The following is a 55,401-nucleotide window of genomic DNA, read 5'->3' on the forward strand; positions in this document are numbered from 1 at the left end:
GCCGGAACGGGCGGGAGCCGGAACGGGCGGGAGCCGGAACGGGCGGGAGCCGGAACGGGCGGGAGCCGGAACGGGCGGGAGCCGGAACGGGCGGGAGCCGGAACGGGCGGGAGACAGGCCAGTTCAGAGCCAGCACGGCTCAGGAACCAGCGCGGGCGGAGCGGGGCGGGAGCCGGCGCGGCGCAGGCACCGGCAGGCGGAGCGGCTCAGGTGGGGTGGGAGCCAGCGGGCCGCACGAATCAGTGCGGGCAGAACAGGGCGGAAGCCGGCGCGGCGCAGGCACCGGCAGGCGGAGCGGCTCAGGTGGGGTGGGAGCCAGCGGGCCGCACGAATCAGTGCGGGCAGAACAGGGCGGAAGCCGGCGCGGCGTAGGCAGCGGGGCAGGAAGCGACGCGAGACGCGAAGCGACGCGGCGTGGCGTGGCACGAGGCGGGAAGCAGCGCGACGTGACGTGGCGTGGCGCAAGACGAGAAGCGATGCGCCGCGAGGCGAGAAGCGACGCGAGACGCGAAGCGACGCGGCGTGGCGTGGCGTGGCGCAAGGCGGGAAGCGACGCGACGCGGCACGAGGCGTGGCGCAAGACGAGAAGCGGCGCGAGGCGGGGCTGGCTGGAGGTGGAAAGGGAGCAGCCCCGGCCGCGGGGCCTCCGGGAGGAGGCGGGGCGGGCCGGGGCCGCGTCCTGGTGGAGCTAAGAAGGAAAGCGCGTCAGTGCTGTTCCTCATAGGTGGCGCCGCCGTCGGCCTCGTGGCTGAGGGGGCGGGCGCCGCCGGTGGGTGGGGCGTCCAGGGAGTGGCCTGGGGCGTGGGCCGGGAAGCGGGCGTCGAAGGCCGGGCGCTCCGAGCGGATGCGCGGCATGCTGTCGAAGTTGCGCAGCGGGGGCGGGCAGGAAGTGGCCCACTCGAGGGACATGCCGTGGCCCCACGGGTCGTTGACCTCGACGACGCGGCCGGTCTTGTAGGACTTCCACACGTTCCAGAGGAAGGGCAGCGTGGAGAGGCCGGTGATGAAGGAGCCGATCGTCGAGATCGTGTTGAGGGTGGTGAAGCCGTCGGTCTCGAGGTAGTCGGCGTAGCGGCGGGGCATGCCCTGCGTGCCGAGCCAGTGCTGCACCAGGAACGTGGTGTGGAAGCCGATCGTGGTGAGCCAGAAGTGCACCTTGCCGAGGCGGTCGTCGAGCATCCGGCCGGTCATCTTCGGGAACCAGAAGTAGACGCCGGCGTAGACGGCGAACACGATGGTGCCGAAGAGCACGTAGTGGAAGTGGGCGACCACGAAATACGTGTCGGAGACGTGGAAGTCGATCGGCGGGCTCGCGAGCAGGACGCCGGAGAGGCCACCGAAGAGGAAGGTCACCAGGAAGCCGATGGCGAAGAGCATCGGTGTCTCGAAGGTGATCTGGCCCCGCCACATGGTGCCGATCCAGTTGAAGAACTTCATGCCGGTCGGGACGGCGATGACGAAGCTCAGGAACGAGAAGAACGGCATGAGCACCTGGCCGGTCGCGAACATGTGGTGGGCCCACACGCTCATCGACAGGGCACCGATCGAGATGGTCGCGCCGACGAGGCCCTTGTAGCCGAAGACGGGCTTGCGGCTGAAGACCGGAATGACCTCCGTGATGATGCCGAAGAACGGCAGCGCCACGATGTAGACCTCGGGGTGGCCGAAGAACCAGAACAGGTGCTGCCAGAGCATCGCGCCGCCGGTCTCCGCGTCGTAGACGTGGGCACCGAGGCGGCGGTCGGCCTCCAGGGCGAGCAGCGCGGCGGCCAGGATCGGGAAGACCATGATGACCAGGACGCTGGTGACCAGGATGTTCCACGTGAACATCGGCATGCGGAACATGGTCATGCCGGGCGCGCGCAGCGTCAGGATCGTCGTGATCATGTTGACGGCGCCGAGGATGGTGCCGAGGCCGGAGAGGACCAGGCCGACGATCCACAGGTCGGCGCCGACGCCGGGCGAGTGGATGATGCTGTTGAGCGGCGCGTAGGCGAACCAGCCGAAGTCCGCGGCGCCGCCCGGCGTGATGAAGCCGATCAGCGTGATCGACCCACCGAACGCGTAGAGCCAGTAGGCGAACGAGTTGAGCCGCGGGAACGAGACGTCGGGCGCGCCGATCTGCAGCGGCGTGATGTAGTTCGCGAAGGCGAACACGATCGGCGTCGCGAAGAACAGCAGCATGATCGTGCCGTGCATCGTGAACAGCTGGTTGTACTGCTCCGGGGAGAGGAACTGCAGCCCCGGCCGGGCCAGCTCGGCGCGCATCAGCAGCGCCATGAACCCGCCGATCATGAAGAACACGAACGACGTGGTCAGGTACATCAAGCCGATCTGCTTGGCGTCCGTCGTGCGCAACAGCCGAGCGAACGCCGAGCCCTTGACCGGCTTGTGCACCGGCCAAGGCCTGGTGACGATCGGCTTTGGTGCAACGGTGGTCACGAAAGGCCTCCTGAGGCTGTTGAACCCGCTGGCGAGCCAGCTCCGTGAGGTGGCCGGACGATCGACGGCGCGATCAACACGTCACCTCGGAGGCAGAATAGTCTCCCGGTCCGACACAAAATCGCTGGGGGCACAAGACCTAGCGGGTAGCAGGCGTGGCGCCCCCCGCCGCGCCGAGGTTGAACGTGATCGCACCGGCTGCGATGGCCGCGAGCACCAGCAGGATGACGCCCCAGAAGATCAGCCGGTCCGCCGCGGTCGGCTCCTTCCAGGCACTCGAGATCCGGGCACCGACCGGCACCGCGGGCGACAAATCCGAAGTGTCCGATTCATCCGAAGACAGCGCGGAAGGTCCGTCCAAAGACGGACCAGCGGCGGGAGCGGGGCGAGCGGGCAGCGCACGGAGCAGAATCAGGGTCGCGCCCGCAAGGACCAGCAGGACGCCCAGGACGGCAATGATGACGGCGATCCAGTCACGCATCGCAGATCTCCTGACTGAGGGGGGTTGATGCCAAGCAGGCTAGGAGATCCACGCAGGTCACGCCAGAACCCCGCACGACGCCCCGAGGAGCACCCCGGCCGTCCGCGCGTGAAAACCCGGTGAAATTTACAGTCGAAACCCCGGTAGTGAAACCTGGCGGCAATCTCGTGTTGACAGTGCGGAAACCGTGTACGACGCTCGGCATGGAAGCGCTCCCAAAATCGACGCCTTGCTATCCGAGGAGGTCGCGATGTCGATTACCGCCGCTGCCGAACACCCCACCCTCGCCCATGTCGCCGCGCTTGCCGGTGTTTCTTCCGCCACCGCCTCCCGCGTGCTCAACGGCTCCGCCCGAGTCAGCCCCACCGCCCGACAGCAGGTCCGTGACGCCGTCGACCGGCTCGGCTACGTCAGGCAGCGCGCCGCCCGCGCCGTCGACCGTCGCCCCCGCTCGGTCGCCGCCGTGGTCTGCGAGCCCAACGCACGACTGTTCGCCGATCCGTTCTACTCCCGCGTGCTCGCGGGCGCCAGTGCCGCGTTCGCCGAGCGCGACATGCCCATGCTGCTCGCCGCGGGCGAACGACCGGCGTCGCTGCAGCGGTACCTCAGCAGCGGCCACATCGACGGGGTCCTGCTGATCTACTGCCGCAGCAGCCACCCCCTGGTCGTGACGCTGCCCGCGCTCGGCGTGCCGGTCACGCTCATCGGCCGCCCGCTGCAGACCAGCACGCTGCCGTACGTCGACGCCGACAACAAGGGCGGCGCCCGGCAGGCCGTGGAGCACCTGGCGCGCACCGGGCGGAAGCGGATCGTCACGATCGCCGGGCCGCCGGACGTGTCCGCCGGTGTCGACCGGCTCGCCGGCTTCCGCGAAGGCCTGGAGCGGGCCGGCCTGGAGCCGGGGCCGATCGCGTACGGCGACTTCACCAGGCCCGCCGGCGTCCACGCCATGACCAGGCTGCTCGACCACCGGCCCACCCTCGACGCGGTGTTCGCCGCGTCGGACCTGATGGCCGTCGGGGCGCTGCACGCGCTGCGCCAGGCCGGCCGCCGGGTGCCGGAGGACGTCGCCGTCATCGGCTTCGACGACCTGCCCCTCGCGGCGTTCACGCAGCCGCCGCTCACCACGATCAAGCAGCCGGTCGAGGAGATCGGCGCGGCCGCGGCGCGGCAGCTGCTGGCGCTGATGAACGCCGACAACCCGGAGCCGTCGCCGGTGCTGCCGACCACCCTCGTGCGCCGGCAATCCGCATGAGAGCACCGGCGATCCGCATGAGAGCGCATCCAAGCGGGGCCGCCGCGACGAACAGAAGGGTATGCAACGGCTACTGGAGGCGGCCCGGTCGCTCGACACCGGCACGGTCGCGCGCACCGTCCGGGAGCTGATGGACGACCACGGCGTGGCCGAGGTCTGGACCAGGGTGTGCGTCCCGGCGCTGCACCACGTGACCGGCGACGTCGCCGTCGAGCACGCCCTCAGCCAGGGCGTCGCGCACGGCCTGGACCTGGTCAGCGCGCCGCGGCACGACGACATTAGGACCAACCACGTCCTGCTGGCGTGCGCGCCCCGCGAGGCGCACTCGCTGCCGCTGCGCGCGCTGGCCGCGGCGCTGTTCGAGCGCCGGATCGGCACGTTCCTGCTGGGCGCGGAGGTGCCGTGGAGCGCGCTGCGGGCCGCGGTCCACCGCACGGTGCCCGGCACCGCGATCGTCTGGTCGCAGCAGCCGGGCACCGCCGACCCGGCCATGCTGCTCGCCCTCGCGGCGAGGTTCCCGGCCACCCGGTTCGCGGTGGCCGGGCCGGGCTGGGACCCCGCGCCGGCCGGTCTGCCGCACCTGACGTCCATCGAGGACGCCGTTTCCGCGTGTGTACCGGTCGCCGCCGGCCGACCCCCGGACGCCGACTGGTAGCCCCACGCCCGACGCCCATCGAGGACGCGTGTGTACCGGTCGCCCCGGGCGCCGACTGGTAGCCCCACGCCTGATGTCCATCAAGGACGCGTGTGTACCGGTCGGCCTCCCGACGCCGACTGGTAGCGCCGCGGCCGAACCGATAGCGTGCCGGGCATGATCGAGCTGGGGCCGCCGGCGTACACGGGACGGCGCCGGGCAGGCATCGGCGGTCAGCCACGGTTCGTGTTCGCGGCGGTGCTCGTGCTGCTCGCGCTGGTCGCGCTGCTACTGCGGGTCATGGCCGGCGGCGACGACCGGCCGGAGGCACAGGCGACGATCGAGCCACCCGGCCCGGTCGTGCCCGTCGAGCCGGGCAGCGCCGCCGCACAGACGACGGCCGCCGCCGGGTCCCCCAGCGCGAAGGCGAGCCACAGCGCGTCACCGTCCTCGTCGCCGAAACCGTCGACGACCCCGTCGGCATCCCTCCAGCCGCCGACGCCGAGCGCGAGCGGGAGCCCCAGCGCCGCCGACACAGCAGCGACGACGGTCGAAGCGGAGGCCGCCGCGAACCGCAGGCCCAGCCAGATGACGGTGCGCGAGGTGTCGTCGGCGTCCGGCGGGCGGGCGGTCACCGGGGTCGGCAACAACCGGGTGCTCACGTTCACCGGGGTCACCGCCGAACGGCCCGGCGAGGCCACCGTCACCGTCGCCTACCTGTCGACCGAGGACCGCTCCTGCTGGCTGCGCACCGGCCGCGGCAACTGGCAGCAGGTCCGGTTCCCCGCCAGCGGCGGCTGGGACCGGGTCGCGACCGTCACACTGACCGTCCGGCTCGAACCGGGCCAGAACACGATCGAGGCCGGAAACACCACCGGCAGATGGTGCCCCGACCTCGATCGCATCACCGTTGCCCCCCGCTGACCACCCCAGCCGCGGCAACATGATGTGGAACGTTTGGCGTGACCGTGCGCCGGGTGGACCATCCAGGGAGGCTTCCGGTTTTGTCCGGCGCCGGTCACATGAACAAATATGCGGGCCGGACCTGAGTCGCACCCGTAATCGCGCTGGGAAGTTCCTGGTAATAGGGTCCCGGGCATGGCGCTCTTCGACCTTCCCCTCGCCGAGCTGCGGCTGTACCGCGCAGCGACCCCCGAGCCCGCCGGCTTCGACGCATTCTGGGCCGAGACCCTCGACGAGGCGCGCCGGCTGGCCGCCCCCGCGGTGCTCACGCCGGCCGACACGGGCCTGCGGGCGGTCGACACCACCGATGTGACGTTCACGGGATTCGGCGGTCAACCGGTCAAGGCCTGGCTGAGCCGCCCCGCCGGAGCGACCGGACCCCTTCCGGTGGTCGTGGAGTTCATCGGGTACGGCGGAGGCCGGGGCTTCCCCCACGACTGGCTGCTCTGGTCCGCCGCCGGCTACGCGCACCTGGTGATGGACACCCGCGGGCAGGGCGGCGGCTGGCGGTCCGGCGACACCCCCGACCCGGACGGGTCCGGCCCGCAGGCGCCCGGCTTCCTCACCCGCGGCGTCCTCGACCCGCACACGTACTACTACCGGCGCCTGATCACGGACGCGGTCCGGGCCGTCGAGACCGCCAGGGCGCTGCCCTTCGCGTCCGACGTGCTGGTCAGCGGGATCAGCCAGGGCGGCGGGCTGGCGCTCGCCGCGGCCGGCCTGAGCGACGTCGCGGGCGTCATCGCCGGCGTGCCCTTCCTGTGTGACATCCGCCGCGCCGTGACGATCACCGACCGGGCGCCGTACGCCGAGTTCGCCGCCTTCTGCCGGCTCAACCCCGCCCGCGCCGCGCAGGCCCTCGCCACCGTCGACCACGTGGACGGCGTGCACTTCGCCGCGCGGATCACCGCACCGGCCCTCGTGTCGGCGGCGCTGATGGACCTGACGTGCCCGCCGTCGACGGTGTTCGCGGCGTACAACGCGCTCACCGGCCCCAAGGAGCTGGAGCTCTACGAGTGGGACGGCCACGACGGCGGCCAGGGCCACTTCGCCGCCCGCTCGGTCGCCTTCGCCAACGCGCTGTTCGGGCGCTAGGCGACCCGGAAGGACTCGCCGAGGGTGTGCACGACGTCGCCGCGGTGCAGCTGGCGGCCGCGCCGGGTGTCGACCTCGCCGTTGACGGTGACCTCGCCGTAGGCGATGAGGTCCTTGCCCTCCCCGCCGGTCTCCAGCACGTCGGCGAGCTTCAGGAACTGACCCAGCCGGATCATGTCGCCACGGATCTGGACATCTCTCATCGGGCACGCTCCAGCAGCGTCAGCATCTCGGGCAGGTCGAAGAACCGGGCCGTGTCCAGCGCCGACGGCCCGCCCGCGGCCGGGTCCGCACCGGCGTCCAGCAGCGCCCGCACGGACTCCTCGGACCGGCGGAACACGGCGGCGGCGAGCGCGGTCTGCCCGCGGTCGTTGGCCCGGCCGGTGTCGGCGCCGCGGGCCAGCAGGGCCGCGACCGTCGCCGGGTGGTTGTGGTACGCGGCGAGCATCAGCAGCGTGTCGCCCTTGTCGTTGGTCAGGTTCACCGGCAGCCCGGCATCGACATTCGCCGCGAGCTCGTCCGCCGCACCCGCACGGGCCAGGTCGAACATCTGATGCGCGAAGTCGATCACGGCCGGGTCGATCGGTTCACTCACGCCATCACCTCCGCTGCGCTCCGGCGCTGCCGCGAACCCAACCTGCAATCCCGGTGAGCGGCCCGAGACGCTTCGCTGGCCGCTCACGGCCAAAGCCTAGCTGTCAGGCAGCCGACCGCAGGACTCCGAACCCGCCGCGCGCCGCCCCCGTGTCACTGGGCAACGCTGCGAACAAGGAGACGCCGACATGCGCAAGATGATCCTCACCCTCGCGGTGGCCGCCGCGGCCGCCCTGTCGCTCACCGCCTGCGACTCGATCGACCTGACCAAGCAGGACCAGGCCGCCACGGGCGCCGAGGCTCCCGCCGCCGCGGAGACCGGCAACGGGACGCCGGCGGCCGCCGGTACCGCCGCCGCGACGACCGCCGCCGCCACCGTGGCCGGTGTCAAGGTCCGCGACGACGCCACGCTCGGCAAGGTGGTGACCGACTGGAAGGGCTGGACGCTGTACCGCTTCGAGAAGGACACCCCGAAGCCGTCGAAGTCCACCTGCGAGGCGGACTGCCTGGCCAAGTGGCCGTACGTGCCGTACGTCGAGAACATGAAGATCGAGGGTGTCGACCAGAAGCTGATCGGCAAGGTCACCCGCGCCGACGGCGCGCTGCAGCTCACCATCAACGGCTGGCCCGCGTACCGGTTCGCCGGTGACGCGAAGGTCGGCGAGACCAAGGGCCAGGGCGTGGGCGGCGTGTGGTTCGCCTTCACGCCCGAGGGGAAAAAGGCCCAGGCCGTCACCGGGGACAGCGGCAACGGCGGGTACTGAACCCTTCCGGTCGCGCCGGCTCCCGCCCCCGTCGGGAGCCGGCGTGGCCGTGTTGTGCAGATCTCGTGACGAGGGCTCCCCCGTCCCGGAGGAGCGGCCTACGCTGCGGCCATGACCACGCGGCGGAAGATCCGCATCTGGCTCGTGCTGTTCCTGATCGGCCTGATCGCCAGCGGGGTGACCGCCTTCCCGCTCGAGCACGAGGTGCACTGGCTGCGGTCGGCGCTCGACCGGTTCGACGCCGCGCCCGACGCCCTCGTCGCCTGGATCCAGCGGGTGGATCAGGGCATCACCGAGACCAACGACCGCTATCCGTTCATCATGTACGGCACCGACTGGCTGGCCTTCGCGCACCTGGTGATCGCGGTCGCCTTCTGGGGCCCGCTGCGCGACCCGGTCCGCAACATCTGGGTCATCGAGTTCGGCATGATCGCCTGCGTCGGCGTGGTGCCCCTCGCCCTGTTCGCCGGCCCGGTCCGCGGCATCCCCGGCTGGTGGACCGTGATCGACATCTCGTTCGGCGTGTTCGGCATCGTGCCCCTGATCATCGTCCGGCGCCTGATCAAGCGGCTCGAGGCCGAAGGCACCCACCTTGCTCCCGAAAAACCGTTGCAGCCGCTCGGCGGCCGTGGCTAGGTTGGTCGTACACGGGAAAGGAGGTGGTCCAAAGTTGTGTAGCAATGGGACTCGTGAGGTGACTGTCCGCTAGCCGCCGTCCTCTGGACTCGCACTTCGTGCGGCCGCCCGGATGGCGGCACGGCGAATACGAGACAGTTTCCCAGCCCCCGAGGCTTTCCGGTGTCAGTCCAGCCGGCCCGCGCGCAGTCAGCGCAGGAACCTCGGGGGCTGTTCCATATCCTGATGCACATGATCTCCGCCGACCGTCTCCGCGACCACGTCGCCGCGCTCGTCGCCCACGGACCGCGCTGCGGCGACCTGCCCGGGGTGCCCGCCGCGCTGCGGTACATCACCGATGAGCTGAGCGGGCTCGGCCTCGTCGTGCGGGTCGAGCGGTACGGCGGCGAACTGCACGACGTGAACCTCGTCGCCGAGATCGAGGGCGGCACCTCCGACGACGCCGTCGAGCTCGCCGCGCACTGGGACACCGTCGACACCACCCCCGGCGCCGACGACAACGCCAGCGGCGTCGCCGGCGTCCTGGAGGCCGCCCGCGCCCTGCGCGACCTGGACCTGCCGGCGCGCACGATCCGCTTCTGCCTCTTCGGCGGCGAGGAGGACGGCTTCAAGGGCAGCACCGCCCACGTCCGCCAGATCACCCCCGACACCGAGTCGATCGTCTTCGAGATGATCGGCCGCACGTCCCCGACCCAGTCCTCGCCGTCGTTCCTGCTCGACCCGCCGACGGTCGGCGACTTCATCGCCCTCATCGCCAACCCCGCCTCGGCCGGCCTCGCCGACGCGTTCGCCTCCGCCGCCGCGCCGCACCTGCCGACGTTTCCCCTGGTCATGCCCACCGAGGCGATGGAGGTCGTGCTGCGCAGCGACCACGTGCCCTACTGGAACACGGGCCGCCGCTCGCTGCTGGTCACCGACACCGCCGAATACCGCAACGCCGACTACCACGCGGCCACCGACACCCTGGACCGCCTCGACCTGGACTTCGCGGCGAAGGTCACCACCGCCGCCGTCCGCACCATCACCCGCCTCGCCGGCTGACCCAGCCGCCATCGATGTGATGCAGATCACCCGACTCTGAGGTGAGGGCGCCGTCCCTCCACCGGCCCGCCACCCCTGATCTGGCAGCATCCCTGCCGTGAGTCCGACGCCGATACGGCTGCTGATCGCCGACGACCAGGCGCTCGTCCGCGGGGCGCTCGCCGCGCTGCTCGACCTCGAGCCCGACCTCACCGTCGTGGCGGAGGTCGGACGCGGCGACGAGGTGGTCGCGGCGGCCAGGGAGCACCGGCCCGACGTGGCACTGCTCGACGTGGAGATGCCCGGCATCGACGGGATCGCGGCCGCCGCCGCGCTGCGCAAGGCGATGCCCGGCTGCAAGGTGCTGATGGTGACGACGTTCGGGCGGCCGGGGTACCTGCGGCGGGCGATGGCCGCCGGGGCGTCCGGGTTCGTCGTCAAGGACACGCCGGCCAGGCAGCTCGCCGACGCGGTGCGGCGCATCGCCTCGGGGCTGCGGGTGGTGGACCCGGCGCTGGCGGCGGAGACCCTCGCCAGCGGCGACAGCCCGCTGACCCCGCGCGAGGCCGACGTGCTCCGGGCGGCCCGCGAGGGCGGCACGGCCGCGGACGTCGCCGGGCAGCTCGGGCTCTCGGAGGGCACCGTGCGCAACCATCTGTCGGCGGCGATCGGCAAGACCGGCGCCCGCACGCGCGCCGAGGCCGTCCGGCTCGCCGAGGAGAACGGCTGGTTGTGAACGGGCACGGAAACCGCGATGTAAGGAGCAACCAGTAGGGTGGTTGCATGACGGCACTCCTGGCGAGCGGTCGCGACGCGGACGTCTACGCCATCGACGAGCGGCGGGTGCTGCGTCGCTACCGGCAGGGCGGCGACGTGACCGCCGAGGCCGCCGTCATGGAATATGTCAAGGATCACGGCTTTCCGGTTCCTCGCGTGTACGAGGCGGCCGGCGCCGACCTGATCCTGGAGCGGCTCGACGGCCCGACGATGCTGCAGGCGCTCGCCGACGGGTCCCTCGACCTCCGCGACGGCGGCACGGTGCTCGCCGACCTGCTCGACCGGCTCCACAAGGTGCGCGTGCGGACCGCGAAGGACCCGGGCACCCGGATCCTGCACCTCGACCTCCACCCGGAGAACGTGGTGATGACCGAGGGCGGGCCGGTCGTCATCGACTGGCGCAACAGCACCGAGGGCCCGCCGGAGCTCGACGTGGCGATGAGCGCCCTGATCCTCGCCCAGGTGGCGATCGAGCCGGGGCACGAGTTCGCGGAGCGGGCCGAGGTGTTCCTCGACGTGTTCCTGTCGTGCACGAAGGACAACCCGCTGTCGCAGCTGGAGGCCGCGGTCCGCCGCCGCGGCGCCGACCCGGGCGTGACCGCCGCCGAGCAGTCCCACCTGCACGAGGCCGCCATCCTGGTCACCACCCTCGCCAGGGCCCACCACTGAGCGGCGACCGGCCCGCCTGACCGAAGCCACCGGACGGCAGCCGGCCCGCCCGACCGAAGCCCGCCTCGAAGCCATCGGACGGCGACCGACCCCGCCTGATCGACGCCCGCCTCGAAGCCAGCCTCGAACGCCGCCGGGCGGCGGCCCGACCGCCGCTTGATCGAGGCTCGTCGAGCTGCTCCGCAGACTCACCTCCCGCAGGCGACGCCCGGCCCGCGCCGGCGACGGCACGCTTCATGCCATGGAGGAACTCTTCGTCCGGCAGGTCGACATCGGCATCGCCGAGATGGACGTCGCCGACGGCGACCAGCTGACCACCGCCCGCGTCGTGGTGGAGCACGCCACCGCCACCGACGGCCGCGGCGGCCCCGAGCGGCAGCTGCTGCTCGTGTACGGCGCCGAGGAGACCCCAGCGGTCGCCGAGGCCCTACTGAGAGCAGCGGAGACCGCCATCACACCCTGACGCACATCTTGTTGAGCGCTCAACTACTTGCTACATTCGACGTATGAGTACGCTGCCCGAGCTGGACCGGCATCTTGCCACCGCGATCCCGGCCAGCCGGGACCAGCGCGCCTGGACACCCGACGACGGCGCGCTGCCGAGCATCTACCTGAGCCACGGCGCCCCGCCGCTGCTGGAGGACGGCCCGTGGATGCGGGAGCTGTTCGACTGGGCCGCCGGCCTGCCCAAGCCGAAGGCCATCCTGATCGTCAGCGCCCACTGGGAGTCCGCCCCGCTGAGCGTGTCCGGCACCGCCGCGGGCACGCCGCTGGTCTACGACTTCGGCGGGTTCGCACCGCACTTCTACCAGTTACAGTACGCGACCCCGGACGCGTCCGACCTCGCCCGGCGGGTCGCCGCCGCGATGCCCGACTCGGAGCCGGTGCACGAGCACCGCAGCCGCGGCCTCGACCACGGCGCCTGGGTGCCGCTGATGGTGATGTACCCGCTGGGCGACGTCCCCGTGCTGCAGCTCAGCCTGCCGACGCACGACCCTGACCGGCTCCTGGAGCTCGGCCGCCGGCTGCGGTCGCTGCGCGAGGAGGGCGTGCTGATCGTCGGGTCCGGGTTCATGACGCACGGCCTGCCGTTCCTGCGCCGCGAGCACTGGCTCGGCACCGGCGGGACGCCGGGCTGGTCCGCCGACTTCGACGCCTGGGCCGCCGAGGCCCTCGCCAAGGGCGACCTCGACACGCTGACCAGGTATGCCAGCCTCGCGCCCGGCATGCCGTTCGCCCACCCGACGGTCGAGCACTACACGCCGCTGTTCGTGACGCTCGGCGCCGCCGACCGGCCCGACGCGCCGGCCACCACCGTGATCGACGGCTACTTCATGGGGCTGTCGAAGCGATCCGTGCAGGCGGGCGCTAGCGTCTGACCGTGGCCTACCTGATCTCCGTCAACGCCGGCACCCCCACCCCGACCGACCACTCGACCGAGCCGGTGACCGGCATCGACAAGCGTCCCGTCGAGGGTCCGGTCCTCGTGCTGGTGCCCGGCCCGGAAGGCACCGCGCCGACCGGGATCGCCGGTGACGTGGTGTGCGACCTGCGCGTGCACGGCGGACCGGACAAGGCGGTCTACGCGTACGCGCGGGAGGACCTCGACAGGTGGGAGCGGGAGCTCGGCCGGGAGCTGACCGGCGGGGTCTTCGGGGAGAACCTGACGACGTCCGGCCTGGACGTCACCGGCGCGCGGATCGGTGAGCGCTGGCGGATCGGCGGCGAGGTGTTGCTGGAGGTGGCGTCGCCGCGCATCCCGTGCCGCACGTTCGCCGGCTGGCTCGACGAGAAGGGCTGGATCAAGCGCTTCACCGACCAGGCCGAGCCCGGCGCGTACCTGCGCGTGCTGCGGCCCGGCACGATCCGCGCCGGCGACCCGATCGAGGTCGTGCACTCCCCCGGGCACGACGTGACGATCGGGCTGGCGTTCCGGGCGCTGACCGCCGAGCCCGCGCTGCTGCCCCGGCTGCTCGCCGCGGACGAACTGCCGGAGCGCACCAAGGAGAAGGTGCGGGCCAGGCTCGGCCAGCGGCTCAGCCAGTAGGCAGGACCAGCGCGTACGCCCGCGGGAAACCCAGCCGCGGGATCCTGTGCTGCTGGATCTCCTCCAGCGTCACCTCGCGGACCTGGCCGGAGCCCGGCTCGAAGCAGCGCAGCACCGTCTCCTGCGGGTGGGCGGTGATGAGCACCCAGTGGCGGGGCACGCCCTGGCCGACCAGCATGGCGACGGGCCAGCCGGTGTCGACGGCGGCGGTCACGTCGCTCAGGCGGTCGCCGCGGCCGCGGAAGAGCCGCCACCCGTACCGCGTGCCCAGCTCCGCGGTGTGCCTGGAGATCGTCGCGGCGACGCCCCACGGGGTCGTCCCCAGCTTGCGGGGCCAGATCCGGTTGGCGGCCTCGTGGATGCGGTGCTGCTCGGCGCCGTAGTCGGCGACGCCATCCGCGTACTGGGGGTCCAGCAGCGCCGACGCCACCATGGCGACGGTGGGTCCACACGTGAACCCGTCGGTCTGCCGGACCCCGGTCCGTAACTCAGCGGTCGTGAAATCGACGCCCCAGGCAAGCATGCCCGGTTTGTATCAGACGGCGCGGGCCACCGCTATCTTCGTGCCGGAGCGCTGGCCCGCCTCGTAGAACATGTACTGCACGCCGCCGTCGGTGCCGAACGACGGCGCCGCGGAGCGGTTGTTGTCCGGCGCGCCGGACAGCGCGGCATGGAAGACGCCGAGGTGGACCTCCTTGTCGAAGTTGTTGCCGACCTCGGTGAGGAACATGTCGCCCGACGAGCCGTGGTAGACGACGTACGTGGTGTTGTTGCGGTACAGCAGGTGCGGGCCGCTCAGGTCGGTCTGCCCGTCGGCGGCGGGCGACACGAGCGGGTTGGGGTCGAACTGCCACGACTTGCCGTCGGCCGACCAGCCCCAGAAGATCCGCCGGCCGCTCTTGAGGCCCATGAAGACCATGACGTACTTGTTGCCGAGCGCGGCGATGCGGTGCTCGAAGACCCGCGCGTAGGTGGTCTCCGTGGTGCCGGGCACCATCGCGGTGGTCAGCACGGTGCCGTAGTAGGTGAAGTTGATCCCGTCGCTGGAGATGGCGAGCCGGGTCGTGGTGTTCTCGCCGTGGTAGTACATGAAGAACTGCCTGGTCGAGGCGTTCCACACGACGTGCGGCGACGACACGTGACTGACCGAGTAGTGCGGCGACCAGGTCCGGCTGATGATCGGGTTCGCCGGGTGCTCGGTGAACGGGCCCGCGAGGGAGTTGCCGTAGGCGAGGCAGATCCCGCCGGGCGCGTCGTGCGGGGCGTAGTAGAGGTAGTAGCGGCCGCGGGCGCCGCTGATCTTGTCGTACATCCCGCGGATGCAGGGGAAGATGAGCTCCCCGGTCGGGTTGTAGGCCAGGTTCGCCGGAAGCGGCTGGCCGAGGTACTTGTAGGTGGGGAATCCGGCCGGGGCGGCGGCGGACGCGATGCTGGGGATGGCGAGCGCTCCGGCGAATCCGGCGGCACCGGCCAGCACCTGGCGGCGGTTTACAGGTGACATGCGACCGAGTCTGGGGAAAGCCCAGCGCTCAGCACAAGAGGATAATACGTATTATCTGCCAGAGGCCTCAACCGCCTCGGCGACCCTGCCGATAACCAACGCGTGGAGACTCGGGGGGCCAGGCCGCTCTGGCTTGCCTGGCTGCTGATCGGCGGCCTGGCCGCGGTCGCCTGCCCGCTGCTGCCCGACGGCACCTACGTCGCCGACTTCGGCTTCGAGGTCGTCGGGCTCTTCTCGGTCACCATGGTGCTGCTCGGCGTGCGGCGCAACCGGCCGCCCCGGCGGGCGCTGTGGTACTGGTTCGCCGGCGGCCTCGCCACCTTGGTCCTCGGCGACGTCACCTGGGCCATCTACCAGCACGTGCTGCACCGCAGCCCGTTCCCGTCGCTCGCCGACGTGTTCTACCTCGGCGCGTACCCGCCGCTCGCCGCCGGCCTGTGGCTGCTGCTGCGCCGGCACGGCCGCGACGTCGCCGGGCTGATCGACGCGTGCATCGCCGCCGCCGGCACCGGCCTGCTCTTCTGGGTGTTCGTGATGCGGCCGGTCGCCGAGCTCGCCGGCGTGTCGCTCCTGCAGCGGCTGATCTCGCTGGCGTACCCGGCCGCCGACGTGCTGCTGCTCGTGCTGCTGGCCAGGATGCTCGCCGGCCGCGCCGCGAAGACGGCGAGCTTCTGGCTGCTGGCGGCCAGCATGGCGCTGATGTTCTGCACCGACGTCGCCTACTCGCTGGTGTCGACCTACGACATCCTGGCCGGCGGGGTCCTCGTGGTCGGCTGGCTGGTGTCGTACGTCTGCCTCGGCGCCGCCGCGCTGCACCCGTCGATGCGGGTCATGGACGAGCCGTCCGACGCCGTCGACACCGCCCTGTCGCGGCGCCGGCTCACCGTGCTCGCGGTCAGCTCGCTCGTCGCACCCGCCCTGCTGCTGGGGCAGGGCGTGGCGGACGGCGGACGGATCGACTGGCTCGCCATCGGCACGGTCGCGGTCGTGGTGTTCCTGCTGGTGCTGGTGCGCATCGCGGGCCTCGTCGGCAAGGTGCAGGACCAGGCCGACCAGCTCAGCGAGCTGGTCATGCGCGACGACCTGACCGGGCTGCCCAACCGGCGGTTCCTGGAGGAGCTGATCCGCGACGAGCTCGACGCGGGCACCGTGCCGCAGGTGGCGTTCATCGACCTCGACGACTTCAAGCGCATCAACGACGGCCTCGGCCACGCCATCGGCGACCAGCTGCTCGTGGCCGTCGGCAAGCGGCTCGGCACGGTCCTGCGCCCCGGCGACGTGGTGGCCCGCCTCGGCGGCGACGAGTTCGCGGTCCTCATGCCCGACACCGGCCCCGTGGCCGCCGACGCGATGGTCACCGAGCTCGCCACCGCGCTGCAGGAGCCGGTGTTCGCCGGCGACCAGCACCTGCTCGTGCAGGCGAGCATCGGCGTCGCCGACGCGGCGGGCACCCGCGACCCCTTCGAGCTGCTGCGCCGCGCCGACGTCGCGATGTACGCCGCGAAGGAGGACAAGACCCGCCAGCAGCGCTTCCGGCCCGAGCTCGACCAGCGGGCCGCGGCGCACGCGCAGCTCGGCGCGCAGCTGCGCGAGGCGCTCGACCAGGGGCAGTTCCAGCTGGTGTACCAGCCGATCGTGGCGCTGCCGCACGGGCAGATCGTCGGCGTGGAGGCGCTCATCCGCTGGCACCACCCGACGCTCGGCTTCATGAGCCCCGCCGACTTCATCCCCGTCGCCGAGCGCAACGGCCAGATCGTCGAGCTCGGCGCCTGGATCCTGCTCGAGGCCTGCTCGCAGGGGGCGGCGTGGATGGCCACCCTCGGCGACGCCGCGCCCGGCAAGGTGTCGGTCAACGTCTCCGCCCGGCAGCTCGCCGAGCCCGACTTCCCGGAGGTGGTCGCGGCGGTGCTGGCGGCGACCGGCTTCCCCGCGGACCGGCTGGCGATCGAGGTCACGGAGACGGCCGTCTTCGGTGGCGGGCGCGCGATCGAGGCCCTGGACGCCGTCCACGAGCTGGGCGTGCGGATCGCCCTCGACGACTTCGGCACCGGCCACTCGTCGCTGGGTCTGCTGCAGACCTGCCCGGTCGACATCCTCAAGGTCGACAAGTCCTTCGTCGACGACATCACGATGGCGGGCCGGCACTCGGTGATCGCGACCGCGCTCATCAACGTCAGCGACGGGCTCAACCTCGACGCCATCGCCGAGGGCGTCGAGACGGCGGAGCAGGCGCAGGAGCTGTACCGGCTCGGCTACCGCTTCGCGCAGGGCTACCACTTCGGCCGCCCGGTCGCGCAGCCGTCCTTCGCCCTGGCCTCCGCCGCGGCCTGACCCCCGGGCCGCCCGCCGTGCCTCCCGGGCGCGGTCTGGCGGGCGCGCAGCCCGGAGTTCGCCGGCGGGCGCCCGTCTTCCGTGGCCGCGGCGCCCCGTCTTCCGTGGCCGCGGCGGCCGTCTTCCGTGGCCGCGGCGGCCGGCGCGCTACGCGGTGACGCCCGCGGTCTCCTGCTGGCGGGGCAGCAGGGTCCGCGCCGCGGTCGCCGGCAGGACGACGCAGGTCCTGCAGCGGGCCTCGTACGTGTACGTGCCGTCGTCGGGCAGCGCGGTCGACGGGGCCAGCTCGCGCAGCATCGGCTCACCGTGCTCGAGGACCTGCGTGTAGACGGCGCTGAAGCCGCGGCACACGTCGCACACGGCGCGCCGGTAGGTCACCGACGCCGGCCCCAGCTCCAGCAGCGCCCGCACCGGCGCGAACAGCTCGCCCCGGTGATCCAGGTCGATCCCGGCGGCGACGACCCTGGTGCCGCGCTCCAGCAGCGTCCGGACGACCGCCATGTCCGACATGGCGAACATGTGCACCTCGTCGATGCCGACCACGTCCACCTCCCCGTCCAGCGCCGAGGCGAGCGAGCTCGCCTTCACGGTCGCCAGGGCGGCCCCGCTGCGCGACACGACCCCGGCGTCACGGACGTGCCGCGCGCTCTGGAACACCCGGTGCCGCACGTCGGTGAACTGCAGCGGCGACAGCAGGCTCACCAGCTCGAGGGACTTGCCACTCTTCATCGGCCCGAGGATGACGGTCAGATCCACGGCGGCCAGGCTACCGCCCCGACCGGCCCCGCTCACGTGTTACGGCTCACCCCACGGCTGACCCCGTGTCGCTCAGCCCATCTGCCAGAGCGCGCTGACGGGGACGGCGCGGAGCTTGGGGCCGAAGGGCAGGGTCGCGGTGCCGGTGTAGAGGACGACGCCGACGATGAAGTCGTCGCCGAGCCTGTCGGCGAGTCGGCGCAGCCCGCCGAAGTCGTCGGCCTTGACCGTGGACGAGGCCTTCACCTCGATGCCGACGACCTGGCCGCGACGGTTCTCCAGGACGGCGTCGACCTCGGACCGGTTCTGGTCGCGGTAGTGGTGCAGGTCGGCGAGCTCCTCGGACCAGGTGAGCTGGCGGGCCAGCTCCGACAGGACGAAGCCCTCCAGCAGCGGGCCGAAGGGCATGCCGGGCCGGCGCAGCGCGTGGGCGTCGAGGGCGAGCAGCCGGGCCGCGATGCCGGAGTCGACGAAGACGAGCTTGGGTGCCTGCGTCGCCCGGGTGCCCAGGTTGCGGGACCAGCCGGGCACCCGCTTGATGAGGAACACCTCCTCCAGCAGGCTCATGTACCGGGCGATGGTCGGCCGGGACAGCTGCAGCTCCGACTCGAGGCCGCCGGGGGCGACCAGCGTGCCGGAGCGGGCGGCGAGCAGCCGGATGAGGGTGGTGAGCTGCGGCGCCCGCTCGATCTCGGCGAGCTGCCGCACCTCCCGGTCGATGAGGTTCTGCACATACGCGTCGAAGAAGCGGCCGCGCCGCCGCGGGTCGGTGCGGGACACCGCCTCGGGCAGGCCGCCGCGGACGATGCGGTCGGCGTATTCGGCGCGGGTCAGCGACGACTCGTGCCGCAACGCCGGGCCGAGCCGGAAGGCGGCGTCGACGAAACCGTCCGGGGTGCTGTCGATCTCGCCCTGCGAGAACGGCCAGAGCTCGATGGTCTCCATCCGGCCGGGCAGCGTGTCCGGCAGGTCACGCAGCCCGAGCAGGCGGGACGAGCCGGTCAGCAGGAAGCGGCCCGGGCGCGGGTCGGCGTCGACGGAGGCCTTGATGGCGAGCAGCAGATCCGGCGCGCGCTGAATCTCGTCGATGACGATGAGGCCCTCGAACGCGATGAACCCGACCGGGTCGGCCAGCGCGGAGTGCCGGTCCTGCGGAAGGTCGAGATCCCGCCACTCCGCGGCCCGGGCCCCGGCGACCGCGCGGACCAGGGTGCTCTTGCCCGCCTGGCGGGCCCCGTTGACCAGCACCACTCTCGTGTCGCCGAGGGCGTCGGCGACGGCACTCGTCGCCCGTCGAGGCGTGAACGATGAGGCCGGCACCCCTGCACCCTAGCACCAGACTTTCGATCCGCGGCGGTTCGCTTTTTGATTTGCGCGAGTTTGGCTTTCGCTTTGCGCAGATTTGGCTTTCGGTTTGCGGCGCCGCACGCCGCCGCTTCGCGGCCGGGCGCCGGCAGGCGCCGGCGTGGCGGCAGACGGACCCGGTGACGGGCAGGCGGTCAGGCGCCGGTCAGGGCCAGGTCGGCGCCGACGCGGATGCCGGGGCCGGCGACGGTGGTCAGGTGACCGTCGGCGTCGGCGTGCACGACGCGGGCGCTGGCGTGGTAGCGGATGTTGAGGTTCTCCGCGAAGTGCCGGCCGTTGAGCAGGCCGCCGGCGGCCATGACGGTGGCGATGTCCAGGGCCCAGTACCGGTGGCCCTGGTGCCCGTCGCGGTAGTGGACGGCGACCTCGCCGGACAGGTAGGCGTCGTAGACGACGCGGACGCCGAGGTCCATGTGCAGCGCGACCAGCTCGTCGCCCGCGGCGCCCGGCGGCAGGTCGACGCTCGCGGACTCGACGGTGCCGGTGCCCCAGTCGTGGGTGTAGTCGAGGCCGGCGCCGCCGGCCGGGAACGTGATCACGTAGCGGACCGGCGTCGTCGGGCTGACGCCGCCGACCGGCGACCACAGGTGCGTGGCGGTGCAGGTCAGGCGGGTGCCGGCGCCGGCCAGCGGGACGCTGACCGGCATGGAGCCGACGCCGGTGACGGAGGCGCTCTGCACGACCAGGGTCGTGGTGACCGGTGACCAGTCGTGCGATCGGTGCAGGAACCCGTCGAGCTGCGCCAGGTCGGGCCGCTCGCCGAGGCACGCCGTGACGGCCTCCGTCAGCGCCTCGCCGGACAGGCCGAAGAGCTCCGTCTCCTCGGCGGTGACCGGATGGTGGTCGGCGCCGGTCGCGTTGACGCTGGACGAGGCGTAGCAGAGCCCCGCGATGATCGACAGCTCGATGCCCATGACCGCCCCCTGGGTTGTAACGCCGCTGTTACGAAGCGTCCCACCAGTGCCGGAGGCCAAGGTCACGAATGCTGAAACCGCACCGAAGAGGAGCGCAGCGAGGCCTGGCGCGGTGCGGAGCGGACCTGCAGCGTCGCGCTGAACGCCTCGTCGTCGAGGCTGCGCTTGGACGACGCCGCCAGGTCGGCGGCCGCGGCGGCCTCCCGCTCGAGGGTCGACGCCTGCTGGTACGCGCGGAACAGCCGGTCCCGGATGATCCGGCGCATCCGCAGCTGCTGCGCGAACGGGTGCTCCGTCGGGTCCCAGCCGTTGCGGTGCATGAGGGCGTCGGCGAGGTGCGCGGCGGACAGCTCGCCCCGCTGGTGCGCCGCGTTGACCATGCGGACCATGTGCTGCCGCCGGGTGTCCGGGTCGTCCTCGGTGAGCGGGAACGCCTGCGCCCGCTCCAGCCGCCGGACCTCCTTCTCGGCCTCCTCGTACGCCCGCCACGCCGCCTCCTGCGTGCGCTGCGCGGCCTCCCACTCCTCCCGCCGGCGCCCGGCCATCACCGAGGTCCGGGACGCCGCGACGGCGACCTCGTCGCTGTACCGCTGCAGCTCCTGAAGCTCGGCGTTCTTGCGCTCCATGGCGAGCTGCCGCTCCCGGGCGGCCTCCGGGTCCCGGATCGCCTTGCGCAGCCGGGCCCACCAGGACGGCCGCCCGGCCCTGGCCTCCTGCCACTTGGACAGCAGGGTCAGCACGACGAACGTGACGAAGACGGCGGCGAGCAGCGCGGCCCAGATCGCGAGCGCTTCACGCATCCCGTGGGCAAGGTCCTGCAGAGCGGCGTCCATGAATGCACCTCGAGGGGGGATCGAGCGGCGAGAAGGGGACGTCTCAAACCCGGGCGCGAGGCGGCGCCCGCCCAGCGACAGCCCCCACGGTGACCCCGTCAGGAACAACCGCGACGACAGCAGATGTACCAGTAGCCGGCGCGCCCGACGGCGAAACATCAGGGCCCGCACTGACGGCCGCGGGCAGCGCCACAGACGATGCACGCGCTGTCGGCGCCGAGGCGACCCGCACCGCCCCCGCGACGGGCGGCGCTCCCCGATCCACAGTGGACACGGGCAGCGCGGGCGTGAACCCCGCGCCCAGAATCACCGCACACAACGCCAACGCCAACCGCCGCACGCCACGCCTCAGGCGGCTGGCAGGCGCAACGACGTACATGACTCAAACATGCCCTGCGAAGATGAAGGTCGCAACACGAGACCCCGCACCGTGACCTGTCACACGACCCGCCCCAGCACCTCTGTACACCACCCGAAAAACAAACCAGAGCCCCGACACAAAGAACGTGGCCCCCGGACCGGTCTTGTGGGGGTGCTGGGTGGAGCGAAGCTCCCACTGGGAGCACCGGCTTCGCCGGTGCGCGGGGAATCATCGAGCACTGATGCGAAACGTCGCCCCCGGACCAGTCTTGTGGGGGTGCTGGGTGGAGCGAAGCTCCCACTGGGAGCACCGGCTTCGCCGGTGCGCGGGGAATCATCGAGCACTGATGCGAAACGTCGCCCCCGGACCAGTCTTGTGGGGGTGCTGGGTGGAGCGAAGCTCCCCCACTGGGGAGCACCGGCTTCGCCGGTGCGCGGGGAATGACGACATCACCAACGCGAATCGGCGCCCCCGCCGATGAGCAGGAGGCGCCGATTGATGGAGTGGAGACGAGGGGACTCGAACCCCTGACCCCCACACTGCCAGTGTGGTGCGCTACCAGCTGCGCCACGTCCCCATCTTCGTGCCCCGGTCTCGCGGGCACTCACGGAATAGTACACAACCTTGGAGGGGGTCTCACACCGGGTATCTAGTTCTGCGTCGGGTCGGCCGGGTAGTGGGCGACGGCGGCCATGAGACCGCCCTGGCGGCGCAGGACCATGTGCCAGAGGTCGTCCGGGCGGGGGGCGAAGGCGTCGCTGGGGAGGGCGTCGAAGACGAACCAGGAGCCGCTCTCGATCTCGCGCTCCAGCTGCCCCGGGGACCAGCCCGCGTAGCCGGCGAAGACGCGGACGCCGACGACGCCGGCGACGAGAAGGTCGGGGTCGCCGGAGAGGTCGACGGTGCCGACGGCGCCCGAGACGCGGTTGAAGCCCGCCAGGTCCTCGACGCCGGGGCGGGTGCGGGCGAGGCAGATCGCGGCCTCGGGCTGCACGGGGCCGCCCTCGAAGACGACGGGTGGCTCGCCGGCCAGGGCGCCCCAGCCGCCGAGGACGTCGGCGACCTGGACCTCGGTGGCACGGTTGAGGACGACGCCGAGGGCGCCGCCTTCCTCGTGGGCGACGACGAGGACGACGGTGCGTTCGAAGTTGGGGTCGCGGAGCGCGGGCGTCGCCACCAGCAGCCGGCCGGTCAACGACTCCATCGCCCTCCCTCGACGCTGCTTCGACGTGCCCCGCCCGCCGGAGCTCCCCCGCCGGGGTGATCCCCGGCCGGTCGGCGCTCCGAACATCCCACCGGCCTGGTCAGCACCACCCGAAGAACCGGACGAACCGCCACCCGGCGAACCGGACGAACCGGAGTCGCCGGACGAGTCTGACGGACGGAACTGTTCCATCCCACCGAGATCCCCGTATGAAGACATCAGCTCCACCAGCAGACATGACGGGCCGCGCGGTTGAGGACGAGCCGGGGTGCGAGCGTCATGTCTCGCACATTAGCCTGACCCGCCGCTCGCGGTTAGGGTCTGTTGCGTGACCTCACTCGCGGACGTTGCCGTCATCGGTGGTTCAGGGCTGTATGCGCTGCTCGACGACGCCGAGGAACATGTGCTCGACACGCCGTTCGGCGCGCCGTCGGATCCGGTCACGGTGGCGACGGTCGGCGGGCGGCGCACGGCGTTCCTGCCCCGGCACGGCAAGGACCACCGGTTCCCGCCGCACAGGATTCCCTACCGGGCGAACCTGTGGGCGCTGCGGGAGATCGGTGTGCGGCAGGTCCTGGCCCCGTGCGCGGTCGGCGGGCTGCGGCCTGAGCTGGGGCCGGGCACGTTCGTGGTGCCGGACCAGCTGATCGACAGGACGTCGGGGCGGGTGCAGACGTTCTACGACACGGGCGCCGTGCACGTGAACTTCGCCGATCCGTATTGCACCAACGGGCGGGCCGTCGTGAAGAAAGTTGCAGCGGAGCACGGGATCGACACGCACGACGGCACGATGGTGGTCGTCGAGGGGCCCCGGTTCTCCACCCGGGCGGAGTCGCGGTGGTACACCGCGATGGGCGGCGCTGTCGTGAACATGACCGGCCACCCGGAGGCCGTCCTGGCCCGGGAGCTGGCGCTGTGCTACACATCGATCGCGCTCGTCACCGACCTCGACGCGGGGGTCGAGGGTGACCACGGGGTGACGATGGACGAGGTGTTCGCGGTGTTCGCGGCCAACACCGAGCGGCTGCGGAAGGTGCTGCTGGACGTGGTCCCGGCCCTGCCCGAGCTGCCCGACGACCCGTGCCAGCACGCGCTGGACGGCATGCCGGTCTAAGGGACCGGCGTTCCGGTCAGGACGCGCGCGCCGGTCTGGGGAAACCGCACCACGAAGCGGCAGCCGTCGCCCTCGTTGGCGACGGCGACGTCGCCGTGGTGCGCCTCCACGAGGCCACGGACGATGGCGAGGCCCAGCCCGCCGCCGGCCTCCCGGGTCGGGGTCCTGGCCGCGGTACCGCGGAAGGCCACATCGAACACGCGCGGCAGATCCGACTCGGGGATGCCGCCGCACGTGTCGCTGACGGCGAGCCAGCCTCCCTTCGTGTCCTGGCCGCCGGTCACGGCCACGGTGCCGTCGGGCGGCGTGTACCGGATGGCGTTGCGGATGAGGTTGTCGACCACGCGGGACAGCTCCGGTACGGACCCCTGAATGGTCGGCCACCCGTTCGACGACGCGGTGAGATGGATGCCGGCGGCCGCCGCGAGCGGCGTCGCGGTGGCGATCGCGTCGGAGACCACGTCGCCGAGGGGCACCTCGGACAGGGTCAGCTGCAGCGCACCGGCGTTGATCCGGGACAGCTCGAAGAGGTCGTCGACGAGCGCGGCCATCCGGTCGGTCTCGGCGCTGATGCGACGGTGGTAGTCGGCGACGGTCGACGGGTCGGAGACGACGCCGTCCTCCAGGGCCTCGGCCATGGCGCGCAGCCCCGCGAGGGGTGTCCGCAGGTCGTGCGAGACCCAGGCGACCAGCTCGCGGCGCCGGGCCTCGGCCGCCCGTTCCCGCTCCCGCGCCTCGGCCGCCCACATGCTGGCCCTGGCGAGCCGCCCGCCGGCCCAGAGCCCGGCGGCGAGGCTGACGGTGGCGGCGGTGCCGACGACGATGAGCAGCACGTGCAGGTCGTGGTCGGAGATGAACATCTCCATGGAGGCCCCGACGATGCCGGCGAGCACGCTCAGGACGGTGACGAGCAGCAGCACCACGATGTGCGCGGTCACGGAGCGGCCCCGAAGCGGCCCGCGCAGGACCAGCAGCCCGGCGACGGCGACGGCCAGCGAGCAGCCGAGGGCCATCAGGAACGTGAGGAGGACGTCACGCATATTCGTACCGGTAACCGACGCCCCACACGGTGAGGATGCGCCGCGGCTCGGCCGGGTCGTCCTCGACCTTCTCCCGGAGGCGTCGCATGTGGACGGTGACGGTCGACTGGTCGCCGAAGGTCCAGCCCCACACCTGCTGGAGCAGCTCCGCGCGGCGCAGGACCCGGCCGGGGTTGCGCATCAGGAACACCAGCAGGTCGAACTCGCGCACGGTCAGCGCCAGCGCCTCGCCGCGCAGCGTGGCGGTCCGCCGCGCCTCGTCGACGCGCAGCTCCCCGTCGACGAGCGTCTCCTCGACCGGGGCGGGGATGGCCCGGCGCAGCACCGACTGGACCCGCAGGACCAGCTCGCGGGGTGAGAACGGCTTGGTGACGTAGTCGTCGGCGCCCAGCTCGAGGCCGAGGACGCGGTCGGACTCCTCGCCGAGGGCGGTCAGCATGATGACCGGCAGCGTGCGGTCCTGCGCGCGCAGGCGCCGGCAGACCTCGAGCCCGTCGATGCCGGGCAGCATGAGGTCGAGCACGACCAGGTCCGGTCGTTCGGCGTCGTACGAGTCGAGCGCCTGCCGGCCGTCACCGGCGAGCGCGACGGTGAACCCTTCGCGCTCCAGGTATCGCCGCACCACGTCGCTGACGGTCGGGTCGTCGTCGACGACCAGCACACGCTGCCCCATCACCCGAGCCTAGAGCGCCCGGAAGCGCCTTCGGAATCACCGGGCGAGCCGTAAGCGAACCGTCAGGTCTCGCCACCCAGGTCGGTCTCGTACGCCTCGTGCAGCAGGTCGGCACCGCGCTGCCGGTGCTGCCACACCTCCCGGATCAGCCGGGCCGCGTCCTCGCAGACCACCTCCGGGCGGACGCCGCCCGCACCGAGGTGCCCTTCCAGGTCGTCCAGGGCCTCCCAGACGGTCTCGTGCTCGTCGACCAGCCCGTAGAGTCCCCGCGCGAGCCGGGGCGCGTCGCCGAGGACACCCGCGTAGAGCCCGGACGGGCCCTCGGTCTCCCGGACGTGGGCGGCGAACGCCGCCTTGAGCTGAGCGACGGCCTGACTGACCGCCGGGCGCCAGGCCGGGTCACCGGCCGGCGTCTGTATCGCGTGCTCCACCCGTTGTATGCCACCGAGCAGTTCCATGGGACGCACCTCCGCCGCGGTTACGTCAGTCCCTCCATGGTGTGACCTGGAGCACAATTTGTCCAGGCTAAAGCGTCGAAATCTCCTCATTCACCCCGGCCGAGGCGCCGGCCATCCGGTGCAGCCACGTGGAGACCACCGCCAGATCCGCCTCGCTGAACCCGGCCGAGAGGCGGGCCTCGACGGCCTGCACGGTCGGCAGCGCGGCCTCCAGCCGCTCCAGCCCGAGCGGGGTCAGCATGATCTGCTGCGAGCGCCGGTCGGTGGGGTGCTGGCGCCGCTCGACCAGGCCCGCGCGCTCCAGGCCGCCGAGCATCTCGTTGGCCGACTGGCGGGCGGTGGACACCTTGCGGGCGACGTCGGCGACCGACATGCCCGGCGACTCCCGCAGCAGGAGCAGGGAGGCGAACTGCGCGACCGAGAGGTCGTGCTCGACGAGCGCCTCGGCGACCACGCCGCGCAGGCTCAGCCACGCGTGCCGGACGAGAAACGTGGAGCAGGCTTCGTCGGTACTCACGGAACCATTGTGCGCCGTACCAGTATTGACAGGAACCTGACGTTATTGACACAGTGAGGTCATGACCGTCAGGGACCTGTCAATAAAGCTACCCCAGCAGCGTCGCGTGCTGTCGGTGCTCGTCTTCGCCGCGGTGCTGATCTGGATCGACACGACCATCCTCGGCATCGCCCTCGAACGCATCGCCGACCCGCGGACCGGTCTCGGCGCGACCCCCGGCGAGCTGCAGTGGGCCGTCGGCTCGTACGCGCTGCTCTTCGCCACCGCGCTGTTCGCCGCCGGCGCGCTCGGCGACCGCTACGGGCACCGCACGGTCCTCGCCGCCGGCCTGGCGATCTTCGGGGCCGCCTCGGTCTGGGCCGCCTGGGCGGGCGACGCGACCGGCCTGATCCTGGCCCGCGGCCTGATGGGCCTCGGCGGGGCGATGATGATGCCTACCTCGATGGCGATCATCGGCGCGACGTTCCCGGCCGAGCGGCGCGCCGGCGCGATCGCGGCCTGGTCGGCGTCCAGCGGCGTCGGCGTCGCGCTCGGCCCGCTGCTCGGCGGCGTGCTCGTCGACCACTTCTGGTGGGGGTCGGTGTTCCTGGTCAACCTGCCCGTCGTCGCCATCGCCCTCACCGGCGTCCTGCTGGTCGTGCCCAACCCGAAGCTCGTGCAGCGGCGCCGCCCCGACCCGCTCGGCCTGGTCCTGTCCACCGGCGGCCTGGCGCTGCTGGCATACGGGCTGATCGAGGCCGGCCAGAACACCGACTGGACCCGGTGGCAGGTGTGGGCGACCACGCTCGCCGGTCTCGTGGTGCTCGCGCTGTTCACGGTCGTGGAGTGGCGCTCGGCCGAGCCGTCGTTCGACCCGCGCCTGTTCCGCAACGGCCGCTTCAGCGCCGGCAACGTCGCCCTCGCCACGCTGTTCTTCGGCATCACCGGCCAGATGTTCTACGGCAACTTCTACCTGCAGGGCGCCCGCGGCATGTCGGCCCTGGAGACCGGCCTGGCGTTCCTGCCGGGCGCGATCGGGGTCGCCGCCGGCTCCGGCATCGGCGCGCGGCTGGCGAAGCGCTTCGGCGTCGGCCCCGTCAGCGGCGTGTCGCTGCTGGTGGTGGCCGCGGGCTTCCTGGCCAACCTCACGTTCGACCTGGACACGCCGCTGCTGTGGTTCTGCGCCGTCGGGTTCGTCAGCGGGATCGCGATGGGCATGGCCATCGCGCCGACCGTCGCCGCCGTCATCGCGGTGCTGCCGCTGGACCGCATGGGCGCCGGCTCCGCGGTCAACAACACCGTCCGGCAGGTCGGCAGCGTCCTGGGTATCGCGCTGCTCGGCACGATCCTCGCGAGCACCTACCGGGACCGGATCGCGCCCGCCCTCGCCGGCCTGCCGCCGTCCGCCCGCGACGCCGCCGCGCCGTCGGCCGAGCACACCCGCGCGGTCGCCGAGCAGCTGCACCGGGCCGACCTGGCCGCCGCGGCCGACGGCGCGTTCGTGACCGCGATGCACGTCACGGCCGCCACCGGCGCTCTCGTCGCCTTCGCGGGTGGCGTACTGCTGCTGGCGGCGTTCCGCAGCAGGAAGTCCACTGTGGAAGATCAGCGGGTCTTGTCACCGACGGGTTGAGGCCCGACGATGACCACATGCCGGCAAACCGGGGGGTTGCGGCCGCACTTGTGCTGGCCGGGGGCTTGGCGATCGCATCGGCGGCCCTCGCCGGGCGGGGCCCGTGGCGGTTCGTCGCGCTGATCCCGCTCGAACGACCCTCCAGGGCGATCGCGGTGCTGGTCACCGGGGTCGCCCTGGTCGCCGCCGGCCTCCTGCGTTCTTTCCTGCCGGCTTCGTTGGCTTCTGTGGCTTCGTGGCCTTGGTCAGCTTCGTTGGCTTGGTCAGCTTCGTTGGCTTGGTTGGCTTTGTTGGTGGGCGTCGTGATCGCCGGCTTGGACGCGGGGCAGGCCACGGTCGCCGAGTCGGGCGACGGCCGGTTCACGCTGGTGGCGTACGACCGCGACCACCGCCACTACGTCCTGCGGACGCCGCACCCGAGCGGGTGGCACTGATCGTCCAGGACGCCCGGGAGTACGCCGCGAAGTACCTGACCTGACAACCCGAGGACTCCCGGTGGCGGCCGGGATCTCGCGGCGGCGGCGCGGCCTGAGCACCCGCGCCGCCGCCGCTTCTTGCTGCACATCAGCGGTCAGGGCTGCGAGGTCACCGGGTAGCTCTTCTCCGGGACCACAGCAGCCAGCCGAGGCCCACGACGGCGAGGGCGGCCGCGGCGATGGTGAGGCGCAGCCAGACCGGCCACGGGCCGCGGTCGGGGTCGCCGCCCGGGGCGACCCGCGCCGACGGCAGCAGCGCGGTGGCGGCCTGCAGGTCGTAGGTGGTGGAGCCGTCGGCGGTGGTCAGCGGGCGCAGGTCCGGTCCGCTGACCGTGCGGTGCTCGGTGGCGCCGCCCTGGGTGACCAGCGGCCGGTCCTGCGCCGCCCAGCCGACCAGCGCGATTTGCTCCTCCGTGACGATCGGCGCGGGCGGCGAGGCCCGGTCCAGCGGGTCGGTGGGCAGGAACGCGATCGTGCAGTCGAGCTTGCCCACGCCGGCGTTGTCGGCGACGGCGAGCCACCGGCCGTCCGGCGACCAGGCGGCCTGCCCGGCGATCAGCACGCCGAAGCCGACGGGGGCGAGCTCGGCGACGACCTCACCGCCGGCGACCTCGACGATGCGGATCGCCCGCCGCGGCTCGACCTCCGTGTCGGGCGCGCCCTGCACGGCGAGCCGCCGGCCGTCGGGCGAGAACGCGGCGGCCGTCGCCACCGTCGCGAGCCTGGTGGAGATGCCGGTCGTGAAGTCGAGGACCGCCGATTCGGTGTCGCCCACGGTGTACGCGAGGCGGGTCCCGTCAGGTGACCAGGCCAGCGGCTGGACCACCCCGGTGCCGAAGGTCGCTTTGGTGCCGGTCACGCCGGTGCGCAGGTCGACGACGACGATGTCCGCGGCGTCGGTGGCGGCGGTGCCGGTGGCGGTGCGGCCGACCGCGACCCGCGTGCCGTCGGGGGCGAGCAGCGCCGGCGCGTCCTGCCAGGTGCCGAGCTCGGCGGGGCCGCCGCGCCGCTCGGCCTCGTCGAGCCGGCGGTACGTGTGCCCGTCGGCGCCCAGCACGACCGTCTGCTGGGTGTGCAGCCAACGCGGTCCGCCGGCGCCCTGCACGTACATGAGGAGCGCGGGGCCGGGCGGTGCCTCGGACACCGGGGCGGTCAGCAGCGACAGGCCCGCGAGGCGGTTCGGCAGGACCGTCCCGTCGGTGGGCGCCGCCGGCTGCGCCAGCAGCCCCGGGCCGAGTGCCGCCGCGGCCAGTACACCCAGAACTCCGGCGGCACTGAGCAGCGGACGCCACCGGCCCGGCTTCGTCGTGGCCCGCGCCATCAGCACGGCGACGTCCGGGGGGTCGACGGGGACGGCATCGGCGATGGAGCGGACGGCCGCGCCGACGCGGGCCTGCGGGTCAGACGACATCGAGGTCCTCCTTGATCGCGGTCAGCGCCCGGTGCAGCAGCGACTTGACCGTGCCCGGGCGGCAGCCGAGCGCGGCGGCGATCTGCGCCTCCGGCAGGTCAAGGTAGAACCGCATGAAGACGGCCGCCCGCTGCCGCGGCGAAAGCTTCCGCAGCGCGGCCCGGACGACCTGGGCGTCGGGTGTCGTCTCGGCGCTCAGCTCCCACGAAGCGGTGGCGTGGCGGCGCTCCAGCCGGCGGCGGCGCACCCACGACGTGCACCGCGACACCACCGCCCGGCGCAGGAACGGCACCGGCTCGCGGACCTGGTCGCCGCGGCGGAACCACTCGATGAACGCCTCCTGCGCGACGTCCTCCGCCGCGGCGAGGCTGCCCGTCGTCAGGTACGCCAACCGGACGAGCGCCGGGTAGTGCACGGCGTACACCTCCCGGAAGGCCTCCTGGTCAAGGCCCTCCGGGGCGGGATCGTCAGTCACCACGGTCACATGGTGCAGGCGCACGAGGTGCCGGGTCGGTTCCGGCTACCTTCCCATGAGTTTTTCGACGTCGGCGAGCTCCGACTCGGTGAGCGGCCCGTGGGCGAGCGCGCCGGCGTTCTCCTCGACCTGCGCGACGGTGCGGCAGCCCGGGATCGGCACGGTCCGGCCGCTGTACGCCCACAGCCACGCAAGCGCACCCTGGGCGAGGGTCCGGCCACCGGACGTCAGGACGTCACGGACGGCGTCGATCCTGTTCAGGAACTCCGCCGCCGGCCGGCCGCCGGTGAAGTAGGTCATCCACTCGGGGCTGAGCCCGCGGACGTCGTCCTCCGGCAGCTTCGACTCGGCGGTATACCTGCCGCCGAGCAGACCCATCGCGAGCGGCCCGCGGATGATGACGCCGAGGTCGTGCCGGTCGGCGACGGGGATCACGCCGAACGACCCCCGCAGCACCGAGAGGTCCGCCTGGATCGTGGTGCAGTGGACGCCGGCCTCGGCGAACGCGGTCGCCCGCTCCGGGAAGTCGGTGCTCCACCCGTACGCGCGGACCAGGCCCTGCTCCACGAGCGCCTCGAGGGCCGGGATCAGGTCCAGCGCCTGCGGGATCGGCAGGCCGTTGATGTGCAGCTGGTACAGGTCGATGTAGTCCGTGCCGAGCCGCCGCAGCGACTCCCGGACGGCCCGCCCGACCCCCTCGGGCGTGCCGTCGTCGGGGCCGACCTGGCGGGTCTGCTCGTCGAACGTGGCGCCGAACTTCGTGGCGATGACCGCCTGGTCCCGTCGTCCGTGCAGGGCCGTGGCCAGGATCTTCTCGCTGTGCCCGGCGCCGTAGACGTTGGCGGTGTCGAAGAACGTGACGCCCAGGTCGAGCGCCCTGCGGATCGCCCGGATCGACTCGTCGTCGTCGACCTCGCCCCAGCCGAGCGGCTGGTCCCCGGCCCAGAAGGGCCCGCCGATCGCCCAGCAGCCGATCCCCAGCGCGCTGACCTCGATGCCGCTGCGGCCCAGTTTCCTCGTTTCCGTCATGGTCGTCAGGCTGCCAGCTGGAGCGCGCTCCAGGTCAACTCGCGCAGCTCCACGTGACCGCGACCGGCTCCGCTCAACTCGTGCAGCTCCACGTGACCGCGACCGGCTCCGCTCAACTCGTGCAGCTCCAGGTGACCGCGACCGGCTCCGCGCTCATCGTGCTGCCTCGGCTGGACAGGTATCCGGCGACGACCGTCCCGTCGTCGCTGAGCGCCTCGACGGTCAGCATCGCCGTCTTCTCGTCGTACCCGGCCGGCAGCGGCAGCTGCTGCGTGGTGCCGTCGGGCGCGACGATCGTCTGATCACCGGCGATCCGGCCCTGGGCGTTGACCACCCACATCAGGCCGTCCGTCGTGTCGAACCGGCCGGTGCGCAGGTTCCACCGCGGCGCACCGATGAACCGGCCGCCGCGGGCCGGCTCGTCGTGCCCGGCCCAGCCGACCACCCAGCCGTCCCGGATCCCCTTGGCGCTGTATGTGGTCGCCGGCTTGCCGTCGACCTGCGGCCGCGGCAGTTGCTGGACGGTGCCCGACGGCGACCAGACGTAGCCCAGGTCCGCCTTCGCCCCGCCGCCGGCTGGGGCGCCGAACAGGGTGCCGACCACGGTGCCGTCCTCGTCGATGCCGCTCGCCTTGCCGGTCATGCCCTTCGCCGGCGTCGCCAGCATCGTCGGCTGCGCGTCCGGCGACGCCCACATCGCCGCCCTGCCCTGCACCGACCCGACGATGACCTCCCGTTCGTTGATCGCGAACGCCTGGGCGTCGGTGCCGGCGAGCTTGCTGAACTTCCCGTCCTTGTACACCCACGCCGTGGTCGTGTCGGCGGTGGTGAAGCTGGTGCCGACGAGCACACCCTTGGAGGTGGCGTCGTACAGCGTCGGGTCGTCGCCCGGCATGGGCACCTTCCGCAGCTGCCGGTCCTCCCACACGACGGTCGATGGGTGCCCGCTCTCGTAGGTGCGGCCGACGATGTACCTGCCGGTGGGGTCGGACCCGCTGACGACCGCCTTCCCCTCGGCGAGCTTCTGCACCTCGCACCCTTTGGGGCCGGTGCTCCGGCTCGGTTCCTGGTTGGGGCTCGTGCCCGTCACGGGTGGCTTGTCCGCTCCGCCGTCCGTCACCGCGGCCCATCCGGCGACCGCCACGATGACGGCCGTGGCGCCGGCGCCCGCGATCCGCACCCGCCGGTGGTGCCGGTCCCCGTCGGCCATCGCCCGCGCGACGTCCACCGTGGACGGTCCCATCGGCCGCCCACCGGCCAGCGGCCGCAGCAGCGCCGCACCTTCCTGTTCGTGCTCGTGCTCGTGCACCGTCATCGTCCTTTCCGCATCTCGGCCGGTTCGGCCTCCTCGACGTACCTGCGCAACGTCGCCAGCCCGCGGGCGGTCTGGCTCTTGACCGTGCCGGGCGAGCAGTCGAGCATCGCGGCGACCTCGTCCACCGGCAGGTCGCACAGGAACCGCAGCACCAGCACCGCCCGCTGCCTGCGCGGCACCCGGGCGAGCGCGGCCCGCAGCACGACGGCCTCCTCGACCCGCTCCGCGGCCGCGCTCCGCGGGTCCGGCGCGTCGGGCGGCTCCGCCGTCAACCCGACCCGGAACCAGCTCCGCCGCCGCTCGTCGACGAACCCGCGGACGACCATCGTCCGCACGTACTGGTCCAGGTGCTCGACGTCCCGGATCCGCTGCCACTTGACGTACAGCTTGGTGATCGCCTGCTGCACGAGATCGTCGGCGCGGTGCTCGTCCCCGCACAGGATGTACGCCAGCCTGCGCAACGACGGCATAGCGCCCGTCACGTACTCGACGTACTCGCGCTTCGCCTCGGCCCGCATGCCCGCCCTCCCTGGTGTCGCGACTTCAACGCGCCCCGCCCCGCTCCCGGTTGCACGGTTTCCGCCGGAAGTTTCAGCCCCACAGCCGGCAGTCCAGGTGGGTAACACCCTGGCCCACGATGATCGTCGGCTCCTCGAACCTCGCGAGCTTTCCGGCATGTACGAGCTCGCGGAGCACCCGGACACCACCGCCGAGCACCACCGGGACCAGGTCGATCCGCAGCTCGTCCAGCGTCACTGCAGACTCGAACACTGCCGCGCCGACCCCACCACCCCCGTCAGCACGCTCGCCGTCGACCACCGCCGGCGCCCAACGACCGGGTTGACACGAACGACACCGCCACACCTGGGTCGACCTCCCCGACGCCCCCTACTCAGTCGACGGGAACGACGCCGCCACAGCCGGTCGACCGCCCCGACTGCCACCGTCTGAAGCGAGCAACACCTCCGCAAATGGTCAACCGCTCCCGGGCCCTCACCATCCCGGTTGACGCGAACAACGCCACCGCAACCGCGCCCACCACATCCATTGGCGCGGTGCCCACCGGCACCGTTGCCGAAGAAACGGCTCCGCTCGCGACGGCATCTCAAACTCATCCACCACTGCGACGGACACACCCGAGCCGCCTCATAGCCGGACCACGCCAAGCCCAGCCCCACCCGAACCAGCCCACGCCGCAACCGGACCGCATCAAGCCCAGCCGCGCCGAACCAGCCCACACCAGGCCGCGCCGAGCCGGGCCGGGCCGCGTCGCGGTGGGCGGACCGCGCCGGGGCGGAGCAGTTGGGAGAGGTCAGGCGGGGCGGACGTCGAGGCCTAAGGCGACCGCGATCATCGCCGCCTGGTCGGTCGTGATGATGGCGTTGCGGAGCTCGGTGGTCAGGGGGTCGAGGCCGGACAGGTCGCTGCCGCGCAGGTCGCAGCGGGTGAGGTCGGCCTTCTGGAGGGCGGCGCCGGAGAGGTCGACGTCGCGGAAGGTGGCGCCCTCGCAGCGGGCGGCGGTCAGGTCGGCCTCGCGCATGCGGACGCCGGTGAACTCGGCGCTGGTGAGCTTCGCGGCGGGCAGGGCGACGAACGACCAGTCGCCCCCTTCGACCTTCAGCAGCTCGAAGGTGCAGCGGTCGAAGGCGCTGCCGACCAGCTTGCAGCGGGTGAAGGTGGCGTCGAAGAAGTTGCAGCCGACGAACGTGCAGTTGAGGAACGCGACGTCGGTCTGCACGGAGCAGTTGAACCTGACGTTGGTGAACGTGCACTCGGTGAAGACCGACCGCTCGTTGGTCGCCTCGCACATGTCGACGTCGACGAACGCGACCCCGGAGTGCTCCAGGCCGACGGCGTGGTGGTCGGTCCAGTCGTCGTCGTAGATCGTGGTGTGGGTCAGTGGTCGCCGCTCAGCCATGCCCCACCTTCTCACCCAGGTACGACAAAAAACGTCGTGAGGCGGCCGGCGTCGTACAGGTGGAATGCCAGCGCGGGTGGCGCGGAGCGGTCCAGGCCGCCGTCACCCTCCCATGGGAGGACCAGCGTCGATGCCACACCGGGGGCGGACAGCACGGGTACACCGGCGAAGACGCCGGCGGTGGCGCTGTGGACGTGCCCGCACAGCAGCGCGAGGACGTTGGGGTGCCGGGCGATGACCTCGGCGAGCCGGGCGGCCCCGAACTGGCGCACGCGGTCGGCGGACGGATGGCCGATCTTCACCGGCGGGTGGTGGAAGCACACGAGGGACGGTGCGCCCTCCGCCAGGACGTCGTCGAGCCACGCCAGCGTCTCGTCCGCCAGCCAGCCGTCGTCGCGCCCCGGGATCGACGAGTCGCACAGCGCGAACAGCAGGTCGCCGACCCGCGCGACCTGGTCGACGGGCCCGGCGCCGGCGGCGGCCACGTAGCGGCGGAACTCGGGCCGCGAGTCGTGATTCCCGGGCGTCTGCAGCAGCGGTACGCCGAGCCGTCGCAGCACCGTCGCGGCCGAATACTCCGACGCCCGCCCGTGATCCGCCACGTCGCCCGTGACCAGCACGGCGTCGACGGGCCGGCGCAGGCGCTCCAGGTAGGACAGCACCCGCTCCGCCCGCTCGGCGCTGCGCCCGCCGTCACCGTCGTCGAAGTGGGTGTCGCTGACGTGCGCGATGAGGGTCACCGCCCGACGGTACGACCGCCGCCGACCCTCCTTCGAGATCCAATCGCACCGGCGCGGCCCACACCCGTGGTGCCCGCCGCCCGACGAGCCGGAGATCGACTGGTTCCTGGGTATCGTGGTTTGGGTGATCGAGCTGTTGTTCGAGCCGGGGGACCTGGCGCGGCTGCGGTTCGCGCGCTCGCCCATGCAGGAGCTCGTGAGCAGCGTGCGGGTCGCCGATCACGCCGAGCGGGTGCGGATGCATCAGCCGTGGGTCAGGTCGGTGCGAGGGGGCGTGTCGGCGCTGCGGCTGGAGCTGCTGCGGGCGGTGCTGGGCGATCGGCGGTACGTGCCGGAGTTCCTGGCGCCGGCGCCGGACCGGATGGACACCAGGTTCGGCGACGAGCTGGCGCGGGTGCGCAGCACCCCGGGTGAGGTGGTGCGGGCGCAGCTGGACCTGCTCGGCAGGCCGCTGCCTGAGGCGTTGCTGCCGTTGTACGAGGACCCGGAGCGCCATCTGGGGCGGCTGGCGGCGGAGATCCAGGCGTACTGGCAGGTCGCGATCGAGCCGGTCTGGTCGCGGCTGGCCGGGCTGCTCGACGCCGAGATCGGGCATCGCGCGGATCAGCTGACGTCGGGCGGCATCGTACGGCTGCTGGGAAACCTGCATCCGGAGCTGGAGTACGCCGAGGACGCGCTCCGGGTCCTCTGGCCGACGTGGCAGTCGCGGAACCGGTTGGAGGGTGCGGGGTTGCTGCTGGTGCCGTGCGTGTTCGCGTGGCCGTCGCTGCTGGTCGACACCGGCCCGGAGTGCCCGGCGCTGATCTACAGCCCGCGCGGCGTGGGGCAGGTGTGGGAGGGCGCGGCCCGGGTGGCGGTGCCACCGGTCGCCGACCTGCTCGGGCGCAGCCGGGCGGCGCTGCTGGTGAAGCTCGACCTTCCGCTGTCCACCACGCAGGTCGCGCGGGATCTGGGGCTGAGCGCGGCGTCGGTCAGCGAGCACCTGTCGGTGCTGCGCCGGTCGGGGCTGGTCACGTCCAGGCGGTCGGGGCGGCAGGTCCTCTACCAGCGCACGGCCCTCGGCACCGACCTCCTGGGAGCAGCCACGATTCGGTGACGACCGAATCGTGGAGCCGCCGCCGCGGCCGCGCCCACCATGTCGGAAGACATGAAGGAGGCCCACATGCGTGTGGTGAAGACGCTGGTCATGGCGGCGGCGATCGTGGCGATGACGGCAGGGACGGCGGCTGCTTCGAGCGGCACCGGTGGTTGGGAGCCGACGAGCACGCCGCCGTTCGTCATCCCGGCCGGCGAGGTGTGCCAGTTCGAGGTGAAGGGCGACATCGTCCGGGACCAGGAGCGGATGCGCACGCCCGCCACCTATCCCGACGGCTCGCCGAAGGTGCAGGATTTCGCCGGTGTACTGGTGATCCGCTACACGAACACGAGCAACCACAAGTCGGTCGTGCGGGACGCCACCGGAACGATCCGCGTGTACTACCTGGAGGACGGCACCCGGATCCTGCAGCTGCACGGCAACAACGCCCTGCCGGTCAAGGCGGCCAACGTCGGCTTCCCCGGCGGCGACTACATCACCCACGGCGACTTCGTCGTGATCAGGCACCCGGACGGCAACCGCGAGGTCCCGGTCCAGCTCGGCACGATGGAGAACCTCTGCCGGACCCTCGCGTAAAGCACAGCGAACGAAGGGCCCCCGCCGTGTGGCGGGGGCCCTTCTGGGTGGAACTAGAGCGCCGGGTAGGCGTTCGTCATCAGCTGCTGGAACTGGGCCGAGAACCAGGCACCGGAGACCGGGGCGTTGGGCAGGGCGCCACTCATGCTGTTGCCGTTGCGGCCGTTACCGGTGTAGGTCGGGTCGCACATCCCGTCGAAGCCCTTGCCGCCCGGGTTGTTCGGGCCGGTGGGGATCAGCGAGCTGGAGCCGTCGGACTCGCCCGGGGGCTTGATCCAGACGTACGCGTCGATACCGGCGGCCGGGGTCGCCCGCGGACGCTCGCCGAGGCCGGCACCGGACTGGTTGCACCAGTTACCGGCGTGGATGCGGCGGTCGATGCGGGACGCGTTGACCCAGGTGTTCATGTCGGTCGAGGTGCTCGCCGCGGTCGGCCGGGCGGAGCCGCCCCAGCCGTTGCGGGAGGTGTCGATCAGCATGCCGATGTTGCTGTTGAAGCCGAGCGAGACCAGCTTCGTGCGGAACGCCTGCGCGAAGGAGAGCTCGTCGGTGTAGTAGTTCCAGTCGACCCACTTGGACTGCCGGACCGACTGGCCGCCGACGGTGGCGTTGATGGTGACGAACGGCTCGACCAGCGCCGAGTAGTTCGCGGTGTTGGTGATGAAGCCGTCGACGGTGGCGAAGCCGCCGGTGGCACCCTGCGCCACCTGGGCGAAGAGCTGCGCGGCGGGGCCGAAGTTGCTGTCCCAGCCGAGCCAGCCGTGGTGCGCGGCGTCGATGTAGTTGTAGGTGTTGGTGCCGGCGGCGTGCAGCTTGCTCAGGGCGTACTGGATGCCCGTGGAGTAGTTGCCGTTGGCCTTCATGACCGCGCAGGCCGCGGTCGCGCCGGCCTCACCGCCCGCGTTGGTGACGATGTTGGGCAGCGAGTCGATCTCGACGATGTTGACGATGCGGATCGACTTGTACTTCGGGTCGGCCTCGATCGCGGCGATCGGGTCGATGTACTCGGTCTTGTACCGGTCGATCTCTGTCGGGCCGAGCTCGCCGTTGGAGGCCAGCGCGGCGCAGTCACGGCCGGGCAGGTTGTAGATGACGAACTGCGCGAGCGTGGCGCCCTGGGCGAGCGCGTTGTCGAGGTGCTTGCGCATGCTCGTCGTGTAGCCAGAGCCCGCCGGCGCGGTGATGGCGGCGATCGTGTCCAGCCAGACGCCGGTCGGCTGGTTGGAGACCCGGCTGCCACCGGGCTCGGCGGCGGCCTTGGCGGACCAGTCCGGGTTCACGTAGACCTTGGCGCCGACGTACGGGTTGTCGACGTGCGTCGGGTCGTTGCCACCGGTGGTGACGGTGATCGGGACCGCGGTGCTGGTGGTCGACAGGTTCGCCGCGTTGTACGCCTTGGCGGTCAGCGAGTACGAGCCGGCGGCGACGTTGGTCCAGCTGTAGTTGTACGGCGAGCTGGTGTCGGTGCCGAGCAGCGTCGAGCCGTTGTAGAACTCGACCTTGCTGATCGTGCTGCCGGACGAGGTCGCGGTCGCGGCCAGGCTCACCGTGGCGGGCGCGGTGAACGAGGAGCCGGACGACGGGCTGGTCAGCGACACGACCGGAGCGGTCGGGTTCTGCGACTGGGACTGCGACTGCGACGGCGACGGGCTGGTCGGGTTGCCCGTGCACGCCACGCCGTTCACCGTGAAGTTGGTGCCGGCCGGGTTGGCGCTGCTCCAGCTGCCGTTGAACCCGAAGGAGATGACCCCGCCGGTGGCGACGGTGCCGTTGTAGCTCAGGTTCGTGGCGCTGACGTGCGTGCCCGTCTGGGTCTTGTTGGCGTTCCAGATCTGCGAAATGGTCTGGGACGCGTTGCCGAAGTCCCAGCCGACGTTCCAGCTGGTGAGCGGGTCGCCGAGGTTCGTGACGTCGACCTGGGCACCGAAACCGCCGGGCCACTGGTTGGTGATCGTGTACTTGGCCGAGCAACCGGCCGCCGCGAACGCCTGGTTCGCGATCAAAACGGTACCCCCGGCCGCCACGACTGCGGCGGCCGATATGAGGGCGAGCTTGCGCCTCATCGAGTCTCCTTACTTGGTGTTGCGGCTGATGCGTCACACGGTCCGCACCGGCCCGTCACCCCGTCAAGGCGATCAATCGCGGGGGTGCCGCCCACCTCGTGCGGAATCGGAAAGGAGCCTGAAACTTTCGCCACGAACCCCCGTCCCACCAGCCTGTTCATGGCCGGCGCGGGCACGGTCCGAGCTCCCGCCGACCACCGGCACGGCGGTTCCGCATTGAGTCTCGTGAATACCTTGGTACGGATGGTGCGGTTACCCGAACCCGGAGGCTCGTGGCAGCACCGATGCCCCGCGGACCCGCCTCGACCAGGCTCGACGGCATGGAACCGGTCCTGGCACTCGAGAACGTCGCCCGCGTCTTCCCCCGCGGCGTCACCGCGCTCCGGCAGGTGTCGCTGACCGTCGGCGCCGGAGAGTTCGTCGCCGTCATGGGGGCGACCGGCTCGGGCAAGAGCACGCTGTTGCACTGCGCCGCCGGGCTGGACCGGCCGACGTCCGGCTCGGTCCGGCTGGCCGGACGCGAGATCAGCAGGATGCGGGAGGGGCCGCTCACCCGTTGGCGGCGCGACCGGGTGGGCTTCGTCTTCCAGTCGTACAACCTGCTGTCCGAGCTCACCGTCCGGCAGAACCTCGCGCTGCCCGGGCGGCTCGGCGCGCCCCGCCGGCGCGGCATCGAGGAGGTGCTGGCGGCGGTCGGCCTCGACGGCACGGGGCGGCGGCCCGTCGGCGAGCTCTCCGGCGGCCAGCGCCAGCGGGTGGCGATCGCCCGCGCCCTGGTCACCGGGCCGTCAGTGATCTTCGCGGACGAGCCCACGGGCGCCCTCGACCCGGCCACCGGCGGCCAGATCCTCGGCCTGCTGCGCCGGGCCGCCGACCGGGACGGCGTGACCGTGCTGATGGTGACCCACGACCCCGCGGCCGCCGCGTGGAGCGACCGCCTCGTGCTGCTCCGCGGCGGCGCGGTCGCCGCCGACACGGCGACCCCGGACGCGCCCACCATCGCCGGCCGCCTCCAGAGCGTGTCGGCGGGGGCGATCGCATGATCCGGCAGGCGCTGCGCGCCAACCCGTGGTCGTTCCTCGGGCCGTTCACGACCCAGCTGCTGGCCGCCGCCCTCGTCACGGCCGGGCTCGGCATCACCGCCTCGATCGACCGGGCACCGCTGGACGCGGCCGCACGGCAGGCGCTGACCGGCAGCGGCATCGCCGACATGGCGGTCATCTTCGTCATGATCGCGATCTACCTGTCGGTGGTCATCGTCGGCGTGACGATGACCGCCACCATCGCCCAGCAGGCCCGCGACATCGCCCTGGTACGAGCGGTCGGCGCCACCCCGGGCAGGGTCCGCCGCTCGGTGGCCGCCCAGGCGGCGGTCGTCGCCGTGCCCGCGACGCTGCTCGGCGTGCCGCTGGGCGGCGCCGGCGGCCGCGCCTGGATCGACGGGGTCGTCACGCACGGCTTCGCCCCGCCCGCGGTGACGTTCCACCCGCACCCGGCCGCGCTCCCGGTCGCCCTCGTGGTCACGGTAGGCACGTCGCTGCTCGGCGCGCTGGTCGCGGCGGTCCGGCCGTCCCGGATCCGGCCCGCCGCGGCCCTCGCGGAGTCGGGCGCGCCGCGGCGGCGGACCGGCGTCGTGCGCACCGCCGCCGGGCTCGTCCTGGTCGCGGGCGGCGCGGGGCTGTCCGCCGCGATCGCCGACCTGGACGCGGAGACCACCGACGCGCTGGGGCTCTTCGTCATGCTCGCCCTCTGTGTCGGGGCGGGCCTGCTCGGCCCGGCGCTGCTCAAGGTCACCGCGCTGGCGGGACGGCTGTTCGGCGACACCGGCCGGCTCGCGGGCGACGCCATCGCCGTCCGGGCGAAGGCCTTGTCCGGGGCATTGGTGCCGCTCACCCTCGCCATCGCCTTCACCGCCGTCAAGGTGGTCATGTTCAAGACGGCCGAGCGGCTCACCGGTACACCGGCCGCAGACGCCGACAGATGGCTGGAGTATTCGGGGACGGCCGTCTACGTCGGCTTCGCGGCGGTGGCGGCGGTCAACACCCTCGTCACGGTGATCCTCGACCGCCGCCGGGACCTGGCGGTCACCCGGCTCGCCGGGGCGACCCGCGGGCGCGCGCTGGCGGCCGTCGTCTGCGAGGCTCTGCTGGTGACCGGGACGGCGCTGGTGGTCGGGGCGGCGGTGGCCGCGACGACGACCCTGCCGTTGCTGCACACCGCGCTGGGCACCTGGCGGCCGTGGCTGCCGGCGAGCTGGCTGCTGACCGGCGTGCTCGGCACGGCCGCCCTGGTCCTCGCCGGCACCGCGCTGCCCGCCGCCCTGGCGATGCGCCGGCCGCCGATCGAGACGGTGCGGTGACCGTGCTGACGGCCTGGCTGACCCGCCGGGCCTGGCGGGAGCTGGCGTATCTGGTCTCCGGGGTGTTCGCCGGCCTGCCGCCGGTCGTCCTCGCCCTGGTCGGCGTCGTCGCCACCGCCGCGTCGGTGCTGACCGTGGGCCTGCCGCTGCTGGTCGTGGTGCTGGCGGTCGCCCGGCGCCTCCCGCGGTACTTCCGGGGGCCGGCGCGGCGGCTGCTCGGCTGGGAGTGGAGCGACCCGCCGCCGCTGCCGGGCCGCACCGTGTGGCAGCGGATCCGGGCGCTGCCGGCCGACCCCACGGCCTGGCGGGCGCTCCTGTACGGCGTCGCCCACTGGCCACTCATGGTCGCCGGGGCGTACCCCGGGCTGATCTGCCTGGTGCTCGCACCGGTCGCCGTCACCTGTCCGCTGTGGTGGCCGCTGGTGCCGGACGGCCGGCGGGCCCTGGACACCATCACCTGGTCGGGCACCTGGTGGATCGCGTTGCAGGGCGCGGCGCTCCTGCTCGCGACGCCCTGGTGGCTGCGCCTGATGGTGCTGCTCGACCGGCTCCTCGTGCGCGGGCTGCTGCACCCCACCCGCTCGCAGCGGCGCATCGCCGAGCTGGAGGCGGGGCGGGCGGCCCTGCAGTCCGACGCGGCGGCGCTGCTGCGCCGGGTGGAGCGCGACCTGCACGACGGCACGCAGGCCCGGCTCGTCGCCCTCGGCCTGACCCTGGCGCGGATCGAGCACCGCAGCACCCAGGAGACGGTCCGGGAGCTGGCGGCCGGCGCGCGGGGCACGGTCACGGAGGCCCTCGCGGAGCTGCGCGACATCGTCCGCGGCATGCACCCGCCCGCCCTGGACGACGGCCTCGACGTCGCCCTGGCCACCCTCGCGGCGCGCAGCGCCGTCCCCGCGGGCGTGAGCGTGTCGCTGGCCACCCGCCCACCGGACGCGACGGCGTCGGCGGTGTACTTCGCCGTGGCCGAGCTGCTGACCAACGTCGCCCGCCACGCCGGCGCCACCCGGGTGCGCATCGACCTGCGCGCCGCGTCCGGCTGCCTGCGCCTGACCGTCACCGACGACGGCCGCGGCGGCGCGGCTGTTCCGGCGGGCTCGGCGGGTCCGGCGGGTCCGGCGGCCGGCACCGGGCTGGCGGGGCTGACGCGACGGGCGGCCGCGCTGGACGGCTCGCTCACCGTGGACTCCCCGGCCGGCGGCCCGACGACCGTCACCATGATCCTTCCCGAACGGCCCTGAGAGGACCTGTCGATGCGCGTGGCCATCGCCGAGGACAACCCGCTGCTGCGCGACGGCATCGCGCTGCTGCTCGCCGAGCACGACATCGAGGTGACGGCCGCGGTCGGCGACGCGGAGGCACTGCTCGCCGCGGTCGCCGCGGACCCACCTGACGCGGCGGTCGTCGACGTGCGGATGCCGCCCGGCCACGTCGACGAAGGACTGCGGGCGGCGCTGGCGATCAGGGCCACGCACCCCGAGGTCGGGGTGCTGGTCTTCTCGCAGTGGGTCGAGACCAGCTACGCCCGCCGGCTCCTCTCCGAGCACGCCGGTCACGTCGGCTACCTGTTGAAGGACCGCATCGTCAGCACCGGCGAGTTCGTCGGCGCGCTGCAACGCGTCGCGGCCGGCGGCACCGCCCTGGACCCCGAGGTCGTCCGGCAGCTGCTCGCCACGCCCGCCGCCGATGCGGGGCTCGCCCGGCTGAGCGACCGGGAGCGGGAGATCCTCGGCCTGCTCGCCGAGGGCCGCTCCAACGTGGCCATCGCCGAGCGCCTGCACCTGGTCGAGCGCAGCGTCGAGAAGCACGTCACCGCCATCTTCACCAAGCTCGACCTGCCGCAGGCCCGCACCGACCACCGGCGGGTGCTGGCCGTCCTGCGTTACCTGAGGTCCTGACGCGTGGCGATGGCAAGGTACGGTATGCGCGCTTGACAGGCGGCTCCGAGCCGGCTGGCTGGCTCAGCGCACCACTCGACAGGAGGCCGGGCACGCTGTGGACCACCAGATCCTGTTCGCCCTCGGCGTCCTCCTCGGCAATGCCGTCGGGTGCCTGCTGGCCGTGTTCTGCCTGGTCCGGATGACCGACCAGCGACGCTCGGCGCGCAGCCGCCTCCTGCTGGTGCTGGTGGCGTCGTGGGCGCTGGTCGAGACCGCCCGCGACGACATGCTCTTCGTCGCCGCCACCGCCATCCACATGAGCGACTACCAGGTCCACTTCTTCCTGGCCCCGAGCATGGTCCTGACCGTGCTCGCGGTGGTGTTCACGGCCGGCGTCCTGTGGCTGGTCGCCAAGCACCCTCATCCAGTGTGGACAGCCGGCGCGGGCACGGCGGTCGGCCTGCTGCTGGGCGTGATGAGCCTGCAGGCGGCGCTCGCCGGGCGCACCAGCTCGGCCCTGTCGATCGACACCGTCAACGCCCTGGTCGTCGCCGCCGGCCTCGGCGTCGCGACAGGCATCTCCGTGTGGCTGGGCACCGGCGCCACCCGCCGGTCCACCATCGCGACCGCCGTCACCCTGCTGGCGATCTGCCTGACGATCGCGCAGTACCGGATCGCCAGCGTGGTGACCACGGACCCGTCCATCCAGGTCGACAGCGACGCCGGCATCGACCCGATCCAGCTGGGCGTGTTCACCGCCGTGGCATTCGGCATCCGAGCCATCGCGCTCACCGTCATGAGCATCGTCGACGAGAGCAGCCTGGAGCCCTCACCGGACCAGGACCTGCTCGCCATCCGCGACCGGCTCTGACCCGACCACGCCCCGCGAGCACGGGGGCGTTCATGACCACCCCATCCATTCAGGAGCGGACATGCGACAGCATGCACTGCGCCGTACCCTGCTCTCCGCAGCGGTGACGGCAGCCACGATCGCCGGCGCGGCGGTCTCCACCACGCCGGCGCACGCCGCGACCGGCACACGTGCCGTCACCGTGGGCGCGGGAGCCACGGTGGTGGACGACGAGCCGCCGACCGGGACGATCTCCGGCAGCCTGCTGAACCGGGACGGCACACCGGCCTGGGCGTACCTCACGGTCTTCGACAGCGCCGAGCAGAACTTCGTCACCAGCGTCAGCGTGCCGTCCAGCGGCGCGTTCACCCTCGATCTGCCGGCCGGCTCGTACAAGCTCAGCTACCGGGTCCGCAACGCGTTCGACCAGTGGTCGGGCGGGAAGACCTCCTACGAGACCGCGGTGCCCGTCGAGGTGACCGCCGGCCAGGCGGTGCAGGTCGTGGAGACGGTGCTGCCGACGGGTTCGGTCGGCGGGCGGTTGACCAAGGCCGACGGCAGCCCGGCGGCGAACGTGGGCGTCACCGCCGGCCAGCCGGGCGGCAGCGGCTCGGGCTGGGCGAGCACCGGCACCGACGGGCGGTATCGCATCGACGACCTGATGCTCGGCGACTACGTCGTCGCGTTCTCCGGGCCCGCGGGGGTCTCGCAGTACGCGCACGGCAAGCTCGACAGCGCCGCGGCCGACCGGTTCACGGTGGCCGACGGGCAGCTGACCACGGTCGACGAGACCTTCCTGCCGACGGGCGCGATCCGGGTCGTCGCGCACGACGCCACGACCGGCGAACCGCTGGAGCACTTCTGTGTGTGGGCGACGAACACCGACAACGCCGGAGGCTGCGCCGCCGGTGCCGAGTTGCTGATCACCGGCCTCTTCGTCGGCAGGTACACACTCAGCGTCAACATCGACGACCGCCTCCACCTGACGGTGCCCTACACGCCGGTCACGGTCACCGCCGGGCAGACCGCGACGATCGACGTGGCCATGCGCCAGGGCGCGTCGATCACCGCCACCATGGCCAGCCGCGACGGCGGCACTGCGGTCGACGGCTGCATCGGCGTGGCGAACGTCGACCAGCCCTACGGCTACGACCCGTACGGCTTCTGCTCGGACGAGCGGCCGGGCCCGACGCCGGGCTCTGTGGTGATCGGTCCGCTGGAGCCGGGCACGTACCAGCTGCTCGCCGACCCGCGCGGTGACGCACTCGGCCTGCAGTGGGTCGGCGCGACCGGCGGCACCGGCGACCGCGATGCCGCCCAGCGGATCACGGTCGCGTCCGGAGACCGGATCACCACGCCGACCATCCAGTTCGACCGGGCCGGCACGGTCCGCGGCAAGGTGACCGACGTCAACACCGGCGCCCCGCTCGCAAGCGTCTGTGTCTCGGTCGTCGCGCTGTCGAGCGGCTTCGCCCCCCAGGGCGGCTGCGCATTCTCGACCGGCGCCGACGGCACGTACAGCATCCCGGGCGTCGGCCCGTACGCGTGGCCGGTGCAGTTCATCGGCCGTGGGTATCAGTGGCGCTGGTCCGGCAACGCGGCGAACCGCCCCGAGGCGACGAAGGTGACGGTGCCCGCCGGCAAGAAGGCCGCCGCGAACATCAAACTGCGCACCGGCGGCGGCACGCTCACCGGCACGGTCCACGACCCGGCCGGCAACCCGCTCAACGCGTACCTGGTCGCGTTCGACGCCCTGTCCGGCGAGGCGGTCCACTCCGGAGACAGCAGCAACCAGTACGGCAACCCGCCCATGACATTCACGATCCCGAACATCGCCCCGCAACAGATCAAGATCTTCTACCAGCTGCCCGACGGCCGTAGCGGCTGGCTCGGCGGTGCCGACCTCGCACACGCCCAGCCGTTCCAGATCCGGAACAACAGAACCCTGACCGTCGACGTCATCGTCCCGTAGCGACGGCGGCCGGGGCCCGCCACGGCGGCCCCCGGCCACGACCTTGCGACGCTCGTAACGGCCGTCCTGACCGCGGAGGGCTTTCTGTGCACACAGTCACCGCCCGGCCCAGACGGCGGCGTCGACATCACGGCAGGACGCGGCCCGCTCGGTCTCGACAGCCCGCGCCTGCTCGCGCAGGTCAAGTCCGGTTCGCAGATCGGCTCTCCTGTCGTCACGCAGCTTCACGGGGTGACGACGACGCACGGAGCCGATCAAGGTCTCCTCGTCGCATGGGGCGGTCTGACCAAACCGGCCCGTGACGCCCTCAAGAACCAGCATCTGCGGGTGCGGGTTTGGGAGGCGTCCGACGTTGTCGATGCCGTGTTGCGCGTCTACGACCGACTGCCCGAAGCAGTACGGGCTCAGCTTCCCCTACGCCGCGTATGGATGCTCGCGGACGGCGGCCTCTGATTCCCTTCGAGGATCGGCTGTCAAGGCCCGGCTTGACCGGGCTGGTTTCAGGTCGGAGGATCGTTGGTGGGGAAGGTTGCCTCGTTTGTCCGCGCCTTGTGCGTGTGACCTGTCATGCCCTGTGTGGGCTTGCTGAGGGGCCTTCCCCGCCTTGGTCTTGCTGCTGCGGCGTCGGCGACAGACGTCCTCGGTCGCCGCGTGGATCTTCCCGGGGAGACCAATGAAGACCTACTCGAACCTGTCCCTGAGACTTTGTGCACTTGGGGCAATCCCTCGCCCGGCATCGGGACAGTCCTGTGACGGTGTAAGCGCCGCTGCGGCACGATTCGCCAAGCGGGGGGCCCGACGGCTGGCTGGCTTCTGCTGCCAGCCGGCGACTTTGCGGTCTTGAGGGTGGAGCGAAGCTCCCCTGCGGGAAGCACCGGTGGAGCTGACGATCGCGTACTTGAACCGGCCTTAGCGCGACGCCACCGTTGGGGGTGCGGGTGGCGTCAGCCCTCATGTCACCGTGCGCCGAGCCAGTGCGCAGACAGCCACAAGTCGTATTGCCACGCGATCCGCGTTGACCCAGCCCACCAGATCGTGCTGGGGCAGGCACCATCCCCGGTCGGCAGCCCCGTCCAGCAGGCCATCGGCGTAGCTGGCCAACGCCGGGAGCGTCGGCCGGCGGTTGTTGCCACCGAGGAGTTCGCGCACCTCGGCGGCGTGCTGGTCCACCTGTGCCAGCAGTCCAGGAATCGCCGCCGCCGCCGCAAGGCCGGCGGCCCCGATCCGCCGGTCAAGCCTGTCGAGCAGCGTCCGCACGGTAGCGAGGTGGGGGGCAGGGACGTTCATGACAACGACCATAGCGGCGAGCTTCCGAGGCCCGGGCGTGCGCCCGCTCTTTGCGGACATCGTCACGGTTCGGCTTCTGACAGCGGCACCTTCCCGCGCGATCTTGAAGTCGCGGTCCCTTCGCCATCGCCGGAACCGCAACCTCAAGATCGCGGAGGAGAAAGTCCTACTGCATCGTGGGCGGGTGCTGGCCGGTCCGCGGTGGCGTCGGCTGCGTCTCGTCGTCCGGTGCGGAAGGACGCGACGGCTGCCGGGTGGCGTGCTGGCCGGTGTTCGGCTCCTGGCGCGCGGACGGGGGCTGCTGGCCGGCGGCGACTGGCGTGCTGGCCGGCTGGGGCGTGGACTCCATCAGCCGTTCGGCATCGCTCCGGCCGGCCGCGTACGCCTTCGGCTGTCCGGAGAGCTGGGTCGACTCGGTTTCCGCGCGGTCCAGCCACCGCTCCCAACGCGCCTGCATCGGCTTCACCAGCCCGCCGCCGACGCCGACGATCAGGATGCCGGCCACGCTGGCCAGGATGGCGACCAGGATCGGGGTCGTGACCGTGGTCGCTACTCCGATCTGGTTGAGCGCGGCGATGATGCCGATGCCGAGAATGAACACGGAGGCGATGGTCGCCACGACTCGACCGTATGAGAGCCCGCCCAATGCGCTGGCCACGATGTCCCGAACCGCGGCAGCGATCGCCGCGGCGATCACGACGATCACGATCGCCACGAAGAGCCGCGGCAGCCAGGCGATCACACCGGCTATGAGGGTGGACACCGCGTTCGGGCCCCAGATACTGAAGGCCAGGTGCAGGGTGATCAGCAGCACCGCGTAGAAGACAAGCTGGGCCACAATGCCCGATGCGCTGTAGCGCGAGCGCGCGATGGTTGTCTTCAGACCGCCACGCTCCACCAGATGGTCGAAGCCGGCCCGCTCCAGCAATTTATCGACCGCCGTGCGCAGCAGACGGGCCACCAGATATCCGACGACCAGGATCAGGATGAACGCGATTGCCCGGGGGACAAAATTCGCTGCGGAGCGGAGAAGGTCATTCAGCCAGGGGCCGATGTCCACGCTTCGGGAGGCAAGGTAGTCGGACATCATGACTCCTCATGGATGAGGCATGGCATGTTACCGGGGTTAAACCGCCTATACCCTCATTAGTACCCTAAAAATCCCCTGTCACCATATGTTCGTCATACCGACTCCGAGATCCCTGCCGCCTGCAGCAGGGCAGGACTGCGACGGTTCCACCAGAACGCAGCGACGAAACGGGCAAGCGGTGCTGCTCGTCATCACCTGATGCCGGCCATGACCGGCCCCCGAGTCGGCGCTTCGGTCTCCAGCAAGCCAGGGCGGGTAAGAAACCACTTCGGCGGCCCCACCCGTCGGGTGAGACCGCCGAAAATCTCCTGTGGAGGTAGCGCTCGCCTACTTGAACCCGTGACGGCCGCGATGGAGACGAGATTTTCATGTCGAGTCTTGCAGATACTGGCCCACCGCAGACGAGAAGACCCCAGTGGGCAATGCCAGCGGCGGGCTCGCCGGTGGCGGCTCGGGCAATGCGGCCAGCCCGGCGATGAACGTCCCACGGTGCGCCGCCGACGACTGGCCCGCCGCGGTGAGCCAGTACCGGTCAGCGGCAACGTCGAACTCGACCAGCCCAGCCGCGGCCAGCCGGCCGAGCCCCGCCACAAGCTCGTCCTCCCGCGGAATCGCATGGTTGAGGTAGTCAGCAGCGGCGATCACCCCACGCAGCGACGACCCCCGTGCCGAGTCCACCCCGCTGATCGACCGCAGAATCCACACGTCCGAGAGCGTCCAGCCTGCTTCCAAGGCGGCCTCCATCTTGGCGGGAACAGGTGGCTGACAAGAGACCTGAAGCCACCAACGGTAAACGAGACCTCACTGGGTGGCCTTCCACAACGGAGCGCCCCGCAACGGGTCTTGAGAGGGCGAGGGTGGAGCGAAGCACTGTTCGTTGAGCCACCAATGCGGAAGACCCAGCTCCTCCGCGACGGCCTTCGCCTCATCCAAGACCACCCCGTGCGGCTGCAGGACAGCATCGATGTCGCGCGTCGCTCGCCGGGCGTCATACGCCAACGCCATCGCGGCACCCCGAACACGTCCAGATCCGCCACCACGCCACGGCGAGCCAAACGCTCGCCCAGCCGGCGGAACGCCGCCTCGACCGCGCCGCCGGTCAACGAGCCACGTATAGCCTGGACCATTCCTGCCAGTCAGCCGGGCCGAAGCTTCGATGCCACCCACGGCCTTGAGGCGGCACGGACGAAGCGAACCTTCACCGACCGAGCACCCCGAAACGGTGTTGAGGGGGCGAGGGTGGAGCGAAGCTCCCCCTGTGGGGAGCACCGGCGCAGCCGGTGCGCGGGGAATCCGGAACCGCCAACGGCGAACGCCCCCTGCGTGAGCAGGGGGCGTTCGGCGGTGGAGGTGCCGGGAATCGAACCCGGGTCCTTCGTTGCTTTGCTAGGGCTTCTCCGAGCGCAGCTCGCTGTGTCTCTACTCGGCCCTACCGATCACGCGAGCGAGTCGGTATGACGGGTCCAGTCGCGATTGATCTCACCGCACGAGCCCCGCGACAGGACTCGGTTGGCCAGCCTTCTAGCTGATGCCGGTGATCGGGTCGAAGGCGAACCCGGACCGACAGATCTCTACCCTTGCTTAGGCAGCGAGAGCGAGATCGGAGCGCTTGTAATTGGCGCTTATACTTTTCCGACGACTGATTCGCGAGACAACGTCGGCTTCCTCGGCTCGCTTCCCCTAACGCGGCGCACAAAGTCGAAACCAGTCACCCCCGCGCGGGTGGTGTTGGCTGCCGCTCCCACGAGCGACTGATCTAGCGTAACGCCTTCCGTCCAGCTTTTCATCCCGATACCTGGGTGCACGGACGACCGTCGATGGTGCAGGTGAGGGGGGCGTTGCGGACGCCGAGGCCTTCGACCTCGAAGCGGAGGGTGGCGGTGCCGCCGGGGCGGACGGTGCGGGTGCTGTCGACCGGGGTGAAGATCGCCTTGAGGCCGGTGCGGGTCATGACGGCGCCGTCGACGTTGCGGACGGTGAGGTCGAGCAGGGGCAGGACGACGGCGACCGTCCAGTCGGTGCTTACGGCGGGGCCGGGGTTGGTGACGGTGACGGTGACCCGGTAGGACGTCAGTGTGAGGTCCTCGGCGCGGCTGCTGGCGGTGAGCTGTGGACCGGACGCGGCCACCACGCTGGGCGCGGCCGTGGCCGACGGCGGCACGGTCGCCGCGGCGGAGCTCGCCGCGACCAGGGCGGGGCGCGGGGACCGCTCGGCCGGCGTGCCCGGCACCGTGGCCTGCACGGGCCCCTCGACCCCGCCGCCGGTGCGCGGCGGCTTGGCCGGGTGCGGCGCGGTGGCCTTGCCGACGAGCAGGGCGATCATCGCGAGCAGCAGCAGGATCGCGGCCGCCGCCGCCACGGCCTGGCTGCGACGGTCGGCGGACCAGTCCCGAGCGGCCGCGACGCGTCGTACCCGCGACATGATGGCGTTTGCGGCAGATGTACCGACGGAGCCCAGCCGACGCACGAAGGCCACCATTCCTGATGGCGTTGTCGATCGGTGGCTGGGCGCGGCAGACGCCATAGCAGTCACCGATGTCGCGGCAGGCGGTGTGGCAGCGGGCGTGGCGGCGTCCCCGGCGACGGGCACGGCCGCGACCCCGGTCGCCCGGGCGCCGAAGACCGCGGCGGCGAAGCCCGGCATGGTGGTCGTCGGACGCGGGCCGGCGGTGGAGCGGGTCTGCGAGCTGAGCCCGGGCGCGGAGCGGCTCGGCGCGTTGGGCTGGCGCGGCAGCCGGTTGAACGGCCCGCCGTCGTTGCGCCGCACGGCCGGCGGAGCGTCGACGGCGGTGACCGGGGCGGATGGCTGGGCGTGCTTCTTCAGGGTCGCCGCGAGCGGGCCCTCGAACAGCTGCTGGTACGTCCTGCGCAGCACCCTGCGCCGCATCGTCCCCTGCGGGCCGAGGAACCCGCTCTGGGTCATCGTGAGCCGGGTGTGTCCGCCGGCCAGCTCGTCGAGGGTCAGCGCGACGACGGTGTGCAGGTTCTCCCCCGACCAGCGCATGACCAGGCGGTGCGCCGTCTCGGTGGTGACGATCTCGCCCTCGATCGGGTCCTCGAGGCCGGCGAGGGCGGTCGCCTGGAACGTGAACGTGCCGTCGTCGCGGACCATGAACCGGGTCGTGGGCAGCCAGTCGGTGACGAGGTGGGCCTCGGTGAGCGCACGCCACACCGCGGACGGTGGGTGCTCGAGGTCGACATCGACCCGAATCTCGGTCACGCACGGACTATATGGCTTGCACGCATTGCTCGCTTGCCTGACGAGCACTACTCAGCCACGCGAGACGATTTACTCGGTTCTACCCTTGTTGCGGCTGCCCATGACGCGAGAGATCTCCCGCTCGGCGTCACGTTTCGCCAGCGACTGGCGCTTGTCGTAGGACTTCTTGCCCCGGGCGAGGCCGATCTCCACCTTGGCCCAACCGTCGGCGAAGTACACCGAGAGCGGCACCAGCGTGAGGCCGCTCTCGCGGACCTTGTTGCCGATGCGGCCGATCTCCTGCCGCTTCAGCAGCAACTTCCGGACGCGACGGGGAGGGTGGTTCGTCCAGGTGCCCATCGTGTATTCGGGGATGTGCATCGCATGGAGGAACACCTCGCCGTCGGAGATCTGCCCGAACGCGTCGACGAGCGAGCAGCGCCCGGCGCGCAGCGACTTGACCTCGGTGCCGGTGAGCACGACGCCGGCCTCGATCGTCTCGAGGATCTCGTAGTCGTGGCGCGCCTTCCGGTTGGACGCGACGACCTTGCGTCCCTTTTCGCGCGGCATCGACCCCTCCACAAATCTTGACAGGAGTATCAGCGTATCGCGCGCGGCAAGAAGGTTTCGGTCAGCAGAGGCAGCCCGGCAGCCAGTTCAGCGGCTGGATGGGACTGCCGTTGAGGCGGACCTCGAAGTGCAGGTGGTTGCCGGTCGACGCGCCGGTGGTGCCGACCCGGCCGATGAGCTCGCCGCGGTGCACGGTCTGGCCGACGCGGACGAGGATCTGCGACTGGTGCCCGTAGCAGGTGGCCAGCCCCTTGCCCTGGTAGAGGCCGTGGGAGATGCAGGTGTAGTTGCCGTTGCCGCCCGCCCAGCCGGCCCTGACGACCTTGCCGTCGGCGGCCGCGACGATCGGCTGCCCGCCGCCGGCGGCGACGTCGATGCCGGCGTGCAGCTGGTACACCTTGTAGACCGGGTCGAAGCGCATGCCGTAGTTGCTGGACTTCCAGCCGTGCACGGGCATCAGGAAGAAGGCGCCGGTCTTCGGCGGGATCGCGGTGGTGAGCGGCGCGCCGCCGGTGCCGGTCTTGCCGGTCTTGCCGGCCGCCTTGGCCGCCTTCGCCGCGGCCGCCGCCTCCGCCGCCGCGGCGGCCCGCAGCTCGCCGGCGACGCGGTCGCTGTCGACCTTGAGCTGCTGGTAGCGAGCGAGGACGGCGGTGCGTTCGGAGTTGGCGACGGCCTCGGCCTGCGCGCTCTTGTCGATGAGGGCCCGGACGTCGGCGGCGGCCTGCTCGGCGCCGGCCTGCGCGGTCCTGCTGTCCTGCAGCGCCTGGCGGGTCTGCTCGGCCGCCCGGCGGGCCTTGTCGCGGGCCAGCTCGGCAACGTCGGAGCGCTGCTTGGCCGACATCCTGGCGCGGGTCAGGTCGTCCAGCGCCCGCTGGCTCTCGGCTGCGACACGGTCGAGGTAGGAGATGCGCAGCGCCAGGTCGTTCGGCGAGCCGGACTCGATGATCGAGTTGAACATGGCGAAGCCGCTGCCCTTGTACGTGGCGGCGACGAACACGGACACGTCGGCGCGGCCCTGCTCGACCTCGGCCCTGGCGGCGTCGTAGTCGTCGTCGGCCGAGTCGAGCACGGCCTCGGCCGCGTCCCGGTCGCGCTCCGCCTGGCGGGCGGCGGCGTCGGCGGCGATGACCCGGCCCTTGGCATCCTCGAGGGCGTCCTCGGCGCCGGGCAGCGCGGCGGTCGCGGCGGCGTGGTCGGTCGCCGCCTGCTGGGCCCGCTCGGTGGCCGCCTCGAGGGTCGCCTGCGTCTCCTGGATCTGACGGTCGATGCGGGCCTTGTCGTCGCGGGCGTCTGCGTGCCCGGCCGTGCCGCTGCCCAGCAGCACGACGAAAGCCCCGATGGCGCAGAAGATCCTGATCCGGTTCACGTAACCCTCCAGTACCACTTGAGGGTTACCGTACGCAGCGAAAGACCCATAAGTCCGGAATTTTGGCGAAATGCCCCTATCGTGGTGCACTTCGGATATACGACGAGGGGTGGGCCGGAAACCGGCCCACCCCTCGTGGAAACAGCCCGCGGGTCAGACCCGCACGTAGAACCGCAGCGTGATCCAGGCGGTGACCGCACTGACCAGGCCGCCGGCGCCGGCGAGGACCGGCAGCATCAGCCAGATGCTGCTCCAGTCGATCGGCAGCAGGACGTTGGCCAGGGCCTTGAGCGACCCGTCGATGAAGAAGAACTTCGCGGCCACCAGGCCGCCGAAGGCCAGCAAGGCGCCGATCAGGCCAGCGAAGACCGCCTCCAGGACGAAGGGCAGCTGGATGAACCAGTTGGACGCGCCGACGAGCTTCATGACCGCGACCTCACGGCGTTTGCTGTAGGCGGCCACCTGGATGGTGTTGGCCACCAGGAGCAACGCCGCGGCGCCCTGGATGATGGCGACGGTCAAGGCGAGTGTCTGCAACGCGCCGAGCAGCTCGAAGACCTTCTTCAGCAGCTCCTGCTGGTCGACGATGTCGCTGACGCCAGGCTGGGAGATGAACTCCTCCTGGAGCTGCTTGACCGTCTTCGGGTCTTTGAGCTTGACGCGGTACGACTCCGGAAGCGAGTCCTCCTTGGTGGCGTTCACCAGGTCGGGCGCGTCGCGGAACTGCGTCTTGAAGCGTGCGTACGCCTCCGACTTGCTCTCGTGCGTCACCTGCTTGACGAGCGCGTTGCTCTCCAACGCGCTCTTCAGGCTGGTCCGCTGCTCGTCGGTGACGTCGTTCTTCAGGAAGATGGACACCTCTACCCGCTGGTAGAAGAAGTCCTCCATCTTGTTGACCTGGAAGAACAGCAGCAGGCTCGCGCCCAGCATGGTCAGCGACACCGTCATCGTGATGATCATCGCGATGGTCATGGTGACGTTTCGCCAAAGTCCGGTCAGGACCTCGGACAGGATGTACTTCATGCGCATCGGGTGGGGTTCCTTCCCAGCGGACCCGGCAACGTCAAGGGGTGGCTACGACGAGATCTGACGATCGTCAGCCGTATACACCGCGCGACTGGTCCCGCACGATCCGGCCGCTCTCGATCTCGACGACCCGGCGGCGCATCTGGTTAACGATGTTGGAGTCGTGGGTGACCATCACCACCGTGGTCCCGGTCCGGTTGATCCGGTCGAGCAGGCGCATGATCTCGATCGACGTGTCCGGGTCCAGGTTTCCGGTCGGCTCGTCGGCGAGCAGGATCAGCGGCCGGTTGACGAACGCGCGCGCCACGGCGACGCGCTGCTGCTCACCACCGGACAGCTCATGGGGGTAACGGTGCTCCTTGCCGCCGAGGCCGACGAGCTCCAGCACCTCGGGGACGACGCGGCGGGCGACGCCCTTCGACTTGCCGATGACCTCGAGCGCGAAGGCGACGTTCTCGTAGGCGGTGCGGTTGGGCAGGAGACGGAAGTCCTGGAACACGCAGCCGATCTGCCGGCGGAACGCCGGGATGCGCCACGAGCGCATCGAGGTCACGTCGCGCTCGTTGACGACGACCTTGCCCTTGTTGGGCGTGACCTCATGCAGCAGCAGCTTGATGATCGTGGACTTGCCTGAGCCGGAAGGTCCG

General features: G+C 71.8%; 56 protein-coding genes, 1 tRNA gene, 1 other RNA gene and 1 pseudogene (1 of these 59 only partly in view). 25 read left to right on the plus strand and 34 right to left on the minus strand.

Translation table 11 applies throughout. The features are described from left to right. Nucleotides 1-705: 705 nt before the first annotated feature. Together ctaD and AB0I21_RS07015 are read right to left on the minus strand one after the other, a co-directional pair. Entirely contained in the window at nt 706-2,442 is a 1,737-nt protein-coding gene (ctaD, locus tag AB0I21_RS07010; protein WP_360559484.1) for a cytochrome c oxidase subunit I, read from the minus strand. Nucleotides 2,443-2,581: 139 nt separating this feature from the next. Further along, on the minus strand, nt 2,582-2,923 hold the full coding sequence (locus AB0I21_RS07015; RefSeq protein WP_360559485.1) for a hypothetical protein: 342 nt from the start codon (nt 2,921-2,923) through the stop codon (nt 2,582-2,584). 250 nt (nt 2,924-3,173) lie between these two features. On the opposite strand from AB0I21_RS07015, the gene AB0I21_RS07020 reads away from it, so the two are divergent. The 4 genes from AB0I21_RS07020 to AB0I21_RS07035 all read left to right on the plus strand — a co-directional run bounded on the left by AB0I21_RS07020 (nt 3,174) and on the right by AB0I21_RS07035 (nt 6,870). Continuing rightward, nucleotides 3,174-4,178, plus strand: coding sequence for a LacI family DNA-binding transcriptional regulator (locus AB0I21_RS07020; protein WP_344501540.1), 1,005 nt, complete (start codon nt 3,174-3,176; stop codon nt 4,176-4,178). Nucleotides 4,179-4,239: 61 nt separating this feature from the next. After that, nucleotides 4,240-4,833, plus strand: a complete 594-nt coding sequence (locus AB0I21_RS07025; RefSeq protein ID WP_344501541.1) for a transcriptional regulator — start codon at nt 4,240-4,242, stop codon at nt 4,831-4,833. 156 nt (nt 4,834-4,989) lie between these two features. Then, nucleotides 4,990-5,736, plus strand: a complete 747-nt coding sequence (locus AB0I21_RS07030) for a hypothetical protein (RefSeq protein ID WP_360559486.1) — start codon at nt 4,990-4,992, stop codon at nt 5,734-5,736. 174 nt (nt 5,737-5,910) lie between these two features. Next, complete coding sequence (locus AB0I21_RS07035; RefSeq protein WP_360559487.1) at nt 5,911-6,870, plus strand: acetylxylan esterase; 960 nt, start codon at nt 5,911-5,913, stop codon at nt 6,868-6,870. Here AB0I21_RS07035 and AB0I21_RS07040 read toward each other — a convergent pair. Then, nucleotides 6,867-7,073, minus strand: coding sequence for an RNA-binding S4 domain-containing protein (locus tag AB0I21_RS07040; RefSeq protein ID WP_344501544.1), 207 nt, complete (start codon nt 7,071-7,073; stop codon nt 6,867-6,869). The genes AB0I21_RS07035 and AB0I21_RS07040 overlap by 4 nt on opposite strands. Then, nucleotides 7,070-7,420: an ankyrin repeat domain-containing protein gene (locus tag AB0I21_RS07045; protein WP_344501903.1), complete on the minus strand. Its 351-nt coding sequence runs from the start codon at nt 7,418-7,420 to the stop codon at nt 7,070-7,072. Before AB0I21_RS07045 ends, AB0I21_RS07040 begins: the two co-directional genes overlap by 4 nt. Nucleotides 7,421-7,652: 232 nt before the next feature. Between AB0I21_RS07045 and AB0I21_RS07050 the strand changes: the two genes are divergently transcribed. From AB0I21_RS07050 to AB0I21_RS07085, 8 genes are all read left to right on the plus strand, one after another. Continuing rightward, nucleotides 7,653-8,228: a hypothetical protein gene (locus AB0I21_RS07050; protein ID WP_360559488.1), complete on the plus strand. Its 576-nt coding sequence runs from the start codon at nt 7,653-7,655 to the stop codon at nt 8,226-8,228. 111 nt (nt 8,229-8,339) lie between these two features. Beyond that, complete coding sequence (locus tag AB0I21_RS07055) at nt 8,340-8,864, plus strand: hypothetical protein (RefSeq protein ID WP_360559489.1); 525 nt, start codon at nt 8,340-8,342, stop codon at nt 8,862-8,864. A gap of 231 nt (nt 8,865-9,095) precedes the next feature. Next, the gene (locus tag AB0I21_RS07060; RefSeq protein ID WP_360559490.1) at nt 9,096-9,905 is read left to right on the plus strand and encodes a M20/M25/M40 family metallo-hydrolase; all 810 of its coding nucleotides are present in this window, start codon (nt 9,096-9,098) and stop codon (nt 9,903-9,905) included. A 97-nt stretch (nt 9,906-10,002) separates the two neighbouring features. Then, the gene (locus tag AB0I21_RS07065; RefSeq protein WP_360559491.1) at nt 10,003-10,620 is read left to right on the plus strand and encodes a response regulator transcription factor; all 618 of its coding nucleotides are present in this window, start codon (nt 10,003-10,005) and stop codon (nt 10,618-10,620) included. A 47-nt stretch (nt 10,621-10,667) separates the two neighbouring features. Continuing rightward, nucleotides 10,668-11,330, plus strand: coding sequence for a phosphotransferase (locus AB0I21_RS07070; RefSeq protein WP_360559492.1), 663 nt, complete (start codon nt 10,668-10,670; stop codon nt 11,328-11,330). Nucleotides 11,331-11,571: 241 nt separating this feature from the next. Beyond that, nucleotides 11,572-11,793, plus strand: coding sequence for a hypothetical protein (locus AB0I21_RS07075; RefSeq protein WP_344501550.1), 222 nt, complete (start codon nt 11,572-11,574; stop codon nt 11,791-11,793). Nucleotides 11,794-11,836: 43 nt separating this feature from the next. Beyond that, nucleotides 11,837-12,709 (plus strand): class III extradiol ring-cleavage dioxygenase, encoded by an 873-nt coding sequence (locus tag AB0I21_RS07080; protein WP_360559493.1) that lies wholly within the window; start codon nt 11,837-11,839, stop codon nt 12,707-12,709. A gap of 2 nt (nt 12,710-12,711) precedes the next feature. After that, entirely contained in the window at nt 12,712-13,377 is a 666-nt protein-coding gene (locus AB0I21_RS07085) for an MOSC domain-containing protein (RefSeq protein ID WP_360559494.1), read from the plus strand. On the opposite strand, the gene AB0I21_RS07090 is transcribed toward AB0I21_RS07085, so the two are convergent. Then, on the minus strand, nt 13,367-13,900 hold the full coding sequence (locus AB0I21_RS07090) for a hypothetical protein (RefSeq protein ID WP_360559495.1): 534 nt from the start codon (nt 13,898-13,900) through the stop codon (nt 13,367-13,369). The genes AB0I21_RS07085 and AB0I21_RS07090 overlap by 11 nt on opposite strands. A 12-nt stretch (nt 13,901-13,912) precedes the next feature. Next, nucleotides 13,913-14,878, minus strand: coding sequence for a hypothetical protein (locus AB0I21_RS07095; protein WP_360559496.1), 966 nt, complete (start codon nt 14,876-14,878; stop codon nt 13,913-13,915). Nucleotides 14,879-14,980: 102 nt separating this feature from the next. On the opposite strand from AB0I21_RS07095, the gene AB0I21_RS07100 reads away from it, so the two are divergent. Continuing rightward, complete coding sequence (locus AB0I21_RS07100) at nt 14,981-17,209, plus strand: EAL domain-containing protein (protein ID WP_360559497.1); 2,229 nt, start codon at nt 14,981-14,983, stop codon at nt 17,207-17,209. 147 nt (nt 17,210-17,356) lie between these two features. On the opposite strand, the gene AB0I21_RS07105 is transcribed toward AB0I21_RS07100, so the two are convergent. The 6 genes from AB0I21_RS07105 to AB0I21_RS07130 all read right to left on the minus strand — a co-directional run bounded on the left by AB0I21_RS07105 (nt 17,357) and on the right by AB0I21_RS07130 (nt 22,642). Beyond that, entirely contained in the window at nt 17,357-17,965 is a 609-nt protein-coding gene (locus AB0I21_RS07105; RefSeq protein WP_360559498.1) for a thymidine kinase, read from the minus strand. Between the two features lie 72 nt (nt 17,966-18,037). After that, nucleotides 18,038-19,285, minus strand: coding sequence for an ATP-binding protein (locus tag AB0I21_RS07110; RefSeq protein ID WP_360559499.1), 1,248 nt, complete (start codon nt 19,283-19,285; stop codon nt 18,038-18,040). 179 nt (nt 19,286-19,464) lie between these two features. Next, nucleotides 19,465-20,244: a hypothetical protein gene (locus AB0I21_RS07115; protein ID WP_360559500.1), complete on the minus strand. Its 780-nt coding sequence runs from the start codon at nt 20,242-20,244 to the stop codon at nt 19,465-19,467. 62 nt (nt 20,245-20,306) lie between these two features. After that, complete coding sequence (locus AB0I21_RS07120) at nt 20,307-21,077, minus strand: hypothetical protein (RefSeq protein WP_360559501.1); 771 nt, start codon at nt 21,075-21,077, stop codon at nt 20,307-20,309. Between the two features lie 865 nt (nt 21,078-21,942). Continuing rightward, nucleotides 21,943-22,015 (minus strand) — tRNA-Ala (locus AB0I21_RS07125). A 72-nt stretch (nt 22,016-22,087) separates the two neighbouring features. Next, the gene (locus AB0I21_RS07130; RefSeq protein WP_344501559.1) at nt 22,088-22,642 is read right to left on the minus strand and encodes a YqgE/AlgH family protein; all 555 of its coding nucleotides are present in this window, start codon (nt 22,640-22,642) and stop codon (nt 22,088-22,090) included. Nucleotides 22,643-22,970: 328 nt separating this feature from the next. Here AB0I21_RS07130 and AB0I21_RS07135 point away from each other — a divergent pair, with 328 nt between their 5' ends. Continuing rightward, nucleotides 22,971-23,756 (plus strand): S-methyl-5'-thioadenosine phosphorylase, encoded by a 786-nt coding sequence (locus AB0I21_RS07135; RefSeq protein ID WP_360559502.1) that lies wholly within the window; start codon nt 22,971-22,973, stop codon nt 23,754-23,756. Here AB0I21_RS07135 and AB0I21_RS07140 read toward each other — a convergent pair. The 4 genes from AB0I21_RS07140 to AB0I21_RS07155 all read right to left on the minus strand — a co-directional run bounded on the left by AB0I21_RS07140 (nt 23,753) and on the right by AB0I21_RS07155 (nt 26,444). Then, entirely contained in the window at nt 23,753-24,796 is a 1,044-nt protein-coding gene (locus AB0I21_RS07140) for a HAMP domain-containing sensor histidine kinase (protein ID WP_360559503.1), read from the minus strand. The genes AB0I21_RS07135 and AB0I21_RS07140 overlap by 4 nt on opposite strands. Beyond that, nucleotides 24,789-25,469, minus strand: coding sequence for a response regulator transcription factor (locus tag AB0I21_RS07145; RefSeq protein ID WP_360559504.1), 681 nt, complete (start codon nt 25,467-25,469; stop codon nt 24,789-24,791). Before AB0I21_RS07145 ends, AB0I21_RS07140 begins: the two co-directional genes overlap by 8 nt. A gap of 62 nt (nt 25,470-25,531) precedes the next feature. Then, nucleotides 25,532-25,927 (minus strand): hypothetical protein, encoded by a 396-nt coding sequence (locus AB0I21_RS07150; RefSeq protein ID WP_344501563.1) that lies wholly within the window; start codon nt 25,925-25,927, stop codon nt 25,532-25,534. Between the two features lie 67 nt (nt 25,928-25,994). Further along, nucleotides 25,995-26,444: a MarR family transcriptional regulator gene (locus AB0I21_RS07155; protein ID WP_344501564.1), complete on the minus strand. Its 450-nt coding sequence runs from the start codon at nt 26,442-26,444 to the stop codon at nt 25,995-25,997. 61 nt (nt 26,445-26,505) lie between these two features. Here AB0I21_RS07155 and AB0I21_RS07160 point away from each other — a divergent pair, with 61 nt between their 5' ends. Together AB0I21_RS07160 and AB0I21_RS07165 are read left to right on the plus strand one after the other, a co-directional pair. Then, the gene (locus tag AB0I21_RS07160; RefSeq protein WP_360559505.1) at nt 26,506-28,056 is read left to right on the plus strand and encodes an MFS transporter; all 1,551 of its coding nucleotides are present in this window, start codon (nt 26,506-26,508) and stop codon (nt 28,054-28,056) included. Nucleotides 28,057-28,358: 302 nt separating this feature from the next. Then, complete coding sequence (locus tag AB0I21_RS07165) at nt 28,359-28,490, plus strand: hypothetical protein (RefSeq protein WP_360559506.1); 132 nt, start codon at nt 28,359-28,361, stop codon at nt 28,488-28,490. A 151-nt stretch (nt 28,491-28,641) separates the two neighbouring features. On the opposite strand, the gene AB0I21_RS07170 is transcribed toward AB0I21_RS07165, so the two are convergent. The 8 genes from AB0I21_RS07170 to AB0I21_RS07205 all read right to left on the minus strand — a co-directional run bounded on the left by AB0I21_RS07170 (nt 28,642) and on the right by AB0I21_RS07205 (nt 35,420). After that, nucleotides 28,642-29,943: a hypothetical protein gene (locus tag AB0I21_RS07170; protein ID WP_360559507.1), complete on the minus strand. Its 1,302-nt coding sequence runs from the start codon at nt 29,941-29,943 to the stop codon at nt 28,642-28,644. Further along, a complete protein-coding gene (locus tag AB0I21_RS07175) occupies nt 29,933-30,421 on the minus strand; it encodes a sigma-70 family RNA polymerase sigma factor (RefSeq protein ID WP_354900485.1) in 489 nt (162 codons plus the stop codon). The genes AB0I21_RS07170 and AB0I21_RS07175 overlap by 11 nt, the downstream gene beginning before the upstream one ends. Before the next feature lie 42 nt (nt 30,422-30,463). Then, nucleotides 30,464-31,447, minus strand: coding sequence for an aldo/keto reductase (locus AB0I21_RS07180; protein ID WP_360559508.1), 984 nt, complete (start codon nt 31,445-31,447; stop codon nt 30,464-30,466). Nucleotides 31,448-31,559: 112 nt separating this feature from the next. Beyond that, nucleotides 31,560-32,762, minus strand: a complete 1,203-nt coding sequence (locus tag AB0I21_RS07185) for a hypothetical protein (protein WP_360559509.1) — start codon at nt 32,760-32,762, stop codon at nt 31,560-31,562. Next, nucleotides 32,759-33,280: a SigE family RNA polymerase sigma factor gene (locus AB0I21_RS07190; RefSeq protein WP_360559510.1), complete on the minus strand. Its 522-nt coding sequence runs from the start codon at nt 33,278-33,280 to the stop codon at nt 32,759-32,761. Before AB0I21_RS07190 ends, AB0I21_RS07185 begins: the two co-directional genes overlap by 4 nt. 73 nt (nt 33,281-33,353) lie before the next feature. After that, entirely contained in the window at nt 33,354-33,518 is a 165-nt protein-coding gene (locus AB0I21_RS07195; RefSeq protein WP_360559511.1) for a hypothetical protein, read from the minus strand. 556 nt (nt 33,519-34,074) lie between these two features. Beyond that, nucleotides 34,075-34,680 (minus strand): pentapeptide repeat-containing protein, encoded by a 606-nt coding sequence (locus tag AB0I21_RS07200; protein ID WP_360559512.1) that lies wholly within the window; start codon nt 34,678-34,680, stop codon nt 34,075-34,077. Nucleotides 34,681-34,691: 11 nt separating this feature from the next. Next, on the minus strand, nt 34,692-35,420 hold the full coding sequence (locus AB0I21_RS07205; protein WP_360559513.1) for a metallophosphoesterase: 729 nt from the start codon (nt 35,418-35,420) through the stop codon (nt 34,692-34,694). 124 nt (nt 35,421-35,544) lie between these two features. Here AB0I21_RS07205 and AB0I21_RS07210 point away from each other — a divergent pair, with 124 nt between their 5' ends. Together AB0I21_RS07210 and AB0I21_RS07215 are read left to right on the plus strand one after the other, a co-directional pair. Beyond that, nucleotides 35,545-36,516, plus strand: a complete 972-nt coding sequence (locus AB0I21_RS07210) for a DUF5937 family protein (RefSeq protein ID WP_360559514.1) — start codon at nt 35,545-35,547, stop codon at nt 36,514-36,516. Nucleotides 36,517-36,582: 66 nt separating this feature from the next. Beyond that, on the plus strand, nt 36,583-37,092 hold the full coding sequence (locus tag AB0I21_RS07215) for a hypothetical protein (protein ID WP_360559515.1): 510 nt from the start codon (nt 36,583-36,585) through the stop codon (nt 37,090-37,092). A gap of 53 nt (nt 37,093-37,145) precedes the next feature. Here the strand turns inward: AB0I21_RS07215 and AB0I21_RS07220 are convergent, their stop codons facing one another. After that, nucleotides 37,146-39,155: a glycoside hydrolase family 6 protein gene (locus tag AB0I21_RS07220; protein ID WP_360559516.1), complete on the minus strand. Its 2,010-nt coding sequence runs from the start codon at nt 39,153-39,155 to the stop codon at nt 37,146-37,148. A gap of 320 nt (nt 39,156-39,475) precedes the next feature. Here AB0I21_RS07220 and AB0I21_RS07225 point away from each other — a divergent pair, with 320 nt between their 5' ends. From AB0I21_RS07225 to AB0I21_RS07255, 7 genes and pseudogenes are all read left to right on the plus strand, one after another. Beyond that, on the plus strand, nt 39,476-40,198 hold the full coding sequence (locus AB0I21_RS07225; RefSeq protein WP_360559517.1) for an ABC transporter ATP-binding protein: 723 nt from the start codon (nt 39,476-39,478) through the stop codon (nt 40,196-40,198). Beyond that, nucleotides 40,195-41,514: an ABC transporter permease gene (locus tag AB0I21_RS07230; protein ID WP_360559518.1), complete on the plus strand. Its 1,320-nt coding sequence runs from the start codon at nt 40,195-40,197 to the stop codon at nt 41,512-41,514. The genes AB0I21_RS07225 and AB0I21_RS07230 overlap by 4 nt, the downstream gene beginning before the upstream one ends. Next, the gene (locus tag AB0I21_RS07235; RefSeq protein ID WP_360559519.1) at nt 41,511-42,755 is read left to right on the plus strand and encodes a sensor domain-containing protein; all 1,245 of its coding nucleotides are present in this window, start codon (nt 41,511-41,513) and stop codon (nt 42,753-42,755) included. Before AB0I21_RS07230 ends, AB0I21_RS07235 begins: the two co-directional genes overlap by 4 nt. A gap of 12 nt (nt 42,756-42,767) precedes the next feature. Beyond that, complete coding sequence (locus AB0I21_RS07240; RefSeq protein ID WP_360559520.1) at nt 42,768-43,412, plus strand: response regulator transcription factor; 645 nt, start codon at nt 42,768-42,770, stop codon at nt 43,410-43,412. Between the two features lie 97 nt (nt 43,413-43,509). Further along, nucleotides 43,510-44,265 (plus strand): hypothetical protein, encoded by a 756-nt coding sequence (locus AB0I21_RS07245; protein WP_360559521.1) that lies wholly within the window; start codon nt 43,510-43,512, stop codon nt 44,263-44,265. Nucleotides 44,266-44,326: 61 nt separating this feature from the next. After that, a complete protein-coding gene (locus tag AB0I21_RS07250) occupies nt 44,327-46,216 on the plus strand; it encodes a carboxypeptidase-like regulatory domain-containing protein (RefSeq protein ID WP_360559522.1) in 1,890 nt (629 codons plus the stop codon). Nucleotides 46,217-46,258: 42 nt separating this feature from the next. Beyond that, nucleotides 46,259-46,669, plus strand: a pseudogene (locus AB0I21_RS07255) (restriction endonuclease); the annotation flags it as partial. 498 nt (nt 46,670-47,167) lie between these two features. On the opposite strand, the gene AB0I21_RS07260 reads toward AB0I21_RS07255, so the two are convergent. The 9 genes from AB0I21_RS07260 to ftsE form a co-directional block, all read right to left on the minus strand. Next, nucleotides 47,168-47,503, minus strand: a complete 336-nt coding sequence (locus AB0I21_RS07260) for a DUF6401 family natural product biosynthesis protein (protein WP_360559523.1) — start codon at nt 47,501-47,503, stop codon at nt 47,168-47,170. A 166-nt stretch (nt 47,504-47,669) separates the two neighbouring features. Then, on the minus strand, nt 47,670-48,590 hold the full coding sequence (locus tag AB0I21_RS07265) for a hypothetical protein (protein ID WP_360559524.1): 921 nt from the start codon (nt 48,588-48,590) through the stop codon (nt 47,670-47,672). A gap of 369 nt (nt 48,591-48,959) precedes the next feature. Next, complete coding sequence (locus AB0I21_RS07270) at nt 48,960-49,325, minus strand: hypothetical protein (protein ID WP_360559525.1); 366 nt, start codon at nt 49,323-49,325, stop codon at nt 48,960-48,962. Between the two features lie 610 nt (nt 49,326-49,935). Next, nucleotides 49,936-50,309: a transfer-messenger RNA gene (gene ssrA / locus AB0I21_RS07275) on the minus strand. Nucleotides 50,310-50,376: 67 nt separating this feature from the next. Continuing rightward, the gene (locus tag AB0I21_RS07280) at nt 50,377-51,813 is read right to left on the minus strand and encodes an SRPBCC domain-containing protein (RefSeq protein ID WP_360559526.1); all 1,437 of its coding nucleotides are present in this window, start codon (nt 51,811-51,813) and stop codon (nt 50,377-50,379) included. Between the two features lie 69 nt (nt 51,814-51,882). Beyond that, entirely contained in the window at nt 51,883-52,362 is a 480-nt protein-coding gene (gene smpB, locus AB0I21_RS07285) for an SsrA-binding protein SmpB (protein ID WP_344501593.1), read from the minus strand. A 61-nt stretch (nt 52,363-52,423) separates the two neighbouring features. Beyond that, entirely contained in the window at nt 52,424-53,728 is a 1,305-nt protein-coding gene (locus tag AB0I21_RS07290) for a M23 family metallopeptidase (RefSeq protein WP_360559527.1), read from the minus strand. A 153-nt stretch (nt 53,729-53,881) separates the two neighbouring features. Further along, on the minus strand, nt 53,882-54,757 hold the full coding sequence (ftsX, locus tag AB0I21_RS07295) for a permease-like cell division protein FtsX (protein WP_360559528.1): 876 nt from the start codon (nt 54,755-54,757) through the stop codon (nt 53,882-53,884). Between the two features lie 67 nt (nt 54,758-54,824). Then, on the minus strand, nt 54,825-55,401 hold the 3' portion of the coding sequence (gene ftsE, locus AB0I21_RS07300) for a cell division ATP-binding protein FtsE (protein ID WP_344501596.1). The gene runs 104 nt beyond the window's last position; 577 of the gene's 681 nt are visible here — the last part of the coding sequence; its start codon lies beyond the right edge, outside the window; its stop codon occupies nt 54,825-54,827.

Source organism: Dactylosporangium sp. NPDC050588, assembly GCF_040654975.1.
Taxonomy (GTDB): domain Bacteria; phylum Actinomycetota; class Actinomycetes; order Mycobacteriales; family Micromonosporaceae; genus Dactylosporangium; species Dactylosporangium maewongense.

Excerpts from the sequence above, each read along its gene's own strand:
- AB0I21_RS07020 (WP_344501540.1), top strand. The coding sequence starts at position 3,174 with ATGTCGATTACCGCCGCTGCCGAACACCCCACCCTCGCCCATGTCGCC.
- AB0I21_RS07080 (WP_360559493.1), top strand. The coding sequence starts at position 11,837 with ATGAGTACGCTGCCCGAGCTGGACCGGCATCTTGCCACCGCGATCCCG.
- AB0I21_RS07045 (WP_344501903.1), bottom strand. The coding sequence starts at position 7,420 with ATGTTCGACCTGGCCCGTGCGGGTGCGGCGGACGAGCTCGCGGCGAAT.
- AB0I21_RS07145 (WP_360559504.1), bottom strand. The coding sequence starts at position 25,469 with ATGGGGCAGCGTGTGCTGGTCGTCGACGACGACCCGACCGTCAGCGAC.
- AB0I21_RS07240 (WP_360559520.1), top strand. The coding sequence starts at position 42,768 with ATGCGCGTGGCCATCGCCGAGGACAACCCGCTGCTGCGCGACGGCATC.
- AB0I21_RS07075 (WP_344501550.1), top strand. The coding sequence starts at position 11,572 with ATGGAGGAACTCTTCGTCCGGCAGGTCGACATCGGCATCGCCGAGATG.
- AB0I21_RS07030 (WP_360559486.1), top strand. The coding sequence starts at position 4,990 with ATGATCGAGCTGGGGCCGCCGGCGTACACGGGACGGCGCCGGGCAGGC.
- AB0I21_RS07150 (WP_344501563.1), bottom strand. The coding sequence starts at position 25,927 with ATGGAACTGCTCGGTGGCATACAACGGGTGGAGCACGCGATACAGACG.
- AB0I21_RS07035 (WP_360559487.1), top strand. The coding sequence starts at position 5,911 with ATGGCGCTCTTCGACCTTCCCCTCGCCGAGCTGCGGCTGTACCGCGCA.
- AB0I21_RS07180 (WP_360559508.1), bottom strand. The coding sequence starts at position 31,447 with ATGACGGAAACGAGGAAACTGGGCCGCAGCGGCATCGAGGTCAGCGCG.
- AB0I21_RS07260 (WP_360559523.1), bottom strand. The coding sequence starts at position 47,503 with ATGAACGTCCCTGCCCCCCACCTCGCTACCGTGCGGACGCTGCTCGAC.
- AB0I21_RS07060 (WP_360559490.1), top strand. The coding sequence starts at position 9,096 with ATGATCTCCGCCGACCGTCTCCGCGACCACGTCGCCGCGCTCGTCGCC.
- AB0I21_RS07095 (WP_360559496.1), bottom strand. The coding sequence starts at position 14,878 with ATGTCACCTGTAAACCGCCGCCAGGTGCTGGCCGGTGCCGCCGGATTC.
- AB0I21_RS07200 (WP_360559512.1), bottom strand. The coding sequence starts at position 34,680 with ATGGCTGAGCGGCGACCACTGACCCACACCACGATCTACGACGACGAC.
- AB0I21_RS07265 (WP_360559524.1), bottom strand. The coding sequence starts at position 48,590 with ATGTCCGACTACCTTGCCTCCCGAAGCGTGGACATCGGCCCCTGGCTG.
- AB0I21_RS07120 (WP_360559501.1), bottom strand. The coding sequence starts at position 21,077 with ATGGACGCCGCTCTGCAGGACCTTGCCCACGGGATGCGTGAAGCGCTC.
- AB0I21_RS07140 (WP_360559503.1), bottom strand. The coding sequence starts at position 24,796 with ATGCGTGACGTCCTCCTCACGTTCCTGATGGCCCTCGGCTGCTCGCTG.
- AB0I21_RS07215 (WP_360559515.1), top strand. The coding sequence starts at position 36,583 with ATGCGTGTGGTGAAGACGCTGGTCATGGCGGCGGCGATCGTGGCGATG.
- AB0I21_RS07185 (WP_360559509.1), bottom strand. The coding sequence starts at position 32,762 with ATGACGGTGCACGAGCACGAGCACGAACAGGAAGGTGCGGCGCTGCTG.
- ftsX (WP_360559528.1), bottom strand. The coding sequence starts at position 54,757 with ATGCGCATGAAGTACATCCTGTCCGAGGTCCTGACCGGACTTTGGCGA.
- AB0I21_RS07040 (WP_344501544.1), bottom strand. The coding sequence starts at position 7,073 with ATGAGAGATGTCCAGATCCGTGGCGACATGATCCGGCTGGGTCAGTTC.
- AB0I21_RS07190 (WP_360559510.1), bottom strand. The coding sequence starts at position 33,280 with ATGCGGGCCGAGGCGAAGCGCGAGTACGTCGAGTACGTGACGGGCGCT.
- AB0I21_RS07025 (WP_344501541.1), top strand. The coding sequence starts at position 4,240 with ATGCAACGGCTACTGGAGGCGGCCCGGTCGCTCGACACCGGCACGGTC.
- AB0I21_RS07050 (WP_360559488.1), top strand. The coding sequence starts at position 7,653 with ATGCGCAAGATGATCCTCACCCTCGCGGTGGCCGCCGCGGCCGCCCTG.
- AB0I21_RS07115 (WP_360559500.1), bottom strand. The coding sequence starts at position 20,244 with ATGGGCATCGAGCTGTCGATCATCGCGGGGCTCTGCTACGCCTCGTCC.
- AB0I21_RS07160 (WP_360559505.1), top strand. The coding sequence starts at position 26,506 with ATGACCGTCAGGGACCTGTCAATAAAGCTACCCCAGCAGCGTCGCGTG.
- AB0I21_RS07170 (WP_360559507.1), bottom strand. The coding sequence starts at position 29,943 with ATGTCGTCTGACCCGCAGGCCCGCGTCGGCGCGGCCGTCCGCTCCATC.
- AB0I21_RS07090 (WP_360559495.1), bottom strand. The coding sequence starts at position 13,900 with ATGCTTGCCTGGGGCGTCGATTTCACGACCGCTGAGTTACGGACCGGG.
- AB0I21_RS07225 (WP_360559517.1), top strand. The coding sequence starts at position 39,476 with ATGGAACCGGTCCTGGCACTCGAGAACGTCGCCCGCGTCTTCCCCCGC.
- AB0I21_RS07130 (WP_344501559.1), bottom strand. The coding sequence starts at position 22,642 with ATGGAGTCGTTGACCGGCCGGCTGCTGGTGGCGACGCCCGCGCTCCGC.
- smpB (WP_344501593.1), bottom strand. The coding sequence starts at position 52,362 with ATGCCGCGCGAAAAGGGACGCAAGGTCGTCGCGTCCAACCGGAAGGCG.
- AB0I21_RS07230 (WP_360559518.1), top strand. The coding sequence starts at position 40,195 with ATGATCCGGCAGGCGCTGCGCGCCAACCCGTGGTCGTTCCTCGGGCCG.
- AB0I21_RS07250 (WP_360559522.1), top strand. The coding sequence starts at position 44,327 with ATGCGACAGCATGCACTGCGCCGTACCCTGCTCTCCGCAGCGGTGACG.
- AB0I21_RS07220 (WP_360559516.1), bottom strand. The coding sequence starts at position 39,155 with ATGAGGCGCAAGCTCGCCCTCATATCGGCCGCCGCAGTCGTGGCGGCC.
- AB0I21_RS07015 (WP_360559485.1), bottom strand. The coding sequence starts at position 2,923 with ATGCGTGACTGGATCGCCGTCATCATTGCCGTCCTGGGCGTCCTGCTG.
- AB0I21_RS07055 (WP_360559489.1), top strand. The coding sequence starts at position 8,340 with ATGACCACGCGGCGGAAGATCCGCATCTGGCTCGTGCTGTTCCTGATC.
- AB0I21_RS07070 (WP_360559492.1), top strand. The coding sequence starts at position 10,668 with ATGACGGCACTCCTGGCGAGCGGTCGCGACGCGGACGTCTACGCCATC.